The 55,228-nt window shown below is 66.8% G+C and carries 55 protein-coding genes (2 of these 55 running past the window's edge); 28 read left to right on the top strand and 27 right to left on the bottom strand.

What is annotated here, in order from left to right; translation table 11 throughout:
* Positions 1-456 carry the 3' portion of a carbohydrate ABC transporter permease gene (locus ACP15H_RS21255; RefSeq protein ID WP_425068132.1) on the top strand. The gene continues 447 nt to the left of window position 1, outside the view, so 456 of the gene's 903 nt are visible here — the last part of the coding sequence; the start codon falls outside the window, past its left edge; its stop codon occupies positions 454-456.
* Positions 457-467: 11 nt separating this feature from the next.
* Here ACP15H_RS21255 and ACP15H_RS21250 read toward each other — a convergent pair whose 3' ends face one another.
* Together ACP15H_RS21250 and ACP15H_RS21245 are read right to left on the bottom strand one after the other, a co-directional pair.
* Positions 468-638: a hypothetical protein gene (locus ACP15H_RS21250; protein ID WP_425068131.1), complete on the bottom strand. Its 171-nt coding sequence runs from the start codon at positions 636-638 to the stop codon at positions 468-470.
* A gap of 99 nt (positions 639-737) precedes the next feature.
* The gene (locus tag ACP15H_RS21245; RefSeq protein ID WP_425068130.1) at positions 738-887 is read right to left on the bottom strand and encodes a hypothetical protein; all 150 of its coding nucleotides are present in this window, start codon (positions 885-887) and stop codon (positions 738-740) included.
* Positions 888-898: 11 nt separating this feature from the next.
* Here ACP15H_RS21245 and ACP15H_RS21240 point away from each other — a divergent pair, with 11 nt between their 5' ends.
* Positions 899-1,492, top strand: a complete 594-nt coding sequence (locus ACP15H_RS21240) for a hypothetical protein (RefSeq protein WP_425068129.1) — start codon at positions 899-901, stop codon at positions 1,490-1,492.
* Between the two features lie 21 nt (positions 1,493-1,513).
* A complete protein-coding gene (locus tag ACP15H_RS21235) occupies positions 1,514-2,098 on the top strand; it encodes a hypothetical protein (RefSeq protein ID WP_425068128.1) in 585 nt (194 codons plus the stop codon).
* A gap of 4 nt (positions 2,099-2,102) precedes the next feature.
* On the opposite strand, the gene ACP15H_RS21230 is transcribed toward ACP15H_RS21235, so the two are convergent.
* Complete coding sequence (locus ACP15H_RS21230; protein ID WP_425068127.1) at positions 2,103-3,077, bottom strand: Bug family tripartite tricarboxylate transporter substrate binding protein; 975 nt, start codon at positions 3,075-3,077, stop codon at positions 2,103-2,105.
* A 26-nt stretch (positions 3,078-3,103) separates the two neighbouring features.
* The gene (locus tag ACP15H_RS21225; protein ID WP_425068126.1) at positions 3,104-4,027 is read right to left on the bottom strand and encodes a hypothetical protein; all 924 of its coding nucleotides are present in this window, start codon (positions 4,025-4,027) and stop codon (positions 3,104-3,106) included.
* 148 nt (positions 4,028-4,175) lie between these two features.
* On the opposite strand from ACP15H_RS21225, the gene ACP15H_RS21220 reads away from it, so the two are divergent.
* Together ACP15H_RS21220 and ACP15H_RS21215 are read left to right on the top strand one after the other, a co-directional pair.
* The gene (locus tag ACP15H_RS21220; protein WP_425068125.1) at positions 4,176-4,598 is read left to right on the top strand and encodes an OsmC family protein; all 423 of its coding nucleotides are present in this window, start codon (positions 4,176-4,178) and stop codon (positions 4,596-4,598) included.
* Positions 4,599-4,660: 62 nt separating this feature from the next.
* Positions 4,661-5,008, top strand: coding sequence for a hypothetical protein (locus ACP15H_RS21215; protein WP_425068124.1), 348 nt, complete (start codon positions 4,661-4,663; stop codon positions 5,006-5,008).
* Between the two features lie 84 nt (positions 5,009-5,092).
* Here the strand turns inward: ACP15H_RS21215 and xth are convergent, their stop codons facing one another.
* From xth to ACP15H_RS21200, 3 genes are read right to left on the bottom strand one after another with little or no spacing between them, the layout of a single operon-like run.
* Entirely contained in the window at positions 5,093-5,863 is a 771-nt protein-coding gene (gene xth, locus ACP15H_RS21210) for an exodeoxyribonuclease III (RefSeq protein WP_425068123.1), read from the bottom strand.
* 4 nt (positions 5,864-5,867) lie between these two features.
* Positions 5,868-7,724: an ABC transporter ATP-binding protein gene (locus ACP15H_RS21205; protein WP_425068122.1), complete on the bottom strand. Its 1,857-nt coding sequence runs from the start codon at positions 7,722-7,724 to the stop codon at positions 5,868-5,870.
* Positions 7,725-7,760: 36 nt separating this feature from the next.
* On the bottom strand, positions 7,761-7,940 hold the full coding sequence (locus ACP15H_RS21200; RefSeq protein WP_425068121.1) for a hypothetical protein: 180 nt from the start codon (positions 7,938-7,940) through the stop codon (positions 7,761-7,763).
* 74 nt (positions 7,941-8,014) lie between these two features.
* Between ACP15H_RS21200 and ACP15H_RS21195 the strand changes: the two genes are divergently transcribed.
* A complete protein-coding gene (locus ACP15H_RS21195; RefSeq protein ID WP_425068120.1) occupies positions 8,015-9,343 on the top strand; it encodes a histidine-type phosphatase in 1,329 nt (442 codons plus the stop codon).
* On the opposite strand, the gene ACP15H_RS21190 is transcribed toward ACP15H_RS21195, so the two are convergent.
* From ACP15H_RS21190 to ACP15H_RS21180, 3 genes are all read right to left on the bottom strand, one after another.
* Positions 9,340-9,531: a hypothetical protein gene (locus tag ACP15H_RS21190; RefSeq protein WP_425068119.1), complete on the bottom strand. Its 192-nt coding sequence runs from the start codon at positions 9,529-9,531 to the stop codon at positions 9,340-9,342. The genes ACP15H_RS21195 and ACP15H_RS21190 overlap by 4 nt on opposite strands.
* Positions 9,532-9,666: 135 nt before the next feature.
* A complete protein-coding gene (locus tag ACP15H_RS21185) occupies positions 9,667-11,550 on the bottom strand; it encodes an HWE histidine kinase domain-containing protein (RefSeq protein WP_425068118.1) in 1,884 nt (627 codons plus the stop codon).
* A gap of 23 nt (positions 11,551-11,573) precedes the next feature.
* Positions 11,574-16,967, bottom strand: a complete 5,394-nt coding sequence (locus tag ACP15H_RS21180; RefSeq protein WP_425069945.1) for a HAMP domain-containing protein — start codon at positions 16,965-16,967, stop codon at positions 11,574-11,576.
* A 240-nt stretch (positions 16,968-17,207) separates the two neighbouring features.
* Between ACP15H_RS21180 and ACP15H_RS21175 the strand changes: the two genes are divergently transcribed.
* From ACP15H_RS21175 to ACP15H_RS21145, 7 genes are read left to right on the top strand one after another with little or no spacing between them, the layout of a single operon-like run.
* Positions 17,208-17,957 (top strand): FadR/GntR family transcriptional regulator, encoded by a 750-nt coding sequence (locus tag ACP15H_RS21175; protein WP_425068117.1) that lies wholly within the window; start codon positions 17,208-17,210, stop codon positions 17,955-17,957.
* A complete protein-coding gene (gene rpiB, locus ACP15H_RS21170) occupies positions 17,954-18,400 on the top strand; it encodes a ribose 5-phosphate isomerase B (RefSeq protein WP_425068116.1) in 447 nt (148 codons plus the stop codon). Before ACP15H_RS21175 ends, rpiB begins: the two co-directional genes overlap by 4 nt.
* Positions 18,401-18,438: 38 nt before the next feature.
* Positions 18,439-19,233, top strand: a complete 795-nt coding sequence (locus ACP15H_RS21165; protein WP_425068115.1) for a transporter substrate-binding domain-containing protein — start codon at positions 18,439-18,441, stop codon at positions 19,231-19,233.
* Between the two features lie 8 nt (positions 19,234-19,241).
* A complete protein-coding gene (locus tag ACP15H_RS21160; protein ID WP_425068114.1) occupies positions 19,242-20,048 on the top strand; it encodes a transporter substrate-binding domain-containing protein in 807 nt (268 codons plus the stop codon).
* Between the two features lie 15 nt (positions 20,049-20,063).
* Positions 20,064-20,747 carry an amino acid ABC transporter permease gene (locus ACP15H_RS21155; RefSeq protein ID WP_425068113.1) on the top strand — a complete coding sequence of 228 codons (684 nt, stop codon included), beginning with the start codon at positions 20,064-20,066 and terminating at the stop codon, positions 20,745-20,747.
* Positions 20,747-21,394 (top strand): amino acid ABC transporter permease, encoded by a 648-nt coding sequence (locus ACP15H_RS21150; RefSeq protein WP_425069944.1) that lies wholly within the window; start codon positions 20,747-20,749, stop codon positions 21,392-21,394. Before ACP15H_RS21155 ends, ACP15H_RS21150 begins: the two co-directional genes overlap by 1 nt.
* Entirely contained in the window at positions 21,378-22,124 is a 747-nt protein-coding gene (locus tag ACP15H_RS21145) for an amino acid ABC transporter ATP-binding protein (RefSeq protein ID WP_425068112.1), read from the top strand. Before ACP15H_RS21150 ends, ACP15H_RS21145 begins: the two co-directional genes overlap by 17 nt.
* A gap of 155 nt (positions 22,125-22,279) precedes the next feature.
* Here the strand turns inward: ACP15H_RS21145 and ACP15H_RS21140 are convergent, their stop codons facing one another.
* Both ACP15H_RS21140 and ACP15H_RS21135 read right to left on the bottom strand, forming a co-directional pair.
* Positions 22,280-22,990, bottom strand: a complete 711-nt coding sequence (locus tag ACP15H_RS21140; protein ID WP_425068111.1) for a hypothetical protein — start codon at positions 22,988-22,990, stop codon at positions 22,280-22,282.
* 6 nt (positions 22,991-22,996) lie between these two features.
* Entirely contained in the window at positions 22,997-23,722 is a 726-nt protein-coding gene (locus ACP15H_RS21135; RefSeq protein ID WP_425068110.1) for an ABC transporter substrate-binding protein, read from the bottom strand.
* Between the two features lie 155 nt (positions 23,723-23,877).
* Here ACP15H_RS21135 and ACP15H_RS21130 point away from each other — a divergent pair, with 155 nt between their 5' ends.
* From ACP15H_RS21130 to ACP15H_RS21120, 3 genes are read left to right on the top strand one after another with little or no spacing between them, the layout of a single operon-like run.
* The gene (locus tag ACP15H_RS21130; protein WP_425068109.1) at positions 23,878-25,413 is read left to right on the top strand and encodes a carboxylesterase/lipase family protein; all 1,536 of its coding nucleotides are present in this window, start codon (positions 23,878-23,880) and stop codon (positions 25,411-25,413) included.
* Positions 25,410-26,516, top strand: coding sequence for an enolase C-terminal domain-like protein (locus ACP15H_RS21125; RefSeq protein WP_425068108.1), 1,107 nt, complete (start codon positions 25,410-25,412; stop codon positions 26,514-26,516). The genes ACP15H_RS21130 and ACP15H_RS21125 overlap by 4 nt, the downstream gene beginning before the upstream one ends.
* A complete protein-coding gene (locus ACP15H_RS21120; protein ID WP_425069943.1) occupies positions 26,513-26,998 on the top strand; it encodes a YaiI/YqxD family protein in 486 nt (161 codons plus the stop codon). The genes ACP15H_RS21125 and ACP15H_RS21120 overlap by 4 nt, the downstream gene beginning before the upstream one ends.
* Positions 26,999-27,012: 14 nt before the next feature.
* Here ACP15H_RS21120 and ACP15H_RS21115 read toward each other — a convergent pair whose 3' ends face one another.
* Positions 27,013-28,521, bottom strand: coding sequence for an ABC transporter substrate-binding protein (locus ACP15H_RS21115; protein WP_425068107.1), 1,509 nt, complete (start codon positions 28,519-28,521; stop codon positions 27,013-27,015).
* 391 nt (positions 28,522-28,912) lie between these two features.
* On the opposite strand from ACP15H_RS21115, the gene ACP15H_RS21110 reads away from it, so the two are divergent.
* The gene (locus ACP15H_RS21110; RefSeq protein WP_425068106.1) at positions 28,913-32,242 is read left to right on the top strand and encodes an AsmA family protein; all 3,330 of its coding nucleotides are present in this window, start codon (positions 28,913-28,915) and stop codon (positions 32,240-32,242) included.
* A gap of 16 nt (positions 32,243-32,258) precedes the next feature.
* Here ACP15H_RS21110 and ACP15H_RS21105 read toward each other — a convergent pair whose 3' ends face one another.
* Complete coding sequence (locus ACP15H_RS21105; protein ID WP_425068105.1) at positions 32,259-32,930, bottom strand: DsbA family oxidoreductase; 672 nt, start codon at positions 32,928-32,930, stop codon at positions 32,259-32,261.
* Between the two features lie 72 nt (positions 32,931-33,002).
* Here ACP15H_RS21105 and ACP15H_RS21100 point away from each other — a divergent pair, with 72 nt between their 5' ends.
* A complete protein-coding gene (locus ACP15H_RS21100) occupies positions 33,003-33,698 on the top strand; it encodes an SDR family NAD(P)-dependent oxidoreductase (protein WP_425068104.1) in 696 nt (231 codons plus the stop codon).
* A gap of 13 nt (positions 33,699-33,711) precedes the next feature.
* Here the strand turns inward: ACP15H_RS21100 and ACP15H_RS21095 are convergent, their stop codons facing one another.
* Both ACP15H_RS21095 and ACP15H_RS21090 read right to left on the bottom strand, forming a co-directional pair.
* Positions 33,712-34,527: a MipA/OmpV family protein gene (locus tag ACP15H_RS21095; RefSeq protein WP_425068103.1), complete on the bottom strand. Its 816-nt coding sequence runs from the start codon at positions 34,525-34,527 to the stop codon at positions 33,712-33,714.
* 65 nt (positions 34,528-34,592) lie between these two features.
* The gene (locus tag ACP15H_RS21090; protein ID WP_425068102.1) at positions 34,593-35,255 is read right to left on the bottom strand and encodes an HAD family hydrolase; all 663 of its coding nucleotides are present in this window, start codon (positions 35,253-35,255) and stop codon (positions 34,593-34,595) included.
* Between the two features lie 48 nt (positions 35,256-35,303).
* Between ACP15H_RS21090 and ACP15H_RS21085 the strand changes: the two genes are divergently transcribed.
* Positions 35,304-35,654, top strand: coding sequence for a hypothetical protein (locus ACP15H_RS21085; protein WP_422031458.1), 351 nt, complete (start codon positions 35,304-35,306; stop codon positions 35,652-35,654).
* A gap of 34 nt (positions 35,655-35,688) precedes the next feature.
* A complete protein-coding gene (locus ACP15H_RS21080; RefSeq protein WP_425068101.1) occupies positions 35,689-36,972 on the top strand; it encodes an aspartate aminotransferase family protein in 1,284 nt (427 codons plus the stop codon).
* An 86-nt stretch (positions 36,973-37,058) separates the two neighbouring features.
* Here ACP15H_RS21080 and ACP15H_RS21075 read toward each other — a convergent pair whose 3' ends face one another.
* The 6 genes from ACP15H_RS21075 to ACP15H_RS21050 are packed head-to-tail and all read right to left on the bottom strand — an operon-like array spanning position 37,059 to position 42,552.
* Positions 37,059-37,802, bottom strand: coding sequence for an extracellular solute-binding protein (locus ACP15H_RS21075; protein ID WP_425068100.1), 744 nt, complete (start codon positions 37,800-37,802; stop codon positions 37,059-37,061).
* Between the two features lie 8 nt (positions 37,803-37,810).
* The gene (locus tag ACP15H_RS21070) at positions 37,811-38,734 is read right to left on the bottom strand and encodes a 2-dehydropantoate 2-reductase (RefSeq protein ID WP_425068099.1); all 924 of its coding nucleotides are present in this window, start codon (positions 38,732-38,734) and stop codon (positions 37,811-37,813) included.
* A 12-nt stretch (positions 38,735-38,746) separates the two neighbouring features.
* Entirely contained in the window at positions 38,747-39,292 is a 546-nt protein-coding gene (locus ACP15H_RS21065) for a HutD family protein (RefSeq protein ID WP_425068098.1), read from the bottom strand.
* A complete protein-coding gene (locus ACP15H_RS21060; protein ID WP_425068097.1) occupies positions 39,289-40,350 on the bottom strand; it encodes an SDR family oxidoreductase in 1,062 nt (353 codons plus the stop codon). The genes ACP15H_RS21065 and ACP15H_RS21060 overlap by 4 nt, the downstream gene beginning before the upstream one ends.
* Positions 40,351-40,354: 4 nt before the next feature.
* Positions 40,355-41,542, bottom strand: coding sequence for a CaiB/BaiF CoA transferase family protein (locus ACP15H_RS21055; protein ID WP_425068096.1), 1,188 nt, complete (start codon positions 41,540-41,542; stop codon positions 40,355-40,357).
* Complete coding sequence (locus ACP15H_RS21050; RefSeq protein ID WP_425068095.1) at positions 41,539-42,552, bottom strand: NADP-dependent oxidoreductase; 1,014 nt, start codon at positions 42,550-42,552, stop codon at positions 41,539-41,541. The genes ACP15H_RS21055 and ACP15H_RS21050 overlap by 4 nt, the downstream gene beginning before the upstream one ends.
* 60 nt (positions 42,553-42,612) lie before the next feature.
* On the opposite strand from ACP15H_RS21050, the gene ACP15H_RS21045 reads away from it, so the two are divergent.
* The 7 genes from ACP15H_RS21045 (at position 42,613) to ACP15H_RS21015 (ending at position 48,982) form a co-directional block, all read left to right on the top strand.
* Positions 42,613-43,749, top strand: coding sequence for a mandelate racemase/muconate lactonizing enzyme family protein (locus ACP15H_RS21045; protein ID WP_425068094.1), 1,137 nt, complete (start codon positions 42,613-42,615; stop codon positions 43,747-43,749).
* Positions 43,749-44,345, top strand: coding sequence for a YdeI/OmpD-associated family protein (locus tag ACP15H_RS21040; RefSeq protein ID WP_425068093.1), 597 nt, complete (start codon positions 43,749-43,751; stop codon positions 44,343-44,345). The genes ACP15H_RS21045 and ACP15H_RS21040 overlap by 1 nt, the downstream gene beginning before the upstream one ends.
* A gap of 73 nt (positions 44,346-44,418) precedes the next feature.
* On the top strand, positions 44,419-45,675 hold the full coding sequence (locus tag ACP15H_RS21035) for an ABC transporter substrate-binding protein (protein WP_425068092.1): 1,257 nt from the start codon (positions 44,419-44,421) through the stop codon (positions 45,673-45,675).
* A gap of 29 nt (positions 45,676-45,704) precedes the next feature.
* Positions 45,705-46,568, top strand: a complete 864-nt coding sequence (locus tag ACP15H_RS21030; RefSeq protein ID WP_425068091.1) for a branched-chain amino acid ABC transporter permease — start codon at positions 45,705-45,707, stop codon at positions 46,566-46,568.
* Positions 46,565-47,551 carry a branched-chain amino acid ABC transporter permease gene (locus ACP15H_RS21025; protein ID WP_425068090.1) on the top strand — a complete coding sequence of 329 codons (987 nt, stop codon included), beginning with the start codon at positions 46,565-46,567 and terminating at the stop codon, positions 47,549-47,551. Before ACP15H_RS21030 ends, ACP15H_RS21025 begins: the two co-directional genes overlap by 4 nt.
* Entirely contained in the window at positions 47,541-48,266 is a 726-nt protein-coding gene (locus ACP15H_RS21020; protein ID WP_425068089.1) for an ABC transporter ATP-binding protein, read from the top strand. The genes ACP15H_RS21025 and ACP15H_RS21020 overlap by 11 nt, the downstream gene beginning before the upstream one ends.
* Complete coding sequence (locus ACP15H_RS21015; RefSeq protein WP_425068088.1) at positions 48,263-48,982, top strand: ABC transporter ATP-binding protein; 720 nt, start codon at positions 48,263-48,265, stop codon at positions 48,980-48,982. The genes ACP15H_RS21020 and ACP15H_RS21015 overlap by 4 nt, the downstream gene beginning before the upstream one ends.
* 158 nt (positions 48,983-49,140) lie before the next feature.
* On the opposite strand, the gene ACP15H_RS21010 is transcribed toward ACP15H_RS21015, so the two are convergent.
* The 5 genes from ACP15H_RS21010 to ACP15H_RS20990 are packed head-to-tail and all read right to left on the bottom strand — an operon-like array spanning position 49,141 to position 54,594.
* Positions 49,141-50,010: an ABC transporter permease gene (locus ACP15H_RS21010; protein ID WP_425068087.1), complete on the bottom strand. Its 870-nt coding sequence runs from the start codon at positions 50,008-50,010 to the stop codon at positions 49,141-49,143.
* A 10-nt stretch (positions 50,011-50,020) separates the two neighbouring features.
* Positions 50,021-50,950: an ABC transporter permease gene (locus ACP15H_RS21005; protein WP_425068086.1), complete on the bottom strand. Its 930-nt coding sequence runs from the start codon at positions 50,948-50,950 to the stop codon at positions 50,021-50,023.
* Positions 50,950-51,948, bottom strand: coding sequence for an ABC transporter ATP-binding protein (locus ACP15H_RS21000; protein ID WP_425068085.1), 999 nt, complete (start codon positions 51,946-51,948; stop codon positions 50,950-50,952). Before ACP15H_RS21000 ends, ACP15H_RS21005 begins: the two co-directional genes overlap by 1 nt.
* Entirely contained in the window at positions 51,945-52,949 is a 1,005-nt protein-coding gene (locus ACP15H_RS20995; protein ID WP_425068084.1) for an ABC transporter ATP-binding protein, read from the bottom strand. The genes ACP15H_RS21000 and ACP15H_RS20995 overlap by 4 nt, the downstream gene beginning before the upstream one ends.
* Before the next feature lie 10 nt (positions 52,950-52,959).
* On the bottom strand, positions 52,960-54,594 hold the full coding sequence (locus ACP15H_RS20990) for an ABC transporter substrate-binding protein (protein WP_425068083.1): 1,635 nt from the start codon (positions 54,592-54,594) through the stop codon (positions 52,960-52,962).
* 194 nt (positions 54,595-54,788) lie between these two features.
* Between ACP15H_RS20990 and aqpZ the strand changes: the two genes are divergently transcribed.
* A protein-coding gene (gene aqpZ / locus ACP15H_RS20985) for an aquaporin Z (protein WP_425068082.1) crosses the window boundary here: on the top strand, positions 54,789-55,228 show its 5' portion. 253 nt of this gene lie beyond the right edge of the window; only the first 440 of its 693 coding nucleotides appear in the window; its start codon is at positions 54,789-54,791; its stop codon lies off the right edge, out of view.

Raw genomic sequence — 55,228 nt, 5'->3', positions numbered from 1 at the left:
GCGACGACGGTCTATCAGCTCGGCCTGTTCGACACGCCGCTGGCGCTGATCCTGACCTATCCGACCTTCCTGGTGCCGTTCTGCACCTGGCTGCTGATCGGCTACTTCAAGTCGATCCCGTACGAACTCGAGGAATGCGCGCTGATCGACGGCGCGACGCGTCTGCAGATCCTGCGGCGCATCACCCTGCCGCTGGCCGTGCCCGGACTGATCTCGGCCGGCATCTTCTCGTTCACCCTGTCGTGGAACGAGTTCATCTACTCGCTGGCGTTCATCCAGAGCAGCGAAAAGAAGACCGTCCCGGTCGCCATCCTGACCGAACTCGTCTCCGGTGACGTCTACCAGTGGGGTTCCCTGATGGCCGGCTCGCTTCTGGGCTCGCTGCCTGTGGCGATCTTCTATTCGTTCTTCGTCGACTACTACGTCTCCTCCCTCACCGGTGCGGTGAAGGAGTAGTCTTTCCTGCCTCAGGCGATCGGGCTCGGCGGGCCCGACGGGTGAGGGACCGGCGTCGGCTGATCTTCAGGCATCGGCATGTCGGGCTGCGCCGGCATCTCCGGCGGCACCGGATCGACCTTGCCGGGGACGGGAGGAACGGAGGGGATCTCGCGCGGCGGATCGGCGGCTCGGAACGTCATCGAAAGTCTCCACTGCTTGTTCGTTAAGGTGTTTGTTCGTTCCGGCCCCAAAACGAATGCCCGCCTTGAGGCGGGCATTCTGCTTCGAGGCATCAAGGACTAACGGTCCTTGTTCTGCGGCTGCTGAGGCTGACCAGGCTTCTGGCTGGGCTGCTGGTTCTGCTTCTGCTGCTGCTCGCGCTGCACCTGTTCGCGCTGCTGGCGATCGCGATCCTGCTGCTGCGAGGGATTCTGCTTCTGGTCGTTCATGGCGTTTCTCCATGTTCGCCGCGACCGCCGGAATGGCGACCGCTGTTTACAAAACGCCAGCCTCGGGAACGGGGTTGCACGTCCTGTCGTTTCTTGGATGGGAGATGCATCGCGCGAGAATCAAGTTGTTCACGGAGATTTCGATGGTTCGCCTGGTTGCAGGAACGGCGGTTCTAACGGCGGCACTTGTCGCCATACCCCCATTGGCCTTTGCGGCCGACGAAGCCGGTTGCGCGGCAGAGTGGGCGCAGGCGGATGTCGACAAGGACGGCGTGATCGCCGGTCCCGAGGCCGATCGTTATATCGCCTACATCCGTATTCGCGCGCAGGCGGAGCCGAAGGACGGCCGCATCACCCAGGACGCCTTTATGCAGGCCTGCCGAGGCGACGTCTTCAAGGCACAGGCGCCAGACCCTGGTGCGCCGTTCAAGGGCGCCAATTCATTTACGGAAGCGCAGGCCAGGGATCGCGCCGTCGCCGCCGGTTGCACCGACGTCTCGACACTCTCCAAGGACGCTGACGGCATCTGGCGCGGAACAGCCCGCAAGGCCGGTGCGCCGGTGAACGTCGCCATCGACTTCAAGGGCAACGTGGTTTCGCACTAGCAACTCGGCAGGAGGCTCATCGTGAAGACCATCACGCGCGTCTATGACACCTATGCGCAGGCTAGGCAGGTCGTCGCCGATCTCGAGGCCGCCGGCGCGCCCTCATCCGACATCAACATCATCGCCAACCGGTACGTCTGCGAGGAGACGGTGCGCGGCGAAGAACCGTCCCGCGCCGGTGCGGGAATCGGCGCCGCTCTGGGCGGTACGGCAGGTCTGCTCGCGGGCCTGGGCATGATCGCCATTCCGGGACTGGGGCCGGTCGTGGCGGCGGGCGCTCTGGCCGCGACGGCTGTGGGCGCCGTTGCCGGCGCGGCGACCGGCGGCCTTGTCGGCGCGCTCGTGTCGTCCGGCGTGCCGCAGCGGGAGGCAGAGGTCTATTGCGAGGCGGTGCGGCGCGGCGGCACGATGGTGAGCATGCGCACTTCGGAGGCCGACGAGCAGCGCGTGCTCCTGATCATGGACCAGCATCGCCCGATCGACCATCTCGCGCGCGAGACGGACTATCGCGCCGCCGGCTGGACGCGTTTCGATCCGCAGGCTCAGCCTTACACGCCGAGCGAGGCCGACGTCGAGCGCCTGCGCCGGCCCTACGCGAAGCAGTAGGGGGCTATTGCTCCGGCACCTTGCCGATTCGCTCCACCGCGACCTTCAGCCGTGCCGCGTCCTTGTCGAGGAAGGCCTTGAACTCGGGCGCGTCGAGATAGGCGATCGGCGTCTCGACCTTCGCCATCGCCTCCTTGAATTCAGGATCCTCGGCCGTGCGCTTCGCCGCATCGCGCAATGTCGCCATGACCGGTGCGGGCGTCGCCGCCGGCGCGAACAGTCCCGACCAGATGTAGAAGGTGGCGTCGTAGCCCAGCTCCTTCATGCTCGGCACGTCGGGCATGGAGGCGAGACGCTTGTCGCCCCACACCGCGAGCGCCCGCATCTTGCCGGCCTTGATCTGCCCCATGGCCGCCGACGGGCCCGAGGCCAGGGCGTCGATCTGGCCGCCCAGCAGGGCCGCGACGGCCGGTCCGCCGCCCTGGTAGGGAATATGGAACAGCTTGATGCCCGCGGCATCGGCGAAGATTTCCATGGCCACGTGAAGCGTGCCGTAGACGCCCGAGGAGCCGTAGTTGATCGTTCCGGGCTTGGCCTTTGCGGCCTCGACGAGATCCTTCAGCGTCTTGAAGGGACCGTCCTCGCGAACGACGAGCACCGTGGGATCGGCACTGATCAGGGCAATCGGCGCGAACTGGTCGAGCTCATAGGCGGGTGCACGGCCCTGCAGGCGATCGGCCACCGGCAGGACCGAGATCGACGACAGCGCCATCAGGATCGTGTAGCCGTCCGGTGCCGCGCGCGCGGCCTGTGCCGTGCCCACCGCGCCGCCGGCGCCGCCCTTGTTCTGCACGACGACCGACTGCTTCAGCAGCTTACCCATCACATGCGCCGTCGGGCGGCCCGTGATGTCGGCCACGCCGCCGGGCGGGAAGGGCACGATCATCGTGATCGGCCGCGACGGATAGGCCTCCTGGGCCTGGACCGGAAGGCCGAACGGCAGCATCGCCGCGCCGGCCATAAGAGTACGCCGCTTCATGTTTCCTCCCGTGACGTCTTGGTTGATTATTTGCCCTTGGAGCCCGCCTTCGCCGCGCCGGTCCGCGTGTCCGGATAGGTCGCCGTGAAGCCGAACAGGGTCGAGAGCGCATCCGGCACCATGATCTTGTCGATGTCCTGCAGGCCCGCGGTCTTGGTGGGCTTCAGGCCCAGCACCAGCGGACCCTTGGGCGCCTTCCAGTCGCCGACGAAGGAAGAGACGGCGTCGAGCGCCTTCAGCGTCTCGCCGGTCTGCGCCTGGGCAAAGCCGGCCAGCGCATCGAGCGCGGTCGTGATCAGCTCCGCGGGCTTGATGCCTTCCTCGCTGGCGATGGCGGGGACGAGTTTGCCCAGCAGTTCCTTGTCGTCGATCGTGAAGGAGGCGCTGCGCAGCCGGCCCTGGTCCTTGGCGGTGTCCATGTCGGTGTCGTCGCTCACCCCATCCACGATCATCGACAGGGCAAAGCGCGCCTGGCCGCGCAGGGTGACCTCCAGCATGTTGAGAGTCAGCACCTTGGCCGCCGGGTCGATGCGATAGTCGAGCGCGATGTCGAACGGCACCTTGGGGACGCCGTAGGGTTCGAGGGCGGTGAACATCTCGTCGTCGCCCGTCATGCCCTGCATCCGGAGCCTGGCGAACCGCGGCGCACGATCGTCCTTGGAGTCGTTCCTCAGGCGATCGAAGTCGAGTTCATCGACCGTCACCTTGTCGATCTTGATGGTGCTTTCCTTGTCGCCCGTCGCGGCGTTGGCCGGTACGACCGCGACGACGTCGTTCAGGACGAAGCCCGAGGCGCCCAGGGGCTGGGCGCTGGCATAGCTCAGCGTCTTGAGCCCGAACTGAGGCTTGATCTCCTTCTCGAAGCGCTCCAGCCCGTTCTGCGCCCAGGAACCGGTCGCAAACCCCACCAGCAGCAGCGCCGACACCAGCGCCGCGAAAACTACCCGCATGAACCCGTCTCCTCACCCGATGGCCGAGGATAGCACAGACGCCCACGGCGCCCGACCGCCCTCGCGTTGCTCCTATACCAAGGGAGGAATCGCTTCTGTCATACGGCCGGGGCATGGTGTGTCATCGACCAACCGAAGGAGACGACAGATGATCCGTAAGGCAAAGGCCGAATGGCGCGGCACGGGCAAGGACGGCACCGGCGGCCTCACCAGCGATTCGGGCGTCCTGTCCAAGACGCCCTATTCCTTCAAGACCCGTTTCCAGGGCGAGAAGGGCACCAATCCCGAAGAACTGATTGCCGCCGCCCATGCCGGCTGTTTCACCATGGCGCTGGCGTTCCAGCTGCAGACGGCGGGCTTCACGCCGACCCTGCTCGAGACCGAGGCGGCGGTCTCGCTCGACCAGGACGGTCCGGGCTTCAAGATCAGCAAGTCGGCCCTCACCCTGGTGGCCGAGGTGCCGAACCTCGACCAGGCGACCTTCGACAAGCTCGCCGAGGCGGCCGAGAAAGGTTGTCCGGTTTCAAAGCTGCTCAACGCCGAGATTACACTCCACAAAACTTTGAAGTAGGTTCCGGCTCTCAAGATCGGGGCGCCGCCTTCTGCGGCGCCCCGCAAGCCGGGGGAGATTTCATGTTTCGCTTGTTCGCCCGTTCGCTGGCGCTGCTCGTGCTGCCGCTTGCGACGGCTGCAGCCCAGACGACGACGCTCAAGAAGGACGATGCCGAGAAGATGGTGATCGGCCTCTACGCCGTTTCCATTGCCGTCGACACCTGCGACCTCGACATGACCAAGGACCAGGAGCAGCGCCTCGAATTCTGGATCGGATGGGCCGAGAAGCAGCTCAACATCGCCGATCGCAAGCTCGACAAGACCTACGACACGATGGAAAAGGAAGCGGAGAAGAACAAGAAGGACTTCTGCGAGAAGATGATGCCGATCGCCAAGCAGGCGCTGAACGAACTTCCGCCGGCGATGTAGGGCTGAGCGAAGCTCAGCCCGCGAAGCGGCAGGACATTGCCTTTGGCAATGTCCGGGAGCGCCGAAGAAAGAACGACCACGGCCTTACTTCAGTTCGATCCACGCCGGCGCGTGGTCGCTCGGGCTCTCGCGTCCGCGCTCTTCCCGATCGACGCCGCCGCGCTTCAGGCGCGGGGCGAGATCGGGGCTGAGCAGCAGATGGTCGAGGCGCAGGCCGCCATCGCGCTCCCAGCGATGCCGCTTGTAGTCCCAGAACGTGTACATCGGCTTGTCGGGATGGAGCGTGCGCAGGCTGTCGGTCCAGCCCTGTGCCAGCAGCTTCCCGAAGGCCGCTCGTGGCGCCGGCTGGACCAGCGCATCGTCCTTCCACGAGCGCAGCGAATAGATGTCGAAATCGGTCGGCACGATATTGTAGTCGCCCGCCAGCACCACGGGTGCGCCGCTCTTCAGAAGTGACTTCGCGTGGCGCTGCAGGCGGCGCAGCCAGTCGAGCTTGTAGTCGAACTTCGGCCCCGGCTGCGGATTGCCATTGGGCGCATAGAGGCATCCGACGATCAGCCCCTTCACCGCCGCCTCGATGTAGCGACTCTGCACGTCGCTGCGATCGCCGGGCAGGCCCTTTCGCGTCAGGACCGGCTCGGCCTTGCGCCCGAGGATCGCGACGCCGTTCCACGTCTTCTGCCCCTGCCAGACCGCGTGATAGCCGGCGCGCCGCAGCTCGGCCGCGGGAAAGGCCTCGTCGGCCGCCTTCAGTTCCTGCAGGCAGACGATGTCGGGCTTCGCACGCTTCAGCCAGGCCAGCAGGTTGGGCAGGCGCCGGTTCACGTTGTTCACGTTGAAGGTCGCGATCTTCATGGCGCTAGCGATACCCCGCCGCCTGCAGCTCGAAGAGCTCGGCGTAGCGGCCCTGCTGCGCCACCAGCTCCTCGTGCGTGCCCTGGGCCTCGACCCTGCCGTCGGCCAGCACCAGGATGCGGTCGGCCATGCGGACGCTCGAGAAGCGGTGGGAGATCAGTACCGCGGTCTTGCCCTTGCTCAGTTCCTTGAAGCGCTGGAACACTTCGAATTCGGCGCGGGCATCGAGGGCGGCGGTCGGCTCGTCGAGGATCAGCACCTCGGCCTCGCGCATGTAGGCGCGGGCGATCGCGATCTTCTGCCATTCGCCGCCCGACAGTTCGACGCCGTTCTTGAAGCGCTTGCCGATCATCTGGTCGTAGCCGCGGGGCAGGCGCGCGATCACCTCGTCGGCCTGGCTGCGGCCGGCGGCGCGCGCGATGCGTTCCCGGTCGTCGCGCGCCTCGACCCGGCCGACCGCGATATTGTCGCCGGCGGGCAGATTGTAGCGGACGAAGTCCTGGAAGATGACGCCCATGCTGCCGCGCAGCTCGTCGAGCCCGTAATCGCGCAGGTCGCGGCCGTCGAGCAGGATACGGCCTTCGTCGGGGTCGTAGAGCCGCGTCAGCAATTTGACCAGCGTGGTCTTGCCGGCGCCGTTCTCGCCGACCAGCGCCACGACCTCGCCGGCCTTGAGGGTGAAGGAGAGATGGCGCACTGCCCAGCGCTCGGCACCGGGGTAGATGAAGCCGACATCCTCGAACACGAAGCCTTCACGGATGGGCTTGGGAAAGGGCAGGGGATTGGCCGGCGAATGGATCTCCGGCTGGACCTCGAAGAAGGAGAAGAGGTCGTCGAGATAGAGCGCCTGGCCGGCCACCGAGGAGAAGCCGCTCAGCAGCGATTCGAGCAGCGTGCGCAGGCGGCGGAACGAGCCGGCGAGAAAGGTGAGATCGCCGACCGAGAATTCACCGGTCAGGGTGCGCCACGCGATGTAGGCGTAGGCGAAGTAGTAACCGATCGTGCCGATGGTGGTGAACAGCCCGCCCCAACCGGCACGGCGCAGCGCGAGGCGGCGGTTGGCCTCGTAGAAAGAGGTCGCGAGACGGCGATAGCGGTCGATCAGGAATCCGTTCAGCCCGAAGATCTTCACTTCCTTGGCGGTCTCGGCGCTGGCGGCGGTCTGCCGGACATAGTCGAGCTCCCGCCGTTCGGGCGTGCGGCCGAAATCGAGCGAATAGCTCTTGGCGTTGAAATGCGCTTCGCCGAGGAAGGCGGGCACCAGCGCCACCAGCAAGAGCACGATCAGCCAGGGCGCGAAGACGATGAGACCGGCGGCGAGGCTCGCCACCGTCACCAGGTCCTGCGCCTGCGAGAACAGCTGGCTCATCAGGGTCATGCGGCCGCTGGTCTGGCGTCGCGCCCGCTCCAGCTGATCCTGGAATTCGGCATCCTCGAAATCCTCGAGGTCGAGCGTCGCGGCATGCTCCATCAGGCGCACGCTCGAGCTGGTGCTGACGCGCTCGGCCAGCAGCCCGTCGAGCAGGGCGACGATGCGCCCCAGCACGTCGGCCATCACCGCCACCGCGAACTCGGCCCCCAACAGAAGCCCGAGCCGGTTGAGATGGCCGCTGTCGAGCCATTGCGGCAGCGTTACCGGCTTGTCTTGCAGCTGCACCAGCATCACGACGTCGTCGATGATCAGCTTGCCGATGTAGAGCGTGGCGACCGGCAGCAGCGCGCGCATCAGGCGCAGCGCGATGGTGGTGGCGGTCAGCGTCGGGCTGGTGGCCCAGACCATGGCGAGGAAGGGCCGCAGGTTCCGGAGCGCCCCGACGCGCTCGCGGAACGAGCTGGTGCTGATCGTCGACGGTGAAGGCATCCCGCTCAACCCCGGCGAGGGGGTGCCGGTTCCGGCTCACGCATCGGGCAGGGACCGGGCATCCAGCCGCTGACGCGCGAGGGGCAGTTCGCGGAAGATGACGAGCGGGCGCCTGGCCGTCGCGGCAGCGGCGAAGGTCTCTGCCTGGCCGAAGCTGGCGCCGGACGCGGCGACGACCAAGCAGTCTGTAGGCGAGATCGTCCACTGGACAGGCATGAGTGAATTTCTAGCACGGAACGGATGACGGGCGGGACCCTGAGACGGCATAGTGCCGTCTTCGGGGGAGTACCATGAGCATTCGCGTCTTTACCGTCGTCCTCGTTGCCTCGCTTCTGGCGGCCCTGATGCCGGCCAGCGCTGAAATTCTTCCGACCCCGCCGGGCTGGCAGATCGAACGTGCGGTCCTGCTGAATCGGCATGGTGTGCGCTCGCCGACGTCCACCAACGAGCAGCTCGACAAGTACAGTGCGACGCCCTGGCCCACCTGGCCTGTCGAGCCCGGCTTCCTGTCGCCCCGCGGCGAGGAGCTGATGCGCCTGATGGGCGGCTATTACCGCGTGCTGTATGGCGGACGCGGGCTGGTCCAGGCCGATGATTGCCCCACTGCCGGCACGGTGGCCGCGTGGACGGATATCGGAGAGCGCACGCGCACCTCGGGCGCCGCGATCCTCGCTGGCATGTATCCTCGCTGCGCCAACCTGCCGCTGCGCAACCAGGCGAATTTCACGGTGCCGGATCCTCTGTTCAATCCGCAGCCGACGGCCTCCTGCCCGATGGATCTCGCGGCCAACCGCGCCGCCATCCTGGCGCGTGTGGGCGGCAGCTTCGCGTCGGTCCAACGGGAGTATGCCGGGCCGCTCGCCATGATGCAGTCGGTCCTGTGCCCGGCCGGCACCACACGATCGGCAGGCGGCGGAAGCTGTGGCGAAGCGGGGATGCCGTCGAGCATCGTCGGCGGCGCCGAGGACGGTGTGCGGCTGCGCGGACCGATCGGCTATGCCTCGACCGCCGCCGAGAACTTTCTCATGCAGTCGGCCGAGGGCATGCCCAAGGATCAGGTGGCGTGGGGGCGGCTGGCTCACGATGCGGCGCTGAGCGAACTCCTCACCCTCGAGGAGCTCGCTCAGGATCTGACCCAGAAGACCAAGCCGATCGCGCAGCAGCGCGGATCGAATCTGCTGTCGCTGATCGGCGCCATCCTGGTGAACGGTCATAGTTTCCCCGGTCATGCGGCCACAGGCCAGCCGGTGCGCCTTGGCATTCTGGTCGGCCACGACAGCAACATCCACAACGTGGCCGCGCTGCTCGATCTCACCTGGCAGATTCCGGGCTCTCTTCCGGGCGCGGCGTCGCCGGGCGGTGCGCTGGCCTTCGAGCAGTTCCATGAAATAAGGACCGGCAAGCGCTTCGTGCGCATCGCCTACTATGCGCAGACCCTGGACGAGATGCGCCGTCGTGCGGCACTCAACTACCGCGATCCGCCAGGTATGGTGCAGGTCGCCCTGCCGGCCTGTTCGGCGGACCTGGTGAACAATGCCTGTCCGCTCGAGTCGTTTCTCAAGATCGTGAAGGCGGCGGTGGACCCCGGCTGCGTCACGGTAACGGGTGGCAACTACTAGCGGTCGGAGATCAGCCGCTCGCGGCCGAGCGCCGTGATGGCATCGCCCTCCGGGCCCGTCTCGATCAAAGCGAGGTGAACCAGGCGTGCGCGATGCTCTTGCGGCATCGAGGAGGCCGTGCCTTCGGCCAGCGCACGCAGTGAAGCAAGGGCGGCCTGGGTAAGGGGCGCGATCAGGCCTTTGGGCATAGTTCGGATGTCCCTCTTCATATCGGTATCACCTCCGTGTTGGATGGTGATAACGGCAGGCCGCTGCGAAAGTTGAGGGCGCAGACCTCGATTACACCGGGAACCGCCGCGACTTCGCCCTGTTTCGCGATCGACTCAGCTCTGGTAGGACCTGCTCTCGGCGGTGTCGCGCGACGGGGGCTCGAGCAGCGACACCAGCACGCGTTCCAACGTCTCCGCTTCGAGCGGCTTGGGAAGGACGGGGACGTTGGCATAGCGCCGGTCGATGCTGTCGCGCTGGTATCCGGTGATGAACACGAACGGAACACCGCGCGCGATCAACAGGTCGGCGAGCGGATCGGCCAGTTCCCCCGCGAGATTGAAATCGAGCAGCGCGCCGTCGAACCGTTCGCTGCGCGCGGCCGCCAATCCGTCGGCCAGGCCGCCATAGGGGCCGAGCACGGTGGCGCCGAGATCCTCCACGATGCGCTTGGCCATCATGCCGACCAGCACCTCGTCCTCGACCATGAGAAGGCGACGGCCGGTCAGGCTGCGCGACCGTGGGCTCGGACTCTCGCGCGGACCTTCCTTCCGCGTCTGCGTCACCGGAGTCGGGCCGACGATCTGCGCGCGCGGAATCGAGAGGCGGCACCGCAGTCCCTCCGGCCGCCAGTCGTAGAGGACGCCGCCGCGGAACTGCGCCTCGATCGAAGAGCGAACGATGGAAAGGCCGAAGCCCAGCGACTTGGGCTCCCGGGCGGGCGGGCCGCCGGTTTCGATCCAGTCGACCACCAGGGCCTCGTCGTCGAGCGTCCAGACGAGGCGGAGATGGCCGGTGTCGGTCGACAGCGCTCCATACTTGGCGGCGTTGGTGGCGAGCTCGTGTACCGCCAGCGCGACGGCCTGCGCGGTCGCCGGCAGCAGCATGGCCGGGGGACCGCCGGACTCGATGCGCTGGCGATGATCGGTGCGGTAGGGCGCCAGCTCCTCGTCGACGATCTGGCTGAGATTGGCGCCCTGCCAGCGCGTCGCCGACAGGAGATTGTGGGTGGCGGCGAGGGCGTGGATGCGGCCCTCGACCGTCGACACGAACTCCGGCGTGCTCTTGGCTTTGGTGAGGCGCAGCACCGACAGGACGACCGCCAGCATGTTCTTGGCGCGATGGTCGACCTCGCGGGCGAGCACGAGCTGGCGCTCCTCGGCGCGCTTGCGCTCGGTAATGTCGACGGTGACGCCGTTCAGGCGCACGGCATTTCCCTCGGCATCGCGCGAGATCACGCCGGCGCCGTAGCACCAGCGGACCTCGCCGCTCGGGCGGATGATGCGGAACTCGACCTGGAAGCGGCTTTCGCCCGTACCGACGATGGTGGCGACCGCATTCTTCTCGCGGTCCTCGGGGTGTATCATCGCTTCGATGCGCTCGACCGTGGGCTCGAAGGCGGCGCGGTCGACGCCGAAGATCCGATAGGGCCCGTCGTCCCATTCGACATGGCCCGAGACGATATCGACTTCCCACGACCCCATGTCGCCGGCGCTGAGCGCGATCGAGCGTCGCTCCTCGCTCTGCCGCAACTGCTCGGTCTGGGCCTCGAGTTCGGCGGTGCGCTCGGCGACCCGCTTCTCGAGTTCCCGGTTCATGGCCTCGAGCTCGCGGGTCTTGCGATACAGTTCGATGAAGACCCGGACTTTGGCGCGCAGCACTTCCGGCACCACCGGCACCGTCACATAGTCGACGGCGCCGATCTCGTAGCCGCGCAGATGGTCGGTCTCGGCAATCTGCACCGCCGAGACGAAGATGATGGCGAGCTTCTGGAAGCGCGGATGCTCGCGGATCATGGCGGCGAGCTGGAAGCCGTCGATCTGCGGCATCACCACGTCGATCAGCACGACCGCGACGTCCTCCAGCTTCAGCAGCAGGCCGAGCGCCTCGTGCGGCGAGTTGGCCTTCACGAGGTTTTCGCCCAGCTCGCCGAGGATGACCTCGTAGCTCAGCAGCTTGGCCGGCTGATCGTCGATCAGCAGGATGTTCACCTTGTCCATGGGGGCTGATGCCTGGGTCAAGATCAGCGATGCAGCCAGAGGCGCAGGGCCGAGAAGAGCTGCTCGGTGTTCACCGGCTTGGCGAGATAGTCCGACGCGCCGGCCTCCAGGCATTTTTCGCGGTCGCCCTTCATCGCCTTGGCGGTCAGGGCCAGGATGGGCAGGCGGCGCAGCGCCGGCTTGCTGCGGATCAGGGTCATGGTCTCGTAGCCGTCCATATCGGGCATCATGATGTCCATCAGCACGATCGACACGTCGGGGGAGCTTTCGAGGATCGAGATCGCCTCGTGGCCGGTTGTCGCCGTCAGCACCCGCATGCCGCGCCGCTCCAGCGCACTCGACAAGGCGAAGATGTTGCGGGCGTCGTCGTCGACCACCAGCACGGTGCGTCCGGCGAGCACTTCGTCGGACCCGTGCAGGCGCTCCAGCATGCGCTGCTTCTCCGGCGCGAGCGCCGCCGATGCGTGATGCAGGAACAACGAGGTCTCGTCGAACAGTCTTTCGGGCGAGGCGGCGCCCTTGACCACGATGCTGCGCGCCATCGCGTGCAGACGGCCTTCCTCTTCGGCCGTGAGATCGCGGCCGGTGAACACCACGACCGGCAGGTCGGCGAGCGCAGGGTCGGCCTGGAGCGATTCCAGCACCTCGAAGCCCGACATGTCGGGCAGTCGCAGGTCGAGCACCATGCAGTCGTGCCGCTCGGTCCGGAGTCTTCCCAGTGCCTCCGCTCCCGAGCCGACCGTCGTGATCTCGACCTCGGGATGATCGAGGAGGGCGGTGATGCTCAGTCGCTCGCCCTCGTCGTCCTCGGCCACCAGGAGTTTCTTGCGCCGCGGCTGGACGTAGTCGTTGATGCGCGCCAGCGCAGCCGTAAGCCCTTCGGTCGAGGTCGGCTTGCTCAGATAGGAAAAGGCGCCGCGCGACAGGCCCTGCTGGCGGTCCTCGTCCATGGTGAGGATCTGCACCGGAATGTGGCGCGTCTCCAGCGTGCGCTTGAACTGGCTCAGCACGTTCCAGCCCAGCATGTCGGGCAGGAACACGTCGAGCGACATGGCGACCGGCTTGTACTGCAAGGCGAGGTCCAGCGCTTCGGAGCCGCGCGCCGTCACCACGGCCTTCAGCCCCGCGGCATGGGCGGCATCGACCAGGATGCCGGCATAGTTGGCGTCGTCTTCCACGATCAGCAGGATGCGGTCGCCGGGCTGCAGATCGTGGCGGTCGTCGGGGAACTGGTCGGCGAGATGCTCGGGCAATGCCGCGGCCCGCAAGGGCTGCGAACCCTGTCCCTGGCCCTGGCCGGGCTGGCGCACGGCCGTACGCGGGCCGGTGTACATCATGGGCAGGTAAAGGGTGAAGGTGCTGCCGATGCCGGGCGTGCTGCGCACGGTGAGTTCGCCGCCCAACAGGCTCGCCAGCTCGCGGCTGATCGCGAGACCAAGGCCGGTGCCGCCATATTTGCGGCTTGTGCTGGCATCGGCCTGCTGGAAGGCCTCGAACACGATCTTCTGCTTCTCGATCGGAATGCCGACACCGGTATCCGTGACTTCGAACGCCACCACGGCGCTCGCCTGGTTCAGCGCGCCATTGTCGGAGCGCCAGCCGGCGGTCACCGGCACGGCGCGCAGCCGCACGCTGCCCTCCGCCGTGAACTTCATGGCATTGGACAGCAGGTTCTTCAGGATCTGCTGCAGGCGCTTGGAATCGGTGACGATGGAGCGGCCGAGATCGGGATCGGTCTGGACCTCGAAGGTGAGGCCCTGCGACTCGGCCTGGTGACGGAACGGGCGGGCCACTGCTTCGAGCACGTTGGCGAAGTAGATCTCCTCCGCGTCGACGGTGACGGTGCCGGATTCGATCTTCGACAGGTCGAGGATGTCGCTGATCAGGTTCAGGAGGTCGGTGCCCGCGCCGTGGATGGTGCGGGCGAATTCCACCTGCTTGGCCGCCAGATTACCGTCGGGATTGTCGGCGAGCTGCTGGCCCAGGATCAGGATCGAATTGAGTGGCGTGCGCAGTTCGTGGCTCATATTGGCCAGGAACTCCGACTTGTAGCGCGAGGTGAGTGCGAGTTCGGAGGCCTTCTCCTCGACGGCGCGGCGGGCCTGCTCGATCTCCTGGTTGGCACGCTCGACTTCGGCATTGCGCTCGGCCAGCTGGGCGGCCTTCTGTTCGAGCTGCTCGTTGGTCTGCTGCAGTTCGCCCTGCTGGCTCTGCAGCTCGCCCGCGAGCTTCTGCGATTGCTGCAGCAGGCTCTCGGTCTGCATCGTCGCCTCGATCGAGTTCAGCACGATGCCGATCGAGGCGGTGAGCTGCTCGAGAAAGGCCATCTGCAGTTCGGTGAAGGTGCTGAGCGAGGCCAGCTCGATCACCGCCTTGACTTGGCCTTCGAACAGCACGGGCAGGACGACGATGCTTCGGGGGATCGCCCGGAAGAGACCCGAGGTGATCGGGCGTGCGGCATCCGGCATGGCCGAGATGTGGATCGGCCGCCCGTCGGCGGCGCACTGGCCGATCAGGCCCTCGCCGACATGCAGGATTTCGGGATGCCCGTCGCCCACCGCGTCGGCATAGACGGAGAGGAGGCGCAGCCGCGACGTGCCATCGTCCTGGGTCTGATAGATCACCGCCTGATGGGCATCCACCAGCGGCGTCAGCTCGCTCAGGATCATGCGGCCGACGGTGCCGAGGTCACGCTGGCCCTGCAGCATGTTCGTGAACTTCGCAAGGTTGGTCTTCAGCCAGTCCTGCTCGGTGTTGCGCTCCGTCGTGAGGCGGAGATTGTCGATCATGGTGTTGAGCTTGTCCTTCAGCTCGGCCACCTCGCCCAGCGCGTCGACCTGAATGGAGCGTGTCAGGTCGCCCTTGGTGACCGCCGTCGCCACCTCGGCGATGGCGCGCACCTGGGTGGTGAGATTGGCCGCCAGCAGGTTGACGTTGCCCGTCAGGTCCTTCCAGGTGCCGGCGACGCCGGGCACCTGCGCCTGGCCACCCAGCTTGCCCTCGGTGCCGACCTCGCGGGCGACGCGGGTCACTTCGCCGGCGAAGCCGTTCAGCTGATCGACCATCGTGTTGATGGTTTCCTTCAGGCGCAGGATCTCGCCACGCACGTCGACGGTGATCTTCTTGGACAGGTCGCCCGTCGCGACGGCGGTGGTCACCTCGGCGATGTTGCGCACCTGGGTCGTCAGGTTCGCCGCCAGCAGGTTCACGTTGTCGGTGAGGTCCTTCCAGATGCCGGCGACGCCCGGCACCTGGGCCTGGCCGCCGAGCTTGCCCTCGGTGCCGACCTCGCGGGCGACGCGGGTCACTTCGCCGGCGAAGCCGTTCAGCTGGTCGACCATCGTGTTGATCGTGTCCTTCAGCTGCAGGATTTCGCCCCGCACGTCGACCGTGATCTTCTTGGACAGGTCGCCAGTCGCGACGGCCGTCGTCACCTCGGCGATGTTGCGCACCTGCGTAGTGAGATTGGCGGCCAGCAGGTTCACGTTGTCGGTGAGGTCCTTCCAGGTGCCGGCGACGCCCGGCACCTGGGCCTGGCCGCCAAGTTTTCCTTCGGTGCCCACCTCGCGCGCCACGCGGGTCACTTCGCCCGCAAAGCCGTTCAGCTGGTCGACCATCGTGTTGATCGTGTCTTTCAGCTGCAGGATCTCGCCGCGCACGTCGACCGTGATCTTCTTGGAGAGATCGCCGTTGGCCACGGCGGTCGTCACCTCGGCGATGTTGCGCACCTGGCCGGTCAGGTTGGTGGCCATGAAGTTGACGTTGTCGGTGAGGTCCTTCCAGGTGCCGGCGACGCCGGGGACCTGGGCCTGGCCGCCGAGCTTGCCCTCGGTGCCGACTTCGCGCGCCACGCGGGTCACCTCGCCCGCGAAGGAGTTGAGCTGATCGACCATCGTGTTGATGGTCTCCTTAAGGCGCAGGATCTCGCCCGAAGCATCGACGGTGATCTTCTTGGACAGATCGCCACCTGCCACGGCGATGGTGACGTCGGCGATGTTGCGGACCTGGGTGGTGAGGTTCGCCGCCAGCAGATTGACGTTGTCGGTAAGGTCCTTCCAGGTACCGGCGACGCCGGGCACCTGGGCCTGGCCGCCCAGCTTGCCCTCGGTGCCGACCTCGCGGGCGACGCGGGTCACTTCGCCGGCGAAGCCGTTCAGCTGGTCGACCATCGTGTTGATGGTCTCCTTGAGCTGCAGGATCTCGCCGCGCACGTCGACCGTGATCTTCTTCGACAGGTCGCCGCGCGCCACCGCGGTCGTCACGTCGGCGATGTTGCGGACCTGCGCGGTGAGGTTGGTCGCCATCGAGTTGACGTTGTCGGTGAGGTCCTTCCACGTGCCGGCAACGCCGGGCACCTGGGCCTGGCCGCCCAGCTTTCCCTCGGTACCGACCTCGCGGGCGACGCGGGTCACTTCGCCGGCGAAGCCGTTCAGCTGGTCGACCATCGTGTTGATCGTGTCCTTCAGCTGAAGGATCTCGCCGCGCACGTCGACGGTGATTTTCTTGGAGAGATCGCCGCGCGCGACCGCGGTTGTCACGTCGGCGATGTTGCGCACCTGGTCGGTGAGGTTGCCGCACATCGCGTTCACCGAATCGGTGAGGTCCTTCCACGTGCCGGCGACACCCGGCACGATCGCCTGGCCGCCGAGCTTGCCCTCGGTGCCGACCTCGCGGGCCACGCGCGTCACTTCGGAGGCGAAGGAGCGCAGCTGATCGACCATCGTGTTGATGGCCTCCTTGAGCTGCAGGATCTCGCCGCGCACGTCGACGGTGATCTTGCGGGACAGGTCGCCGTTGGCCACCGCGATCGTCACGTCGGAGATGTTGCGGACCTGGGCTGTCAGGTTATTGGCCATCGAGTTGACGCTCTCGGTCAACTCGCGCCACACGCCCGTCACTTCGCTCACCTTGGCCTGGCCGCCCAGCTTGCCCTCGGTGCCGACCTCGCGCGCGACGCGCGTCACTTCGGAAGTGAAGACCGAAAGCTGCTTGATCATCGTATTGACGATGGTGGCGGCGCGCAGGAACTCACCCTTCAGCGGTCTTCCGTCGACGTCGAGGCGAACCGTCTGCAGCAGGTCGCCCTGGGCCACGGCGCCGATCACCCGGGTGACCTCGGTGGTCGGCCAGACGAGGTCGTCGATCAGCGTGTTGACCGAGCCCTCCATCTCGCCCCAGGCGCCGGCGGACAGGCCGAACTTCACGCGCTGGCGGGTGCGGCCCTGCTCACCGACGGCCTTGCCGATCCGTTCGAGCTGGTGGGCCATGCTCTCGTTGGCGGCGGCGATGTCGTTCACCACCGAGGCGATCCTTCCCAGGGTGCCGTCTGGATCGCCCGTCAGGCGAACCGAGAAATTGCCGCCGCGCAGGGCTTCCAGCACGTTCAGCAGTTCATGCAGGTCGGTCGCGGGCGGCATGCGGCGGGAGGCGGGGGAAGTGGTCGGTCCACTCGCCAAGGAAGAGCCGGCGTCGGCGGTCATTTAGAAAGCCCCCTCATCTGGGAGCACCGCGCCCGGAATTATTTCGGTTCGGTTGGAACCTTCTCCCGGCACGGTCAGACCTCCCGCAACGGGAAACAACGTCGATCGCTGCGTTCGGTTGCATGCCCTTTCGCGTTTGTCCTAGAGTGGTCAGACCACGGACTGACCAAGGCCGAAATGCTCGATATCGTCCGCCAAGACAATGAGGAAACGACAAGCGGCGCAGACCGCGTCTTCACCTTCTTCCGCGACCGGCTCCTGTCGGGCGAGCTGAAGGCGGGCGACCGCCTGCTGGGCGAGCGCGAGCTGGCGCTGGCGCTGGGCGTCAGCCGGCCGGTGCTGCGCGAGGCGCTGCGGTCGCTGTCCATGCTGGGCCTGCTCGACATCCGCCACGGACGCGGCGCCTACGTGCGTCCCGCCGATGCCTCGGTCCTGGGGCAGGCGCTGACGCTCTGCCTCGCGCCCGAGCCCAACATCCTCGACGACGTCCTGCAGGCGCGCATCGCCATCGAATGCCAGGCCATTCGGCTCGCCTGCACGCGTGCGAGCGAGCGCGATCTCCAGGCCATCGCGGCGCTCCTCGATACACTGGTCGATTCGCTCGACGATCCCGAGCGCGGCGGCGGGGCGGACTATGCCTTTCACCTGGCCATCGTGCGGGCGAGCGGCAGCGGCGCCTTGATGAAGATCTACGAGGCGATCTCGCCGCTCCTGATGCGCAGCCATGTCGAGCGCCGCCGCGACACGTTCCGCGAACCCGCCATCACCTCAGGCCTCGTCGATGCCCATCGACAGGTGTTTCTCGCGCTGGCGGAGCGCAATCCCGACGAGGCCGAACGGCGTCTGCGCGAGCATTTCGCGATCGGCGACGGGCTGCGCCGCAACAACCTGATCTCCACCTACCAAACGCAAGGCACGGACCCATGAAGATCGTCGTCGGATCGGATCACGCAGGCTTCCCGATGAAGGCCGAGCTGCTCGCCTTCCTGCGCGAGCGCGGGCACGAGGTCGAGGATGTCGGCTCCTACGATCCCGAGCCGGTCGATTTTCCCGACATCGCGCGCCAGGTTGCGGCGGCGATCACCTCCGGCCGGGCCGAGCGCGGCCTGATGGTCTGCGGCACCGGCGTGGGCGCCTCGATCGGCGCGAACAAGATGAAAGGCATCCGCGCCGCGGTCTGCCACGACGTGCATTCGGCGCACCAGTGCGTCGAGCATGACGACGTGAACGTGATGTGCATCGGCGCGCAGATCGTCGGGCCATGGCTCGCCAAGGATCTGATCGCCGCTTATCTCGACGCCAGATTTTCGACGGCGGAGGAGTTCCGTCGCCGCGTGGCAAAGCTCGCCGACATGGATGCGGGCCGCTAGAGTCCGGACAACAACGAAAAGAGAAGATGGAGGAAACGATGAAGAAGATGATGACGGCCGTCGCGATCGCGGCGGTGGCGATGATGGGTGTCGTTCAGGTCGCCAACGCCGACGCGCTCGACGACATCAAGAAGGCAGGCAAGATCCGCATCGCCGTCGATCTCGGCGTCCCGCCCTACGGCATGACCGACGACAAGATGCAGCCGACCGGCTCCGACATCGAGACCGCCAAGCTGCTCGCCAAGGATTGGGGCCTGCAGTTCGAGCATGTGCCGACCACCGGCGCCTCGCGCATTCCCTCGCTGCAGACCGGCAAGGCCGACCTCGTGATCTCGACCCTGTCGATCACGCCGGAACGGGCCAAGGTGATCGACTTCTCGCTGGGCTACGCCGTGCTCCGCACCGTGATCGCCGCGCCCAAGAGCGTGAACGTGAAGAGCCTCGCCGATCTCGACGGCAAGACCGTCGGCACCGTGCGCGGCACGACGCACGACACCCAGCTCACCAAGGAAGGGCCCAAGGGCATGAAGCTGGTGCGCTACGAGGACGATGCCACCGAGGCGCAGGCCTTCCTGAGCGGCCAGGTCGACATCTTCTCGACCGCCGAGCTGCTGGTCGCGCCGATCGACAAGAAGAACCCGGCCCGCCAGGTCGAGGTCAAGTTCGTGCTCGACACCTTCAAGCTCGCCGTCGGCGTCAAGAAGGACGAGACGCGGCTGGTCGAGGAGGTCAACAAGTGGATCCTGGCCAACCTCAAGAACGGCAAGCTGGACGAGATCTACAAGAAGTTCCACGGCAACGGCCTGCCCGAGGTGATCCTGAACCAGAAGTAGGACCCATCATGAAGACCGCCTCGATGCTGCGCCTGATCCTGGGCGCAGCGCTCGTGCTGACGGCGCTTGGTGGCACCGTGGCACAGGCCGACACGCTCGATGACATAAAGAAGGCCGGCAAGGTGCGGATCGCCATAGATCTCGCCATCCCGCCCTTCGGCATGAGCGACGACAAGATGCAGCCGGCCGGTTCGGACGTCGACCTGGCACGCCTGCTGGCCAAGGATCTCGGCGTCCAGCTCGAGATCGTCACCACGACCGGTCCGACCCGCATTCCGATGCTGCAGACCAACAAGGCGGACCTCGTCGTCTCGACGCTGTCGATCACGCCGGAACGGGCCAAGGTCGTCGATTTCTCGATACCCTATGCCGACCATCCGTCGGTCGTCGCGGGACTGACCTCGGCGACGATCAAGCAGATGTCGGATCTCGAGGGCAAGAAGATCGGCGTCGTTCGCGGCACCACGCAGGACATCGATCTCACCCGCCAGGCCAAGGGCGCCCAACTCGTGCGCTACGAGGACGACGCCACCATGGCGCTGGCTTTTGCCTCGGGCCAGGTCGACATCATCGCCACGGCGCGCTCGCTCCTGCCGGCGATCAGCAAGAAGAACCCGGCGCGGACGCTGGAACCCAAGATCACCATGCAGACGTTCTACCTGGCCATCGGCCTGCGCAAGGATGAGCCGCGCCTGCTCGCCTGGGTAAACGACTGGGTGCGCGCCAATCTGCAGAACGGCAAGCTGATCGACATCTACAAGACCCATCACGGAATACAGATCGACCCCGCCCTGCTCCTCAAGGCAGGCGGCTGACGGCCGGGCCGAGCCATGTCGTACAAGTTCGACTTCGCGTTCCTGGCCGACAGGTGGCCCGACTTCGTGGCGGGCGCCTGGCTCACCGTGCAGCTCACCGTGGCGTCGATCGCGCTGGGCTTCGTGGTGGGCACGGTGTGTGCGCTGGCCCGCGTCTATGGCGGACCGGTCCTGCGGCGGCTGGTCGGCATCTATGTCGAGACCATCCGCAACACGCCGCTGCTGATCCAGATCTTCCTGGTCTATTTCGGCCTGTCGAGCCTCGGCCTGAAGCTCAGCGCCGAGGTTTCCGCCATCGTGGCGCTCACCGTCAACATGGGTGCCTATACGACGGAGATCATGCGGGCCGGCATTCAGTCGATCCAGCGCACCCAGCTCGAGGCGGCCGACTGCCTGGGCCTCACGAAGCTGCAGACCATCCTGCACGTCGTGCTGCTGCCGGCCATGGAGCGCGTCTATCCCGCGCTCTCCAGCCAGTTCGTGCTGTTGATGCTGGCCTCGTCCATCACCTCGCAGATCTCTGCCGAGGAGCTGACGGCGACCGCCAACCTCGTGCAGTCGGACACCTACCGCAGCTTCGAGGTCTACATGATCGTGGCGGTGGTCTATCTCGCCCTCTCGGCGCTCTACCGCCTCGCCTTGTGGGCCATCGGGCTCGTGCTGTTCGAACGCCGCCGCCGGCTGGGCACGCCGCTGTGATCCAGCTCAGCGCCAACCATATCCTCTACCTCGTCGAGGCGGCTCGCTGGACGGTGCTGCTGTCGCTCATCGCCTTCGCAGGGGGAGCGCTGGTCGGGCTGCCGCTGGCGTTGATGCGCGTGGCACGGTCGGGTCTCCTGCGCGGCCTCGCCGGCACCTACATCCAGATCGTCCAGGGCACGCCGCTGCTGATCGTGCTGTTCCTATCGTATTTCGGGTTGGGCATCGTGGGCCTAAAGCTCGACCCGCTGGTGGCCGCCGGCCTCTCCCTCACGATCTACGCCGCGGCCTTCCTTGCCGAGATCTGGCGAGGCTGTATCGAGGCGGTGCCGAAGACGCAGTGGGAGGCGTCGGACTGCCTGGGGCTGAATACCTTCCAGCAATATGCCTACGTGATCCTGCCCCAGGCCGTGCGCATCGCCACGCCACCGACCGTGGGCTTCATGGTGCAGATCGTGAAGAACACCTCGCTCGCCTCGGTGATCGGCTTCGTCGAACTCGCGCGCGCCGGACAGATCGTCAACAACTCGACCTTCGAGCCGTTCGTGATCTTCGCCATCGTCGGCGCGATCTATTTCGCCATCTGCTATCCGCTGTCGCTGGCGAGTCGCCATCTCGAGAGGAAGGCCCATGCCGGGAGAAGCTGACGCCGTCATCCGTGTCCAGGACGTCGTGAAGGAATTCGGGCCGCTGCGGGTGCTCGACGGCGTCGGCTTCGACGTGACGCGCGGCCAGACCGTGGCGATCGTCGGTCGCAGCGGCTCGGGCAAGAGCACGCTGCTGCGCTGCATCGCCGGCCTGGAATCGATCCAGGGCGGTGCCATCGAGGTCTGCGGCCATGCGGTGGGCCGGCCGGGCAGCGAGGCGCGCGCCCAGCTTCGCCGCGACGTCGGCATGGTGTTCCAGAGCTACAATCTCTTTCCCCATCTCACGGTCGAGCGGAACATCACCCTGGCTCTCACCCTGGTGAAGAAGCAGGGCAAGGAAGAGGCCAAGAGGGTTGCCGGCGAGGTGCTGGGGCTGGTCGGCCTCACCGACAAGCTGCTTTCCTATCCCGAGCAGCTTTCGGGCGGCCAGCAGCAGCGCGTCGCCATCGCGCGCTCGCTGGCGCTGAAGCCCCAGGTCATGCTGTTCGACGAGGTCACGTCGGCGCTCGATCCCGAACTCACCGCCGAGGTGCTGGCCGTGATGGAAGACCTCGCCCGGCGCGGCATGACGATGATCACCGTCACGCACGAAATGGGCTTCGCCCGCCGCGTCGCCGACCTCGTCGTGTTCATGCATCGCGGCAGGGTGTGGGAGATCGGGCCGACGGCGGAATTGTTCGCCGAGCCGAAGACCGCCGAGTTCAGGCAGTTCGTCGGCAGCGAACTCTAGCAGGCCGTCGATACGTCGGAATTCTGACGATAAACGAGATAGACGAATCAGGCCAAGCGAGAGGCAGCCGCCCTTGAATCAGGTCTCGGGGCGACTTTGACGAGGCGTCAGTCGCCGGCCGTTCTGAAAAACCTCTTTCAACAGCCCGCCAGCGGTCATCTCTCGACGAACAGCATCGCTTCGCGGCGGCTGGCTTGTTCGTTGGCCATCATGACGAGCCCGTAGGTGACGACCACCGTGAACACGATCGTGGCGTAGAGCGTGTAGGGATGCGTCGCCGCCGCCGCCCCGGGCGGCAGGACATTGAGAACTTCGAGCCCCAACACGCCGGCGCGCACGATTCGGGCGATGCCGAGGCCTACGAAGGCGAGGGTGGCCGGCAGGCGGCTCTGCAGACCGTCCGTGCGGCGGCCCTGCCAGATCTCCCGGGCGCAGGCCATGCCGATCAGGCCGAGGAACAGGGAGAAGGGAATCGATGCCGCCTGCAGGCCCGCGCCGAGGGCGCGCAGTGCCACGAAGAAGGCGAGGAAGACGAGGCTGACGGCCAGGGACACCATGAGCGGCCGGAGCAGGTGGGGGTGACTCCGGTTGGCGTATCGCAGGCTGAGCCACATCACGGCAAAGCCTGCGACGATCACCATGTCGGCGACCACGGCGAGCGCGATATCGGCATCGGAGGTGCGGAAGCGCAGGAGCAGGGCGCCCAGGCTGGTCAGCAGCAGAGCGGCCGCCCAGGCGCGCAGCGCCGTTGCCTCGCGATGGAGGTACCAGGTCAGGAACGCCGCGCCCGCGCTGCAGACGGTGACGATGCCGCCGATCAGGTAGAGCGTCCTGACGTTCAGTTCCAGGAGGGCCGGCACTGCCATGAACGATCAGGCCGGCGGAGCGACGGACAGGCCCTTGACCTTGTGGCGGTCGATGAAGCCCTGGACCACGCCGGACTTCTTGGCCTTCTCGACGAACTCCGCGAGGAAGGCGGCGCCCTCGACATTGGCCTTGGCCGTCCCCACCGCCTGCTGCACCGCGGTGAACTTGCCGTCGAGGATCTTCAGCCACGGGGCCTTCTCGACATCCTTGAGCAGGCCGGGGCGAAGGCCCGCGAGGACCTCGAGCTTGTCGGACATGAACTTCTCATAGGCGGCGTCGAGGCCGTTCACCTGGACGAGCGTCGCATTCCTGATGTTGTTCACCAGCCAGAGATCGTAGGCGGAGCGGGCGGAGACGGCGATGCGCACGCCCTTCCTGTCGACATCGGCGATGGTTTTGATCGGCGAGCCCTCGGGCACCATGTAGGTCGCCTCGATCTCGACATAGGCGGCGGTGAACTGGATCTTCTCGGCGCGCTGCGGCTCGGCGCCGATCAGGCCGATGTCCCAGACGTCCTTGCCGACCTGGTCGCCCAGCTCGCCGGGCGACTTGAAGGGGACGTACTTCACGGGCACGCCGAGCGCGGCCGCAATCGCGCCCGCCATGTCGGGTGCGACGCCGGTCGGATCGTTGGTCTCGCTGCGGCCGGTGACCAGCAGGAAGTTGGAGAGATTGATGCCGGCGCGCAGGACACCGGTGGGGGCGAGTTGGGCTCGGACTTTGTCGTTCATGGCGTCAGTCTATGGGCAACCGGCATCGGATGGTAGGTCGATGAACGGGTCCCGGCGGTTCATGATCGACGTGCGGCTCGTGGTGCGTCCCGGCAGGTTATTGTTACGGTGCGGTCACAGCGCCGGCCCGCCCATTTCGCGCTAGAGTGTCGCTCATGAGCAGTGAAATCGTCGTCGAGACCATCGCCGGAAAGATCCGCGGCATCCGCGATCGCGGTGTCGAGATCTTCAAGGGAATTCCGTATGCCGAGCCGCCACTCGGCGACCTGCGTTTTCGACCTCCCCGCAAGCCGAAGCCCTGGGCCGGAGTTCGCGACGCCCTCGACTACGGCAACATGGCGGTGCAGAGCCAGAACGTCTTCGCTCTGCCCGAGGACCTGCTGCGCCTCTTCACGCTCGCCGGCCAGCAGACGCTCGACGAGGACTGCCTCTATCTCAACGTCTGGACGTCGGGTCGTGAGGGATCGGCGCGACCGGTCCTGTTCTGGTGCCATGGTGGCGCCTTCATCACCGGCTCCGGGTCTTCGCCGTGGTCCGACGGCGCCAATCTCTGCCGCCTCGACGATGTCGTGGTGGTCTCGTTCAACCATCGGCTGGGCGCGCTGGGCTACCTCCATCTCGAGGACATGACGAGCGGCTTCACGGATTCCGGCCTGGCGGGCATGCTCGACATCGTGGCGGCGCTGGAATGGGTGCGCGATAACATCGCCCGCTTCGGCGGCGATCCGCACAACGTGACCATCTTCGGCGAATCGGGGGGCGGCGCGAAGGTGAGCGTGCTGATGGCCATGGCGCCGGCCAAAGGCCTGTTCCACAAGGCGATCATCCAGAGCGGCCCGGCCGTGCAGATGGCCAATCGCGAGGACGGCACCAAGACGGCGCGCCAGATGCTGGAGCATCTCGGCCTCGATACCGCAAGCGCCGCCGAATTGCGTCGCCTGCCCGTGGCGAAGATACTGGAGGCGCAGGTCAAGGTGCTGGCGGGCGTCAGTCGCGCGGCCTTCGCCGACCGGCGACGCCTCGGCTTCAATCCGGTGATCGACGGCACGTTGTTTCCCGGCGGCCCGTTCGCGCCGGGCGCGCCGCTCGCGTCCCTCGACGTGCCGTTGATGATCGGCAGCAACAAGGACGAGATGACCCTTTTCCTTGGTCACATGCCGTGGGTCTCCGGCGCCACCTTCGAGAACCTGCCCGAATCGCTGACGCCCTATCTCGGCGAGCGGGCGGCGGAGATCGTCGAGGTCTACCGCCGGGCGCAGCCGAAACGGAGGCCCGACGAGATCGCCATCGCCATCGTCTCCGACCAGGGCGTTCGCGCGCCGTCGCTGCTGATGGCGGATCGCAAGCTGGCGCAGGGCGGTGCGCCGGTCTTCGTCTACCTCTTCGCCTGGGAGACTCCGGTGCTGGGCGGCAGGCTGCGCTCCTGCCACACGCTCGAGATTCCCTTCGTCTTCTCCAATCTCGAAACCGCCGAATTGACCGGTGACGATCCCGCGCGTCTGCCGCTCGGCGAGACGATGAGCCGGTCGTGGATCGCATTTGCGCGAAACGGTGATCCCGGCCACGCCGGCCTGCCGGTGTGGCCCGCCTATGCGACCGACATGCGCGGCACCATGATTTTCGACACGGTTTGCCACCTCGACATCGACCCGCAGGGCACGGAGCGCCGGGTCTGGGAGACACGGAAATGAAAATCGTCGACGTCACGCTGACGCTGTTTGCCTGGGACGACATCCCGCCCACGACCTACGGCGCCCATACCGGCCGCTTCTCGGGCAAGAGTGCGCTCGGACTTTTGCGCATCGTCACCGATCAAGGCCTCGAGGGTCATGCCTTCCTGGGCTCGGCGATGAATCCCGCGACGACCGACGGGCAGGGGCTGATCTCGCACCTCAAGCCGGTGCTGCTCGGCAAGGATCCTTTCCGGCGCGAGCACATCAACCAGGAAATCTGGAAGCGCCAGCGCTCGGCCGGCGTGCGTGCCATCGGGGCAGTCGACGTGGCGCTATGGGACCTGGTGGGCAAGGCGATGGGCCAGCCGATTCACCGCCTGCTCGGGACCTATCGAGAGTCCGTGCCGGCCTATGCGAGTTCCGCCGTGCTGGCCTCGCCCGAGGAATACGCCGAGGAGGCGATGCGGTTCAGGGAATATGGCTGGGCCGCCTACAAGATCCATCCGCCGACGCGGTGGAAGGAGGACATCAAGGTCTGTGAGGCGGTGCGCCGCGCCGTCGGCGACTATACGATCATGCTCGACTCGACCTGGAGCTACGACTACCCGGCCGCCATTCGCGTCGGCCGCGCGGTGGAGGAGATGGGCTTCTACTGGTACGAGGATCCGTTGGCCGACCAGGACATCTACAACTACACCAAGCTGAAGCAGCAGCTTTCCATACCGATCATGGCCACGGAATATCCGCAGACCGGCCTCGACTCCTATCAGCCGTGGATCATGGAGAAGGCCACCGATTATCTGCGCGGCGACGTTGCGGTGAAGGGCGGCATCACCACGCTGGTGAAGACCGCGCATCTCGCCGAGGCCTTCAGGATGAATTACGAGGTCCACCACGGCGGCAATTCGCTGAACAACGTGGCGAACCTCCATGTCATCGCCGCGATCCGCAACACCGAGTTCTTCGAGGTGCTGCTGCCCGACGGCGCACAGAAATACGGGCTGGAGCGCGACATCACCGTCGGACGCGACGGTCTGGTGCATGTGCCGAACGAGCCGGGCCTCGGGGCGGCCATCGATTTCGCCCTGATCGAACGCAAGAAAATCGCGGTCCTGAGCTGAGCTCGAGGGACGCGGCCGAGGAGGCTCGAATCGACATCTACATCGACGCCGATGCCTGCCCGGTGAAGGCCGAGGTCTATCGCGTGGCGGAGCGTTACGGGCTCAAGGTCTTCGTCGTGGCCAACGCCTACATCAACGTGCCGCGCGACGCGCGCATCGAGCGCGTGGTCGTGAGCGACAGCTTCGACGCGGCCGACGACTGGATCGCCGAACGGGCCGGGCCGGACGATATCGTCATCACCTCCGATATCCCGCTCGCCGATCGCAGCCTGAAGAAGGGCGCCTCGGTCATCGGCTCCAACGGCGTGCCTTTCACCGCGTCCTCGATCGGCATGGCGATGGCTAGTCGCGAACTGATGTCCAATCTCCGGGCGATGGGCGAGATCACCGGCGGGCCGAAGCCGATGGCGCCGCGCGACCGCTCACGCTTCCTGTCGGCGCTCGACGAGGCGGTTCAGAAGGTCCGGCGCCGCCGGTCCTAGCGCTCGCCGGATCGTCAGCGGCGCTCCATCCAGACGTCTTCGAAGCGGAAGCCGTTGGCCGCGCCGATGGTCTGTGGCGCGAACCCATTCACGTAGGGCTGCCAGCAGGTCGCGGCACGCCTCCACGCCAGGGGCAACCGCACACCGTCGGCCAGAAGCCTGGCGTCGATGTCCCATGCAAGCTGGCGGCGTTTTTCGACGTCGAGCTCCGCGGATTGGACCTCGAAAAGTCGTTCCACTTCCGGATTGCAATAGCGGCTGTAGTTGCGCTCCGAGCCGCAGGAGAAGGATTCGTAGAAGACCTGGTCGGGATCGTCGATGCCATTGCCGGTCGTCTCGATCGCCAGCGCGTAGTCGCTGCGCTGCAGGCGGGTGTACCAGTGTGTGGTCTCGACGATTTCGATCGCCGGTTCGAAGTAGATCTCCCGAAGTTGCCTGGAGAGCACCGTCACCGGGTTTCGATAGGGCGAGACGGCGCGGGATAGTATCCTCATCTCCAGCGGCTTGTCCGGCCCGAAGCCGGCCGATCGCATCAACGCGCGCGCTTCCTCGCGGTTCTTCCCGAGATCGGTCCCGTAGCCGGGAACCTTGGCCAGCATCTCGGCCGGCATGCCCCATCGTCCGTCGGGAGGGGGATACAGATGTCCGCCGACCAAGCCGCTGCCGCTGTCCAGCGAGCCAACGAATTCCCGACGATCCAGTGCCAGCGTGAGCGCCCGGCGGATGTCGGCATTATCGAAGGGCGCGGCATCGCGGTTCAACAGCAGGTTGGTGTTGATGTTCATCGTGGTCGCCTCGCACACCACGCGCGATGACTGGCGCTTGACGTCGCGCAATTGCGTCATCGAGACCTCACCCGGAAAGGTCATGTCGTAGCGGCCGGCAACGAAGCTCAGCAGCGCCGCCGAGCGGCTGGCGACCACCGAGAACTCGATGCCGTCGAGATAGGGGCGGCCGGCCTTCCAGTAGGCGGGATTGCGCTTCAGCCGGATGCGATCGAACTTGTCGAAGGAGTCGAGTACGAACGGCCCGGTGCCGACCGGCTTCACCCGCATCTGCGTCAGCGGGACGTGGCAGGGATAGATTGGCGTCAGGCCCGATGCCAGCATGGCCAACAGCGACGGTTGCGGACGCTTGAGGTGGATCGTCACGTCATAATCGGTCTTCGATTGGACAGACTTGACGTTGCCGAACCAGGCGCCGCGCGGGTTACTCAGCAGGCGATTGCGGGCTCGATTGGTCAGCAGGTTGAAGGTGCACTCGACATCGCTCGACGTGAACGGCATCCCGTCGTGCCATTTCACGCCGCGGCGCAACGTGAAGGACAGCTGTGTCTTGTCCTCGTTCCACGACCAGGACTCGGCAAGGTCCGGAACGATGGACTGGTCGCTGCTCTGCGGCACCGCCGGATCGAACACGACGAGGTTGTTGAAGATCGGCATGAAGGCCACGACGGTCGCGGCGTTGCCTTCTTCCAGGATCGACGCGGTTGTCGGGGTTTCGCGCTGGAAGACGCGAAGCATACCCCCGCTGCGCTGGGCAAGCGCGGTGTCGCACCAGCATAAGAGCAAAGCCAGAGAGACGGACAGCAGCCTCGTACGCATTGCCCAAACCTTCACGCACGCCTGACCAGCGGTCACAGCTTCGTCACGAATCTGCCAGTTTTGCCAGGCGGACGAAAGTTGCATCCTTTACACTACGGCCGGCGGCTTCCTGCCGGAAGCGTACAGGGGTTGCGGCGATACAATGATTACAATTCTGCGCGAGGCGCGCCTCGATCCCGGTCGTCGATGAGAAGGTCCGGGCCGCGCACGAGCTTGGAATAGCCCCAACGCGGGCGCTCACATAGACTGTAGGTGCATCCTGCAACGCCCTGTGGCGTTCACGGGCCCGAGGCGTTCACGAGTATTGGCCATGCAGAAGCGAACCTGGATCCGGACCGGAGTGGCCGTCGTGGCGTTTTCCGCGCTGCTGGCGTTTGCCGGCCTGGTGGCGCCCGCGTTGCTGAACATCGACCAGTACAAGCCCGCCATGATCGCCGCCGTGAAAGAGGCGACCGGCCGCGAACTCGTCATCGAGGGGCCGCTGAAGCTCACCGTCCTGCCGACGCTGCGCATCAGCGCCCGACAGGTCCATTTCGCCAATGCCGTGGGCGGCAAGGGCGCCCAGATGGTGGACGTGCGCTGGGTCGGCATCACACCGTCCTTCTGGGCGTTGCTGCAGGGCCGGATCGAGGTCGGGCGGCTTACGCTCTTCAGGCCGACCCTGGTCCTCGAGACCGACGCCGAGGGCCGTCCCAACTGGGAGTTTCATCCCGGCGCCGGCGCCGCCCAGCCGGCCGGCGCGCCGAGCAGCGGCCTGCATCTGGCGATCGGCACCCTCAAGATCCGGGAAGGCACGCTCAGCTACACCAATCCGAAGACCGGCCAGACGCTGAAGGCGGAGAATCTGGAGGCCCTCGCATCCGTCGGATCCTTCCAGGGGCCGTTCGACTTCGACGCCACGGCGACCGTCAACGGTGTCCCGTTGTCGCTGATGGCCAAGGTCGGCACGCCGACCGACAAGGGCAGCGACATGTCCTTCAAGCTCAAGGTGCACAGCGGCACCTTGAGCTTCGACGGCCATGTCAGCCGAATCGCCGTCGACGCCGACGTGAAGGGCAAGGTCTCGCTCGCCACCGGCGGCCTGACCGATTTCATCGCCAGTCTGGTGCGCGCCGGCGGTCAGGAACCGCCTGCCTTCGATGCCTCGGTGATCGGTCCCTTCGCCTTCGACGGCGACATCGACCTCACCGCCGAGAAGCTGGCGCTCACCGACTTCAAGATGTCGATTGGCACGGAGAGCGTGTCGGGCAGCGTGACGCTGGTCACAGGCGCGAACCCGTCGCTCGAGAGCCGGCTGTCCCTGCCGAAGGTCGATGCCGAGAAATGGCTCGCCCTGCTGTCCAACCCCGAAGCCTTTCGGCCGAAGACGCCCGCCGCCGCCAAGCCGGCAGCCGCCGCTCCAGTGACGACGACCGCGCCCGCCGCCGCGGCGAAGCCGCCTGCGGCCGCCCCCGCCGCTCCTGCCAAGGCTGCCCCCGCGTCGCTGTCGCCGTTTCCGCCGGCCTTCACCGTGCTGGTATCGCTCGACGCCAAAGAGGTCGTCTATCGCAGGGGCACGGCGCGCGATGTCGCGCTGGCCGTCGAGATCCGCAAGGGCGTAATCGCCGTGCCGCGATTGAGCGCGACGTTGCCGGGCAACATGGTTCTAAAGGCCAACACCGCCGCCGCTCCGGCGGCCCCCGCCGCGCCGGCTGCCAAGCCAGCCACCACCCCGTCCGTCCAATCCGCCGGGACGTTCAGCCTGGTGGGCCCGCGGCTGCGTGAGACGCTGGCATGGCTGGAGATCGACACGTCGGGCGTGCCGGCCGCCAAGCTCCAGTCCCTGTCGATCGAAGGCAAGCTCGCCTCGACGGCGAACAGCCTGCAGATTTCCGACCTCCTGATGGATCTGGACGGCCAGCGCGCGACCGGCAGCGGCAGCATCACCTTCGGCCTGCCGCTCACGGTGGCGACCTCGGTCCAGCTCGACAGTTTCGACCTCGATGCCTACATGCCGACGCCTCGGGAGCCGTCCGTCATCGCGGAACCAGAGGCTGCGATGCCACCGGCTCCGGCCGTTGCCGCCCCTGCCGCGGCCCCTGGCGCGACCCTGCCGATTCTTGGGCTCAAGGCCAAGGTCGCCAAGCTCGTTTTCCGCGGCGGGACACTGAACGGCATCGACGCGGACCTCGCCGTGCAGGGCAATCTCCTCAAGGTGAACGGCCTCAAGGTCGCCGATCTCCTGGGCGCCAAGTTCGACCTCAAAGGACAGGTCGCGGATTTCGGCACCGCGCCGCGCTTCGACGTCACCTTCAACGCCGCGATGCCCGATACCGACAAGCTGCTGGTCTATGCCGGCATGCCCAAGTTCCTGAACGGCAAGCTCGGTGCGTCGACGGCGGGGGGCAGCGTCGCCGGCACCATGGAGGCGCTGACTCTGCGCGATGCCTCGGTCACCGCCGCCGGGGCGACCGCACGCGCCACTGGCTCACTCGTTCTGGGCGACAAGTTCGCGTTCGATTTCTCGAGCTTCGCGGTGCAGACGCAGGATGCGAGCGGGCTGGTGTCGGTGGCCACCGGGGGATCGCAGACGGGGCTGGGCGGGCTGGTCGCCGAGGGCGCGTTCAAGGGCAACGACCAGAAAGCGTCGTTCGACGGCAACCTGACGGCAATCGGCACGCAGATGTCGGGACGGATCGATGCCACCTTGGGGAAGAGGCCGAACTTCGTGGCCAATCTGCGCATTCCCGGCACGCTCGACCTCGACGACTGGCTGGGGACCTCCGATGGGCCGGCGCCGGCCGTGCCCACGCCGGCGATTCCCGCCGCGCCGGGCGGCGCGGGTGCCGAGGCTGTGCCGCTGCCGTCGAAGGCTCCGCGGGCGGCGACGGGCAAGCAGATCGATCTCTCGGGGCTGCGCGCCTTCGATGCCACGCTGAACCTCGAGACCAGCGCCATCGAGTTCGGAGCCCTCAAGGTGACCTATGCCGACATGGAGGCGACGCTGCGCAACGGTGTCGTCAAGGTGTCCAAGCTCACCGGCCAGTTCTACAGCGGCGCCGTCGACTTCGGGGGCACCATCGACGCTTCGAAGGATACGATGACGGTCGACGTCGCCGGCACGCTGCAGGGAATCTATGTCGGCGAAATGCTGCGCGGCGCGGCGGGCCACAATGTCTTCGGCAACGAGCATCTGATGGTGGCGGTCGACGGCAAGATCAACGTCATGAAGGTCGCGCTCCAGGGCCAAGGCAACTCGCCCGAGCAGATCCGCAATTCCCTCACCGGCCAGGGCCACCTGTCGGGCGTGATCTATCCCTCCGTCGCAGGTGGGTCGCTGGGTTTCGCCTCTTTCGCCACCGGCCTCGGCAGCATCTTCAGCACGGAAATGGGCTTCAACTCCGCGGTCATCTCGGGCTTCATCAACGCTCAGAGCACGATCGAGGGCGACATCACGCTCTCGAACGGCGAGATCAACCTGCAGAACCACGCCCTGAAGGGTCCGAATGCGACGGCGCGAATCAACAGTCGCACCAGCCTGACGGCGGCCACGACCGAAACCACCATCGCGCTCGACGCGGGCTCGAATGGGGCGACGGACTATGTGATGACGGTGAGCGGGCCGGTCTCCTCGCCGACCATGAGCGTCCGCGGCAAGTGACGATCAGGCGTCCGTCCTAAGCCGCCCGCTCCTTCAGGATTTCCCAGGCGCGGCGGAAGGTCTGGGCCATTTCCTCGGCCGGCACGGCGCCGGAGAAGAGTACATGGCCCTGCAGGGCGAAGCTCGGCACGCCCTGGATGCCGGCGTTGCGCGCCATCTGGTCGCCGGCCAGCACTTCGCGCCGGCCTTCGTCGCTCATGAGCATCGCAAGCACCTCGGCGCGATCGAGCCCGGCTTCGGCCGCCACGTCGGCCAGGATCTTCTGGTCGCCGATATCGGCGCCCTTGCAGAAATAGCTGTCGAACAGTTCCTCGACGACCGCATCCTGCACGCCGCGCTGGCCGGCGAAGCGGATCAGGCGATGGGCGTTCACCGTGTTGGGCGTGCGCACGATGCGGTCGAGATGGAACTCGAGTCCGACCGTCGCGGCGGTCTCGGTGATGCGCTGGTCCATCTGTTTGGACCGCTCGAGGCTGCCGAACTTGGCGATTCGGTAGCTCGTGCGTTCGGCGCCCTCGGCGGGCATCTCGGGATTGAGCTGGAACGGATGCCAGGCGACGGCGACCCGGCAATGCTGGGTGGCGAGAAGATCGAGGGCGCGTTCGAGCTGGCGCTTGCCGATGTAGCACCAGGGGCAGATCACGTCGGAGATGACGTCGATGCGGCCGGTCGGTTGGACCTGGTCCATGGCTTGTTTCCTTCCCTAATGTGCGAAAGCCTATACCTGCCGGAAATCGCCGGCAACGAGAGGACCCCGCCCATGCCGAAATACCGCTCCGCCCTGATCGTCGGGACCGGCCCCGGCCTCAGCGCCTCGCTGGCCCGCCTGTTCGCGAAGAACGGCCTGTCGGTGGCCCTGGCGGCCCGGCAGACCGACAAGCTCGCGGCACTTGCGAAAGAGACCGGGGCATCGGTTCATGCCTGCAACGCGGCCGATCCACAGGATGTTGCCGCGCTGTTCGAGACACTGGACGCGGCCGGCCGGACGCCCGATGTCGTCGTCTACAACGCCAGCAACCGGGTGCGCGGCGCGCTGGTCGACCTGGCGCCGGACGATGTGAAGCGGGCCATCGACATCAGCGCCTTCGGCGCGTTCCTGGTGTCGCAGCAGGCGGTGAAGCGCATGCTGCCCAAGGGCGAAGGCGCGGTTCTCCTGTCAGGGGCGACCGCGGGCGTGAAAGGATTCGCGCTGTCGGCGACCTTCGCCATGGGCAAGTTCGCGTTGCGTGGACTGGCCCAATCCATGGCGCGCGAACTCTCGCCCAAGGGCATCCACGTCGCCCATTTCGTGATCGACGGCGGAATCCGCAGCGCGGCGCGGCCTGTACCCGACGACCGGCCCGACAGCCTGCTCGATCCCGACGCCATCGCCGAGACCTACTGGCATGTGATGAACCAGCACCGCAGCGCCTGGAGCTGGGAGGTCGAGGTGCGGCCTTGGGTCGAGACGTTCTAGCGGAACCGGCGCGTTACCAGGAGAAGCGCCAGGTGAGGGCGGCACCCGTCACGAACTGGTTTCGCGATCCGCCGGGTCCGGTGACGATCGGGGAGTTGGCGACCGTGTCGGCCAGATAGTTGTAGCTGCCGAAGGCGACGAAGCTCAGCTGGTCGTGAATGCGCCACAGGGCGCTCGCGCCGACGCCGACGCTGCGAAGCCCGGCGCCGGGATAATATTGCGCGTAGCCGGAGTTGATCGACTGCAGCGCGGTGATGCCGAAATAGGCCTGGTTGAAGGTGCCGTCGGTCACCGAGAGCCGCGGACCGCCGGACAGGAACACGCTGTCGGTCAGCCGCAGCTTGCCGTCCACCAGCGCATCGAAGATCAGGCCGTTGCTGCCGCCGATGCCCCGCCGTAGCTCGATCTTGGCGGCGATGAAGGGCTGGTCGTACCGCAGGAAGGCGCCGCCCTCGACGGTGAACGGCACGTTGCCCGTGCCGTAGAGATAGCCGCCGTCACCCTGATTGCGCGGAAACCGGTAGCGCAGGATCGGGCCGGCCTTGAAGCCGGAGGCATCGAGCAGCGTCGCTCCGACGCCGTCGCGCGCCGAAATGAAGACCTTGTCGCGCTGGTAGCGCAGGTCGAGATTGGGAATCGGCAGGACGCGATAGTTCGCGCTGCCTTCGAACCAGGGGGCGAGCACCACGCCCGGTCCGATGTCGAACGTCCAGTCCTTCGGTGGCGGACCGGCGGGTTCGCTGCCGATGCTGGTGGGCTGGGCGGAGGCTGTTCCTGCCTGCACCGTGACGAAGGCGAGACAGGTCGCGAGGAGACGGGACAAACGCACAGGGCAACTCCGCTGTTGACCCTCTTTTACGTGCCCGACTGGTTACCGGATCAGTTCGTGTGAAATTAAAGAATCTCTTCGAGCATAAGCCGCGCCGCGTGCAGGTCGTCGAATACGCGCAGGCACTTGGCCCGGACTTCCGGCAACGGCGGCAGGATGTCCGGTACCATGAACGCCATCATGCCGGCGGCGTGGGCGGCCGTCAGTCCGACGTTGGAATCCTCGAAGGCGATGCAGCGCTCCGGCGACACGCCGAGGCGACGGGCGGCCTCCAGATAGACGTCGGGCGCGGGCTTGGCGTTCTCGACGTCGTCGCGTGTCGCCACCGCGGCGAAGCGATCGATGAGACCGGCGCGCCCGAGATGACGCTCCGCAGTGACTCGACCGGAGCCGGTGGCGACCGCGAGGCGCAGGCCGCGGCCCGCCAGGAAGTCGAGCATCTCGACGACGCCGGGCTTGACCGGCAGGTGGCTCTCCAGCCGCCGCTTGGCATGGCCGGAGAAGCGCTCGCGGAAATCTTCGATGCGGAAGGCGGCCCCATAGAAATTCTGGATCATGGCGTCGCACTCGCGGCCCGAGATGCCGATCATCGAGTGACAGAATTCCAGCGTCATCTCGATCTCGAAGTCGCGCGCCGCGTCCTGCAGGGCATCGATGTAGACGGCCTCGGTGTCGATCAGCAGACCGTCCATGTCGAAAAGAACGGCTTCAACGGGTTTCTTCAGCATGCTTTCGTTCTAAGCTGTGGGGCCGAGAGGGCAAGGGAGAGAAAATTCATGCGTATCCATAATCTGTATGTCGACGCCGATGGCGAGACCCACTTCCGCGACATCGAGATCGAGTGGAAGAACGAGGGCCGCGGCGGCAAGACCTCGGCTACCCTGCCGGCGACCGGCATCATCTTCCGCGAGACGCCCGGCACCTACGATTATGAATGGCATCCGGCGCCCCGCCGGCAGTACATCATCAACCTCGATGCCGGCGTTTCCATTCAGGCCAGCGACGGCGAGACCCGCATCATCGGCGCCGGCGAAGTGATCCTGGTCGAGGACACGCACGGCAAGGGCCACTTCTCGAAGGCGATCGAGGGCAAGCTGCGTCATTCCATCTTCGTTCCCATCGAATAGTTCCACCAAGCGTTTCAAGCGTAGAGAGGCAACCATGAACGTCCAGACCCCCGTCGATCCCACCAACGAGCTGATCGAGCAGGCACGGCGCGTGCTGCCGGGTGGCACCTTCGGCAACTTGCCGGCCGAGGTGATCCTCAAGGAGGGCAAGGGCGGTCACATCTACGACGAAGCCGGCAAGGAGTATGTCGACTTCCTGCTTGGCTCCGGCCCGATGTTCATCGGTCATGCCCATCCCGAGGTCACGGCGGCGGTGCAGGCGCAGGTGCCGCTGGGCACGACCTTCTTCGGCAACAACCGTCACGGCATCGCGCTCGCCGAGGCGATCGTCGACGCCGTTCCCTGCGCCGAGCAGGTGCGCTTCGTCTGCTCCGGCACCGAGGCCGATCTCTATGCGATGCGCGCTGCGCGCGCCTTCCGCAAGCGCGACAAGATCCTGAAGTTCGAGGGCGGCTATCACGGCATGAGCGACTATGCGCTGGTGTCGCTGGCGCCCAAGGCTCCGGGCAATTTTCCGCGCGGGTCCATCGACTCCGCGGGTATTCCGAAGTCGGTGGCCGACGAGATGGTGGTGGCGGCCTTCAACGATATCGATATGGTCAGGAGCCTGATCGAGGAGCAGAAGGACGAGCTGGCCGGCGTCATCGTCGAGCCGTTCCAGCGCCTGATCCCGCCCAAGCCGGGCTTCCTGCAGGCGCTTCGCGAGGTGACGGCCGAGCATGGCATCCCGCTGATCTTCGACGAGGTCGTGACCGGCTTCCGCTTCGCCTATGGCGGCGCCCAGGAATATTACGGCGTCACGCCCGACCTCTGCACCCTGGGCAAGATCGTGGGCGGCGGCTTCGCGCTGGCGGCCATCGCCGGCCGCGCCGATATCATGAAGCACTTCGATCGTCTGGCGATGACCGACGAGGATTTCATCTTCCAGGTCGGCACGCTCTCGGGCAATCCGGTGGCCGCCGTCGCGGGCCTCGCCACCCTCGACGTGCTGAAGCGCCCGGGCACCTACGAGGGCGTCTTCGCCAACGGCCGCAAGCTGATGGACACGCTGTCGGAGCTCATCAAGAAGCACGGCTTCAAGGCGCAGGTGATCGGCGAGCCGCCGCTGTTCGACATCATCTTCACCGACCAGCCGATCAAGGACTATCGCGACACGCTGAAGGCCGACACCGCGACCCTGAAGCGCTTCAACCAGGCCCTGCGCGCCCGCGGCATCATGAAGGGCGACAGCAAGTACTATGTCAGCGTGGCGCACACCCAGGCCGACATCGATCACACGATCCGCGCCTGGGACGAGGCGTTCGAGGCGATCAAGTGAGCCCGGCGTGATCGACGTCTGAGCTCGGAATCCTTTTCCTCCCCCGCAAGGCGGGGGAGGAAATCTTTGGGGGGAATGGTCCCGCCCTACGGGCTGTCGAGGCCCTTCGACTTCAGGAGCTTGCCGTTCTCGGGATTGGCCAGCGCGAGCAGGAGCGCGTCGGCAGCGGCGCGATTGCCCGAGGCCACGGACACGCCGCCGGAATAGACCGTGAAGTTCTGCAGCATCAGCGGGATCGGCCCGACGAACTGCACACCCGGCATACCCATCAGCTCGCTGCTCTGCTGGAGCGCGACATCGGCCTTGCCGTCGACGATGCGCTCGGCCGCCAGGCCGCCCTGAACCAGCACGCTCTTGGGCTTGAGCTGGTCGGCGATCCCCATCTGCTTGAAGAGCTGGGCGACGTAGATGCCGCTCGAGCCGCCGGAGGCCGGGTCGATGTAGGCCACGGCGCGCGCCGCCAGCAGGGCCTTCTTGAAGCCGTCGGGCTCGGAAATGTCGGGCACGGGCGCGCCCTGCTTGATGGCCATGCCCACGCCGGCGCGGGCCAGTTCCTTGGCGCTGCTCTCGTCGATGCGGTTGCCCAGGAACTGGGCCATCGGGATCGGCGGCATGACCACCACGTCGAAATACTCGCCGGCGGCGACGCGCTTCTGCAGGGCGCCGGTCGTGCCGCTGTCGATCGTCACCTTGTGGCCGGTCTTCTTCTCGAAGTCGGCGACGATCTCGAGGGCGGCCGACTTGTAGGCGCCGGCGGTCAGCAGCTTGAGGTCGGCGGCCGAGGCACCGCCCGCGGCAAGGGCGAACAGAAGGACGAGCAGGACGCGCATGGTTTTCCTCAGGCTGGCGTGCCCATGACGTAGGGCTTCAGGGCAGCATACATCAGCGCGTGTGTCGGTGTCGGGACATTGTGCTTCCTGCCCAGCTCCACGACCTTGCCCGACAGCCAGGGCAGCTCGATGCGGTTGCCGCGCAGGAGATCGACCGCCATGGACGCCATCAGCTGCGGCGGGGCATTGCGGTTGAAATTGAAGGTCCGTTCGACGATGTCGGCGGGCAGGGTGACGCCCAGGGCGCGCCCGACCGCGGCCACTTCCGCGTAGGCAGCGCCGAACATCGCGCTGATGTCGGCATCGTCGCGCAGCTTGCCGACCGGCAGGCGCGTGAGCGCCATGACGCCGGCATTGGAGGCCAGCAGCACGAACTTGATCCAGAGGTCGGTCAGGATGGCTTCGCTCAGCACGCCGTCGATGCCGGCCTTCCTGCACATCTCGGCGAGGGCCACGGCGCGCGGGCTGCGGCTGCCGTCGGGTTCGCCGAATACCATGCGCATCACCGTGCCGGTCTGGCGGATCAGCCCCGGCTCGGCGATCGTCGCGCTGATGTTGGCGACGCCCGGCATCACGGCATGGGCGCCCAGGATCGGGATCAGCCGTTCGTGCGCATCGACGCCGTTCTGGAGGGTGATGACGGCGGTGTCGGGCCCAACCATCGGCTTGATCGCGACCCCGGCGCTCTCGACGTCCCACAGCTTCACGCAGAACAGCACGTAATCGACCGGCCCGACCTCGGCCGGATGTTCGGTGGCCTGCGTCGGCTGCAGATGGGTGTTGCCGCGCACGCTCTCGATCCTGAGGCCATCCTTCTTCATGGCCGCGAGATGTGCGCCGCGCGCGATGAAGGTGACGTCGGCGCCGGCCTGCGCGAGCGCCGCGCCATATCCGCCTCCGACGCCGCCGGCGCCGACAACCGCGATCCTCATCGAGCTCGTCTCCTATGCCGCGGTGATGCTGCCGACAAGCAGGCAGCCGACCCGGCCGCTGAGCCGTGTCGGCCCCGTGATGTCCAGCCGCAGCGCGTGGTCCGCTGCAAGCCGGCGCTCGTCGCCCTGCACCGCCAGGGTCGCCTCGCCGTGAGGACTGTAGGCAATGTGCGTGCCGGGCTGCAGGAGGAGCGTGCGATCCTCGTCGAGGACGGCGATGTCGATCTTCACTTGGGCGCGGGCGCCGATCAGGTTGACGACCTCCACCGGCCCGGCCTCGAGCCGGCTCGCGATCCTGGTCTCGCCGGTGAAGTGCACCGGCCGGAAGGGCTGGCGCACGTCGATCTCGCCCTCGGGCGTCTCCAGGACCAATCCGCTGCCGGAGACGAGGACCTGCACGCGATCGTACCCGGTATAGTCGGAGAAGGGTCCGGGCCGCACGATCGGGGTGCGGCCGAACCGCCAGACATCGCCCGAGAAGGCGATGTCCACGGTCGTGCCGCCGCCGTTCTTCCACGGCGTGCGGAGATAGTTGGCGGGGTCGAGCAGGGTGATCACGGTACGATACGCTCCTTGCGATAACGCGTCAGCAGGCGCTCGAACATGGCCTCGCTGTCCACCACCTCGTGGAAGCCATGCTGGCGGCTCTTGGTGACATCGGACATCACGTCCCAGTCCGAGCCGAAAACGTAGTCGGCAAATGGCCAGGCCACGAGCTGGCCGAAGTCGAACTTCTTCAGCCGATGCTTCTTCGTCATCTGCGACCACAGATCCGCCTTGTCGGCCATCTGCTGCGTCAGGTTGATGGTCTGCAGCTCCCCAACCTTCATGTCGAAGACCTGCGCAATGCGAGGCCAGACGTTGCGCCAGCGGAAATAGTCGCCGTTGGTAATGTTGTAGGCCTGGTTGGCGGCGCGCTTCTCGGTGGCGGCCCACAGCGCCGCGCTGGCGAAGTGCGAGGACTCCGTCACCTGGTAGATGGTGCCATAGGCACCGGGTTTGCCGGGAAAGCGCAGCGGCAGGCCGAGCTCCTTCGAGATCGCGGCATAGACGGCGATGGCCGGCAGGATGCTCATGGCCGTGCCGGGCGCGAAGCCGCATAGCGTTTGAGGTCTTAGTTCGGTCCAGCTCCACCGCTTGCCGCGCTGGAAGCCGGTCAGCCAGTCGATCTGGTCGAAGTAGAAATCGGGCGGCATGTGCCGCGGATCGGTCTCGCGCATCGGCGTCTTCAGGGGGCCGAGATGCGTGCCGTAGTACTTCGTGCCGGTGACCAGCACGACGCGCTGCAGCTTGCGCGACGCATCTGCGATGGCGGTGACCGAGTTCACCAGCATGTCGCGATTGGGCGCGATCACCGAGGCATAGCCCGCCGCGTTGCCGGTGCCGGGCTGGAAGGCGGCGTAGAAGACATGCGTGATGTCGCGCAGGCCCTTAAGTTTTGTGGCGACGTCGTCGAGATCGAGCAGGTCGACCGAGACGTGGCGATAGCGCCGCCCATCCTTCTCCGGCCGGCGCGACAGGCCGATGACCTGCCAGTCGCCCTCGGCCACCAGCCTCTCGACGATGTAACGGCCAATGACGCCGAGCGCACCGACCACCACGGCCTTCTTCTGCATGATTCTACCTCGTCGCGGCGACGGTGCCGTTGGCGATCAGCGTGTCGATCTCGGCCGCGGCGTAGCCGTGCTCTTCGAGGATCGCGCGGCTGTGCTGGCCGGGCACCGGCGCCTCGGCGCGCGCCGTGCCCGGTTCCGGCGGCAACATGCCGGGCAGCGCGGGAACCGGCACCTTCTGCGGGACGCCGGCCTGCTCGAGCCAGTGGATCAGGCCGGTTTCCTTGACGTGCGGCTGGTCGATGAAGTCGGCGTAGCTGTTCAAGCGCTCGTGCATCAGCTTGGCCTCGGTAAGCTTCTGGCTCCAGTGCGAGGATGGTTTCGCCTCGATCATCGGCCGGATGATGGCATAGAGCGCCGCTTCGTTGGCGAGACGCGCCGCTGGCGTGGCGAAGCGTTCCTCGTACGCCAAAGCGGGTACGTCCATCAGCCGGCAGAGGCTCTGCCAGTCGGTGTCCTTGATGGCGAGGATCGACATCCACGCGTCCACCGTTCTGAACACGCCACCGGGCACACCGCCCGGCTTCATCGTGCCGCCTTCGAGATGGCAGGCCATGAGGCGGATCGACTGAAGCGCGGTCGCCGACTGCATCAGGCTCACGTCGATGTAGCGGCCTTTCGTCTCGTCGCGGCGGGCATAGAGTGCCGCGCTCACGGCCTGGAAGGCATAGAGTGCGGTCGACATGTCGACCACGATCACCGGCACGCGATGGGGAATCCCGTCCTCGCCGCGATTCTCCGCCATCATGCCGGTATAGGCCTGCAGCACCGGGTCCATCGCCGGCCGTTCGGCCAGCGGTCCGGTCTGGCCGAAGCCCGAGATCGACACATAGAGCAGGCGCGGGACGCGGGCCGACACGGTTTCGTAGTCGAAGCCCAGCCGCTTGATGACGCCCGGCCGGAAGCCTTCGAGGAAGATGTCGGCGTCCTTCAGCAGGCGCCACACGACGTCCTTGCCGGCCTTGCTCTTGAGGTCGACCGAGAGGCTGCGCTTGCCCATGTTGCCGATGATCGAGAAAGCGCTGTGACTCTCGTAGTGGACACCGAGCGTGCGCGCCCAGTCGCCCTCGCCGATACCCTCGACCTTGATCACCTCGGCGCCGTGCTGGGCCAGCAGCATGGCGCAATAGGGGCCGGCAATGCCCTGGCTCAGGTCGACGACCTTGAGGCCGGCGAAGGGCGCGTCGTAGCTCATGCGAGCTTGACCAGCATCTTGCCGAAGTTCTCGCCGCGCAGGAGCCCGATGAAGGCGCGAGGTGCCTTGTCGATGCCCTCGACGATGTCCTCGCGGTACTTGAGCTTGCCGTCGCGGATCCATTCGCCCATCTGGCGCATCGCAGGACCATAGTGCTGCGCGAAGTCGGTGACGATGAAGCCGCGCGCCGTCACGCGCTTGCCGACGAAGGTGCCGAGCAGGCGCGGTCCCATCGAGGCGCCGGTGGCGTTGTATTGCGAGATCGAGCCGCACAGCGCGACCCTGCCGAAGAAGTTGATGTTGCGCAGGACGGCATCGGTGATCTCGCCGCCGACATTGTCGAAGTAGATGTCGGGCCCGTTGGGGCAGGCGGCGCGCAACGCGGCGTCGAGATCCTTCTCCGCCTTGTAGTCGATGCAGGCATCGAAGCCGAGTTCGTCCTTCACGAAGGCGCACTTCTTCGCGCCGCCGGCGATGCCGACGACCCGGCAGCCCATGATCCTGGCGATCTGGCCCACCACCTGGCCCACGGCGCCGGAGGCCGCCGACACGACGACCGTCTCGCCGGGCTTGGGCTGGCCGACATGCAGCAGGCCGAAATAGGCCGTCATGCCCGGCATGCCCAGCACGCCGTTGGCGGTCGAGATCGGCGCCAGCGAGGGATCGACCTTGCGCAGGGCCGGCCCGCCGCCGATCGCATATTCCTGCCAGCCGAGACGATCCTCGACGATGTCGCCCACCTTGAAGTCGGGATGCTGCGAGGCCACGACCTCGCCCACCGTGCCGCCAGTCATGACCTCGCCGAGGCCGACGGGCGAGGCGTAGGAGGCGGCGTCGCGCATGCGGCCGCGCTGGTAGGGATCGAGCGAGAGGTAGTGGACCTTCACCAGAACCTCGCCATGGCGCGGCTCGGGCACTGGCACTTCCTCGACGCGGAAATCTGATTCGGCGGGCTCGCCGGGCGGCCGACGGACGAGGACGACGCGGCGGTGCGTTTTGGGGATGGTCATGAGCGGTTGCCTCCGATTTGCTTTGGGGCCCACCATAGCGCGGGATTTGCAGGAGCTGCCATGCCGACGATCCGCCGTCTTTCGTTCATCGGACTCGAATATGCCTTCGCACCGGAGAAGGCCTACGGCATGTCGCGGGGCGGTGGCTTCCGCCGCCAGGGCGGGCTCGTCGAGGTCGAGACCGACCAGGGCGTGACCGGAATCGGCGAGGCCTTCGGCAATCCGCTGGTGACGCGGGAATATTTCCGCATGCTCGAGCCGATGTTCGTCGGCCGGAGTATTTTCGACTTCGACCATGTCGAGGCGAAGGTGCGCAACGCGATCTATCACCTGGGCGTCGGCAACCAGCTCACCGCCTGCCTCGCCGGCATCAACGTCGCGCTGTGGGATGCAATGGCCCGCGGGTTCGGCGTGCGGGTCTGCGACCTGATCGGCGGCTGCGGCGCGACACGTTTCCCGGCCTATGCCTCGACCGGCTTCTTCTCCGACGATCCCGACCGCCAGCTCGAGCATATGATGGCGGAGGCAGCGGCCCATCCGTATGCCGGCGCCAAGATCAAGATCGGCCGCGGCGTCCGGAGCGACGTCGAGAGGGTGAAGCTCGCCCGCGAGGCGCTGGGCCCCGACAAACTGCTGCTGGTCGACATCAACGGCGCCTACACGGCCGACGTGGCGCTGGAATGCGCGCGCGCCATCGAGCCGTTCGGCATCCACTGGATCGAGGAGCCGCTGCCGCCGGGCGACTTCCGCGGCTATGCCGAACTCAGGGCGCGTTCTCCCATCGCCCTGGCGGCGGGCGAGGCGCATCATACGGTGCGCGACTTCCGGGCCCTGATCGACGGGCGCTGCATCGACATCGTCCAGCCTTCGATCCCCGGCGTCGGCGGCATCACCGAGGCCAAGCGCATCGTCGCTCTGGCCCATGCGCAGAACCTTAGGGTTGCGCCGCATGTCTGGGGCGGCGCGGTGGGCCTCGCGACGGCCTGCCATTTCCTCGCGGCGCTGCCGGCGACGCCTCACACCGACCATCCGCCGCATCCCGCGATGCTGGAATACGACATGAGCGACAACGAGTTGCGCACCAAGCTGCTCAAGGCGTCGCTCAAGCTCGACGCCGGCCACATCCTGTTGCCCGAGGGGCCGGGCCTCGGCATCGAGCTCGATCGGGATGCGGTCGAACGCTACCGGGTGTGTTGATGCCGCCCGTCAAAGTCGATCCGGAGAAGGTTCGCGAGTTTGCGACGGAAGCCAGCTTCTACCGGTGGCTGGGCAAGCATCACGACACGGAAAGCGAAGTCTGGATCAAGATTCATAAAGTAGGGTCGGGCCTCACATCGATTACCCCGAAAGAGGCGATCGACGTCATCCTGTGCTGGGGCTGGATCGACGGCATCCGCAAGGGCTTCGACGACAGGAGCTTCCTGCAACGCTACACGCCGCGCGGCGCCAAGAGTGTCTGGAGCCAGATCAACGTCGACAACGTCGCCCGGCTGATCGAGGAAGGCCGCATGACCGCGCACGGGCTGAAGCAGGTCGAGGCGGCGAAGGCAGACGGACGATGGGCGCGCGCCTACCGCGTCAAGGACTCGAAGATCCCGGACGATCTCCAGGCCGCCATCGATGCCGAGCCCGAGGCAAAAGCCATGCTGGCGAAGCTCAGTGCGCAGAACCGCTTCGCGCTGGTCTTCCGCATCGAGAATTTGAAGACCGAGGCAGGCCGCAAGAAGAAGATCGAGGCCTTCGTCGAGATGCTGAAGCGGGGCGAGACCCTCTATCCGCAGGGCAGAAAATAGCTTCGGTTTGCTGGCCGCGTTGCGGCATGCCAAGATTTGCACTCAACTACGGGCAGCACCGGGGGAAACAAGAATGATCAAGGCCACGCGTCGAAAGATTGCGGCAGTCGCCGCTCTGGCGGTCCTCGGCTTCACTGCAAGTGCAGCCGCGCAGCAGGTCGTCAAGATCGGCGCGGTCTATCCGCTGAGCGGCAACTCCGCGAGCACCGGCAACTACGCCAAGCTCGCGTTCGAGATGGGCGCCGACATCATCAACAACGGCAATGCCGAGCTCGCCAAGGTCATGCCCCTCGCCAAGGGCGGCGGCCTGCCGGGCCTCAAGGGCGCCAAGATCCAGATGGTGATCGCCGACAACCAGGGTACGCCCGCGGCCGGCCAGAACCAGACCTTGCGCCTCATCACCGAGGAAAAGGTCGCGGCGGTCATCTGCTGCTATCAGTCTGGTATCACACTGACCGCGAGCGCCGTCGCCGAGCGCTACGGCGTGCCGTTCCTGAACGCCGAGTCGGTCGCCGCCAATCTGACGGAGCGCGGCTTCAAGTGGTTCTTCCGCACCACGCCGGTCGCCGCCGACTTCGCCAACGCCTATTCGGTATTCCTCAAGGAGCAGAAGGCCGCCGGCCAGAAGGTGAATTCGATCGCGATCGTCCATGAGAACACCGAGTACGGAAACTCGGTGTCCAGCGTCATCGCCGACACGTTTGCCAAGAACGGCCTCAACGTCACGCAGAAGGTCGCCTATTCGGCGAACTCGACCGACGTGCAGCCGCAGGTGCTGCAACTCAAGGAGAAGAACCCCGACGTGGTGATCTTCATCTCCTACACGTCCGACGCGATCCTCTATGCCAAGACGATGAAGGAAGTGAACTGGAAGCCGGCGATCCTCATTGCCGACGATGGCGGCTTCAACGATCCGGCCTTCGTGAAGGCGATGGGCTCGGTCACCGAAGGGCTGATCAGCCGCTCGGTCTTCGCCTCGGGCAAGCCGGGCAGCGTCGCGGCCATCCTCGACGATCTCTACAAGAAGAAGACGGGCGGCGACGGGCTCGACGACGTGTCGGCGCGCGTGCTGCAGGCTTTCTTCGTGATGGCCGAGGCGATCAACAAGGCCGGCTCCACCGACCCGGCGAAGATCCGCGACGCGCTGAAGGCCGTCGAGATGAAGCCCGAGCAACTCGTCGCGGGCTATGATGGCGTCAAGTTCGACGACAAGGGCCAGAACATCCAAGCCTCGACCCTGATCACGCAGATGCGCAACGGCAACTACGTCTCGGTCTGGCCGAAGGCGCGCGCGACCAGCGAACTGATCCTGCCCTACAAGGGCTGGTAGGTCGCGGCGGCGGCGGGAGACGTCCCGCGATGTCGATGACCCTGGTGCAGGTCGTGGTGAGCGGCCTGCTGCTGGGCGCTCTCTATGCGCTCTTCTCGTCCGGCCTCACGCTGATCTGGGGCATGATGAACGTCGTGAACTTCGCGCACGGCGACTTCGTCATGCTGGGCATGTACACGGCCGTGATGGTCTGGACGGCGCTGGGCGGCGGGCCCTGGGCGTCCGTCCCCGCGGCGGCCATGCTGATCGGCACGCTGGGCATCGCCAGTTATTTTCTGCTGGTCCGCCACATCATGCGCGGGCCGATGCTGGCGCAGATCCTGGGCACGTTCGGCCTGGCGCTGTTCCTGCGCTACGGCGCGCTGTGGGCGTTCGGCGCCAACTTCAAGACGCTGCCCGATGACCTGGTCGGTCACTCGTTCATCCTGGCGGGCATCCGCTTCGAGGGAGCGCGCGTGCTCGCAGGCGCGGTCGGCCTCATCGTCACGCTGCTGCTGCACCTGCTGCTGACCCGTACCTCGATCGGCAGCCGCATGCTTGCGGTGTCGGAGGATGCGACGGCGGCGCAGCTCATGGGTATCCGTCCCCAGCGCATGCAGGCGCTGGCCTGGGGCATGGCGGGCGCTGCGACCGGTATCGCCGGCGCGCTGATCGCCACGTTCTTCTACACCTCGCCCACGGTCGGCGAGACCCTGGCCATCGTGGCCTTCGTCACCGTGGCCCTGGGCGGCTTCGGCAGCGTGCTGGGCGCGCTGGTCGCGGGGCTGCTGATCGGCGTCGTCGAATCGCTGTCGGCCTACCTGATCGGGCCGGTCTACAAGGACGTCATCGTGTACATCCTCTTCGTGCTGGTCCTGTGGTTCCGGCCGCAGGGCCTGATGGGCAAGACATGACGCCGCGTCGCCTGATCCAGATTGCGCTGGTCGTGCTGGTGCTCGCCTATCCGCTGCTGGCCAGCGGCTCACCCGTGTGGGGTCGTCTCGGGGCGCTGGTGCTGCTGGCCGCCATCGGCGCCTCGGCCTGGAACATCGTCGGCGGCTATGCCGGCCAGGTTTCGGTCGGCCATTCGGTGTTCTTCGGCATCGGCGCCTACTCGGCGGTGGTGGCCTACATTCACCTCGGCCTGCCGCCGATCGCCGGCGCGCCGCTCGGCATGGCGTTGAGCGTCGCCGTCGCCGCCGTCATCGGCGTGCCGACGCTGAAACTCTCGGGTCACTATTTCAGCATGGCCACCATCGCGGTGGCCGAGCTGGTGCGCGTGCTGAGCTCGACCTCGGAGTTCCTGGGCGGAGCGCAGGGGCTGGGTGGGCCGCCGATCCCGCGCAGCGTCTTCGATCTCTCCTTCATCTCGGCAACGCCCTACTACTACATCTTCCTCGCCGTGCTGGCGGGCCTGCTCTGGCTTACGCACGCGATCGAGCGAGGCCGCATGGGCTTCTACCTGCGCGCCATCAAGGACAGCGAACGCGCCGCCCGGTCGCTCGGCGTCGCGGCCGGCCGCTACAAGCTCTATGCCTACATGCTGAGTGCCGCCTTCACGGCGCTGGCGGGGTCGCTCTATCTCACCATGTTCGGCTTCGTCGATCCCGAGTCGGGCTTCGGCATCCTGATCTCGGTCAAGATGCTGGTCATGGCGGCGCTGGGCGGCGCGGGCCAGCTCTTCGGGCCGCTGGTCGGCGCCCTGATCCTGGTGCCGTTGGAGGAGCTGTCGAACAGCTATCTCGGCGGCCAGGGCGCGGGCATCACCTTCGTGGTCTATGGCGCGATCATCGTGATCATCGCGCGGTTCCTGCCGAGCGGCCTGCTGTCGCTGTTCAAGCCGCGCCGTGCCGCCGCACCACCGCCTTCGAAAGTCGTGGACGGCCATGCTGATTGAGGCGCGCGGTGTCACCAAGGCGTTCGGCGCCTTCAAGGCGGTCGACAATGCGTCGGTGAGCGTCGAGGACGGCGATATCCTCGGCCTGATCGGCCCGAACGGCGCGGGAAAGTCGACCTTCTTCAACTGCCTGACGGGGGACTTGGCCACAACGGCGGGCAGCGTTCATTTCGCCGGCGTCGACGTGACGCGCGATCCACCCGAAGCGCGCGCGCGGCTGGGCCTCGCGCGCAGCTTCCAGGTGCCGCTCACCTTCGAATCGATGTCGGTGCTCGAGAACACGATGATCGGCGCCATGCTGCGCCATCCGAAGGCCGCCGATGCGCGCGCCAAGGCGCTCGACGTGCTGGAGAAGGTGGGCCTGGCGCGGCTGGCCGACCAGCCGGCGCGCAGTCTCGGCACGCCCGGCCGCAAGCGGCTCGAGATCGCGCGCGCTCTGGCGTCGGAGCCCAAGGCGCTACTGCTCGACGAGGCGATGGCCGGCCTCACGCCCACCGAGGTCCGCGAGGCGATCGACCTGGTACGGCGCATCCATGACGGCGGCATCACCATCGTGATCGTCGAGCACATCATGGAGGTGATCGTGTCGCTGACGCGCCGTGTCGTGGTGTTCCACCAGGGCCGCGAGATCGCCCGCGGCACGCCGCGCGAGGTGACGACCGATCCCGTGGTGATCGAGGCCTATCTCGGCCGCCGCAAGGTGAGGCACACGTGAGCCCGCCGCTTCTCAAAATCAGCCACCTCGAAGTGCGCTACGGCGACCTGATCGGCGTCGCCGACGTCTCGCTGGAAGTGCCCAAGGGGGCGGTGGTGGCGCTGCTGGGATCCAACGGTGCCGGCAAGACCACGGTGCTCAACGCCGTCGCCGGCATCGCCACGGCTTCCGGCGGCACCGTCGAATTCAAGGGCGAGAACATCGCGGGCCAGCCGGCCTACGCGATCGTGCGCAAGGGCCTGGCCTTGTCGCCCGAAGGCTGGCGGCTGTTCGCGCAGCAGAGCGTCGAGAACAACCTGTTGCTGGGCGCCACGCCGCTCGCCGACCGCGCCCGCATCCCGCGCCTGCTCGATCGCGCCTACACGGTCTTTCCGAGGCTGGCCGAGCGGCGCCTGCAGCGCGCCGGCACCATGTCCGGCGGCGAGCGCCAGATGCTGGCGGTCGCCCGGGCCCTGATGAGCGAGCCGGAACTGCTGTTGCTCGACGAGCCCAGCCTCGGTCTCGCGCCCGCCATCGTCGACGTCATGTACGACAGCTTTTCGGCTCTTCACAAAGACGGCCAGACCATCCTGCTCGCCGAGCAGTCGGTCGATCTCGCGCTTGAAACAGCCGACTACGCCTATGTGCTGCAGGTCGGCCGCACGGTCCTGAAGGGCCCTGCCAAGGAGATGCTCGACAATCCCGACGTCCAGCGCATCTATCTCGGCGTCGAGTAGCGTCTTAGCCGATCCATTCCTAACCTCATCCTGAGGAGCCGTGCGTAGCGCGGCGTCTCGAAGGATGGGCACGAGCACCACGTCTGTTGCCCATCCTTCGAGACGGCCCTTCGGGCCTCCTCAGGATGAGGTGGTGCGGTTCAGCTCGGGCAGATGCTCTAACGCAACGTCGGATCGAGCCGGTCGCGCAGCCAGTCGCCCAGCAGGCTGATCGAGAGCGTCGTGATAACGATGGTCGCGGCCGGGGCCAGCATGATCCAGGGCGCGTGGCTGATATATTCGCGGCCGTAGCCCACCATGTTGCCCAGCGACGCGAGCGGCGGCTGGACGCCGAGACCCAGGAACGACAGGCCGCTCTCCAGCAGGATGATCTCGGGAAAGGTGAGCGTCATCGACACGATCAGGGTCGAGGCGATGTTGGGCAGGATGTGCAGGCCGTAGATGCGGGCGGGGCTCGCGCCGAGCTGGCGGATCGCTGCGGCATAGCCCTGCTCGTTGGCCGCGAGGGTGAGGCCGCGCGCGATGCGGGCGTAGCGTTCCCAGGAATGAAAGCCCATCAGCGCGATGAACAGCGGCAGGCTGTTGCCGAGGAAGGCCAGCACCGACAGCGCGATGATCATGAAGGGCATGCTGGCCTGGAAGTCGATGGCCATCAGCACGACCTGCTCGACCCACTTGCGGAAGTGGGCGGCGAGAAAGCCCAGCGCCGTGCCGAGCGTCGCCGCGATGATCGTGCCGAAGAAGGCGATCAGCAGGCTCATGCGGATCGACATGATGAGTCGCGAGAGCACGTCGCGGCCGAGCTCGTCGGTGCCTAGGAGATGGGCCCAGGTGCCGCCCATCAGGACCGGCGGCGCCAGCCGCGCCTTGAGATCGAGGGCGGTGATGGAATAGGGGACCAGAAAGTCCGCGCCCAGCGCCGTCACGATCATCAGCGCCAGCCAGGCGAGCGCCAGGGTGACGCCGAGCGGCAGGGCGAAGGGGCGACGCGGGAGGGCGGGAGCGGGGGCGCGTTCGGCGATGGCCATGCGGCTGCTCCTAGTGCGCCGCGGCCGTGCCGCGCACGCGCGGATCGAGCCAGCCATAGGCGAGGTCGACGGTGAGGTTGGCCATGACCATCCACGCCGCGATCACCATCAGGATGGCCTGCACGACCGCGAGGTCGCGATTGGCTACGGCCGAGACCAGCAGCCGGCCGACGCCCGGCCAGGAGAAGACGCTTTCGACGACGACGGCGCCGGCCACCAGGCTGCCGACCATGAAGCCGATGATGGTGACGGTCGGAATGGCGGCGTTGGGCAGCGCATGGCGCGTCACGACGGCGTGCCAGGTCACGCCCTTGGCCGAGGCGGCGCGGATATAGGGCTGGCCCAGCACTTCCAGCATGGCCGAGCGCGTGAAGCGCGCCATGATCGCCGCGCCGCCGGTGCCCAGCGTGATGATCGGCAGGATGGCGGAGGAAAGCCCGCTGTTGCCGCTGGCCGGCAGCCAGCCGAGCTGGACCGCGAACACCAGGACCAGCAGCAGCGCCAGCACGAAGCTCGGCATGGTGAAGCCCGCGACCGAGGCCGCCATGGTCAGCCGGTCGGCCATCGAGTTGCGATGCAGGGCGGCATAGATGCCGGCGGGAATCCCGAGGCCGATCTTGAGCGCCAGCGCCGGCATGGTGATGGCGAGGGTCGCCGGCACGCGTTCCATCACGAGGTCGATGGCGGGCCGCCCGTCGCGCATCGACTTGCCGAAATCGCCGGTGAGGGCATGGCCGATATAGGACAGATACTGGTCCCAGATCGGCTGGTTGAGGCCCCAGGATTCGCGGAAGGCCGCGATCGCCTCGGGCGGGGCGTCGACCGACATGATCAGCAGCGCCGGATCGCCCGACAGCCGCAGCACCACGAAGGCGAAGGTCATCACGAACAGGATGGTGAGGGCCGCGCGCAGCAGGCGCGAGGTGGCGAACATCAGCATCAGGCGGCGACCTGCAGGGCGGGCTCGTGGACGCGGTGGCAGGCGACCAGACGGCCGCCGGTCGACGGCTGCAGGGTCGGCGCCTCGGCGCGGCACTGCGCGGTGGCGAAGGGGCAGCGGGTGTGGAAGGCGCAGCCGGATGGCACGTTCACGGGGTTGGGCGGATCGCCCTGCAGCAGCAGGCGCTCACGTTTCGGTCCGCCCCCGAAATCGACGGTCGGGATCGCGGCGACCAGGGCGCGCGTGTAGGGATGGGCCGGTGCGGCGAACAGGCTCTCGGCTTCGCCCTGCTCGACGATGCGGCCGAGATACATGACGGCGACGTCGTGGCTGACCTGGCGCACGACCTTGAGATCGTGGCTGATGAACAGATAGGCGATGCCCAGCCGGTCCTGCAGGTCGAGCAGGAGGTTCACGACCTGGGCCTGGATGGAGACGTCGAGCGCCGAGATCGGCTCGTCGCAGACCAGCAGGTCGGGCTTGGTCATCAGGGCGCGGGCCAGCACCACGCGCTGGCGCTGGCCGCCGGACAGTTCGTGCGGATAGCGTTCGTACTGGTGCCGCTGCAGGCCGACCGATTCCATCGCCGCCTGCGCGCGATCGCGGCGCTCCGCGGCGGTCGTCCGTTCATGGATGACCAGCGGCTCCTCGATCTGCGTGCCGATCGGCAGGCGGCGGTCGAGCGCGCCCAGCGGATCCTGGTAGACCATCTGGATGTGCCGGCGCAGGCCGCGCCAGGCCGGCGTGCCGACGGCCGGCAGCTTCTGTCCGCGATAGTGGACGGTGCCGGAAGTCGGCGGGACCAGCCCCAGCACCAGCTTGCCGGTCGTCGACTTGCCGCAACCCGATTCGCCCACGAGACCGAGGGTGCGGCCCGGATGGACGGCGAGAGACACGCCGTCGACGGCACGAAGCACGGCCTTGGGCCCGAACAGACCCTGGCCGCTGCGGACCTGATAGTGGCGGCGCAGATCGGTGGCTTCGAGCAGGGCACTCATTCGGCGGCCTGCGGCTGGATCCACGCGGAGACGCCGGTCTCGGTACGGCGATGGCAGGCCGTGAGGTGGCGGAAGCCGACGAGGCGCGAGGGCGGCGGCACCGTCGCGCATCGCGCCTCGGCGACGGGGCAGCGCGGCGCGAAGCGGCAGCCGGCAGGCATGCTTCCCGGTTCCGGCACGGTGCCGGGAATCGCGGCCAGCCGGCGGCGCGGGCCGGTGAGGGTGGGCAGGGCGGCCAGCAGGCCCTGCGTGTAGGGATGCCGCGCCGCACCGAACAGATCGGCGCCGGGCGCTTCCTCGACGAGACGGCCGGCATACATCACCGCCACCCGGTCGACATTCTCGGCGACCACCCCGAGATCGTGGCTGATCAGCACCAGCGCCATGCCGGTGTCGCGCCGGATGCTGCCCAGGAGGGCCAGGATCTGCGCCTGGATGGTGGCATCGAGCGCCGTCGTGGGCTCGTCGGCGACCAGCAGGTCGGGCTCGCCGGCCAGCGCCATGGCGATCATGACCCTCTGGTTCAGGCCGCCGGACAGAAGATGCGGATAGTCGGAGAGGCGCCGGCGCGCGTCGGCGATGCCGACCTGGTCGAGCAGGCGCAGCGCCTCGGCCTCGGCGGCGCGGCCGCCCAGGCCGCGATGCAGGTCGAGCGCCTCGACGAGCTGCCGGCCGATGCGATGCACCGGGTTGAGGCAGCTCGACGGGTCCTGGAAGATCATGGCGATGCGCTTGCCGCGCACCTGCTCGAGGTCGCCGCGCGTGGCCCCGACCAGTTCCTTTCCGTCGAGACGGACCGACCCCGTCACGCGGGCCTTGGTCGGGAGCAGACCGAGCGCGGCCAGCCAGGTCACGCTCTTGCCCGAGCCCGATTCGCCCACGATACCCAGCGCCTCGCCGGGTGCGATCTCGAGGCTCACGCCATCGACGGCGCGCGAGTCCTGCGCGCCGCGAGCGAAATCGACCGTGAGGTCGCGTACCGCGACGAGGGGCGCCGTCATCGTGCCGCCCTCAGATCGAGAAGTTGTTGCTGCGGAACTCCATCGCGAAAGACGGCGAGGCCTTCCACTTGATGTCCCGGCGCTTGGCGGTGAAGGTCGCGTTCTGATGCAGCACCGTGTAGGCGGGGTCTTCGCGCTCGCAGATTTCGAGCATGCGCCTGAACATCGCCTTGCGCTTGCCCATGTCGGTCTCGATCTCCATTGCGGTGGAGAGCCGGTTCATCTCGTCGTTGGTCCATTCGCCGACCTGCTGCTGCTGGCCCTGCGGCCCGTGCTGGGCGACCAGCGAGGAGATCGGGTCGTTGAAGCCGGCGCTGTTGGACCAGTCGCGCACGGCGCGCGCGCCGTTCGCGTCGAAGACCTGCTGCCAGTTCTCCTTCATCTCGATCTGCACGTTGAGGCCGACGGTGCGCCACATCTCGACCAGAACCTGCGCGGTCGACACCTGGTTGGTGTAGTAGTTGTTGAGCAGCCGGTACGGGATCGGATCGCCCTTGTAGTTGGCTTCCTTCAGCAGCGCCTTGGCCTTGGCGAGATCGTAGGCCGGGACCGTCCAGTTCTCGACGAACATCGGGCCATAGAATTCCCATTGCAGGCCCGGCGGCACGCGGGTGCGGCCCGACCACAGCGCGTCGACGATGGCCTGCCGGTCGATCGCGTGGGTGAAGGCCTGACGGATGCGCGGGTCGGTGAGGCGCGGATGGTTCTTGTCGAACACCGTGATGCGATGATTGACGATGGTGCTGCCCAGCACCTCGAATTTCGGGTTCTTCTCGATGCCCGGGATCTGGTCGGGCGGCACGTCGCAGATGAAGTCGAACTGGCCGGCCAGCAGGCCGTTGATGCGGGTCGCGACCTCGGGCACCACCATGATGCGCACGCTCTTCAGCGGCGGGCGGCCGCCCCAGTAGTCGTCATGCGCGTCCAGGGTCAGCGACTGGTCAGGCACGAACTCGCGCACCTTGTAGGGGCCGGTGGCGACCGGAGCGCGCGCCCAGTCGAGCCAGCTCTTGGCCTCGTCGTAGGCGCGGCGCGAGACGATGTCGCTGCCGAGGCGCCCGATGCGGCCCTCCATGGTCACGTCGGGCGTACGGTTGACGAAGCGCACCGTGTACTTGTCGACGGCCTCGACCTTTTCCAGGGCCGGGAACAGGCGCTTGGCCACCGCGGGGACTTCCGGCGGCAGGTTCTTGCCCTGCACCGCATCGCGGATGAGGACCGAGGTGAACAGCGTCTTGTTCGAGGTGATGTCGTAGTCCGGGCCGAACATGCGGTCGCGGCTGAAGGTGAAGACCACGTCGTCGGCGGTCATCTCGTCGCCGTTGTGGAACTTCACGCCCTTGCGCAGGGTGAATTCGACGGTGCGGTCGTCGATGCGCTTCCAGCTCTCGGCGAGGCCCGGCACTTCCTCCAGTTTGGCGAGCAGGTCCTGCATGATCAGGCGCTCGAACATGAAGGAGAAGACGCGCTGGCCGACATTGGACTGCTCGCGCAGCGGCTCCAGCGCGGCGCTGTTGGCGATCTGCTGCACCGCGATGGTGATGGCGGGCCGGCGGTCGGCCTGCCCGAGGGCGATACGCGGCAGGCCGAAGCTGGTGGCGGCGAGGCCGGATGCGGCGATCAGAGCGCGACGGCGCAGAATCATGGTGTGAACCCCCTGGGCAACGAGGGCGGCACGCTAGGGCGCTTTCGTGAACGCGAGGTTTCGGTTCGGTGACGCTTCGCTTGTTGCAGTGCGGGGAATCGTTCGGCGATGCATCTCCGCTGCTATGTATGTGCGCGCACTAGGAGAGTTCTTGGAAGAGGCGTAGAATCATCTCGGCAACTCGGGGAGAGAACATGCCCATTACCAATCGCCTCTATGCAGAATTTCTGGGGACTGCTTGGCTTGTGCTGGGCGGTTGCGGCAGCGCCGTGCTCGCCGCCGGCTTTCCGCAACTCGGCATCGGCTTCGCAGGCGTGGCGCTCGCCTTCGGCCTCACCGTCCTGACGATGGTCTATGCCGTGGGCGGGGTGTCGGGCGGTCACTTCAACCCGGCGGTGACGGTCGGTCTGGCGGTGGCCGGTCGCTTTCCGTTCGGCGAGGTCGTTCACTATGTGGTTGCCCAGGTGGTGGGCGGCATCGCGGGCGCCGCCATCCTCTATGTCATTGCGACCGGCAAGGCCGGGGCCGAGATCGGCAGCTTTGCCACCAACGGCTATGGCGATCATTCGCCTGGCAAGTACGGGCTGGTCTCCGCGCTGGTCATCGAAGTCGTCATGACCTTCGGCTTCGTGAC

The sequence above is a fragment of the Reyranella sp. genome (assembly GCF_965249915.1).
Classification (GTDB): domain Bacteria; phylum Pseudomonadota; class Alphaproteobacteria; order Reyranellales; family Reyranellaceae; genus Reyranella.
The sequence above is the reverse complement of the archived record's forward strand: the minus strand, read 5'-3'. Positions and strand labels throughout refer to the sequence as shown.

Bases quoted from the DNA above. Each gene is read 5' to 3' on its own strand.
- ACP15H_RS21250 (WP_425068131.1), bottom strand. From the start codon at position 638: ATGACGTTCCGAGCCGCCGATCCGCCGCGCGAGATCCCCTCCGTTCCT.
- ACP15H_RS21245 (WP_425068130.1), bottom strand. From the start codon at position 887: ATGAACGACCAGAAGCAGAATCCCTCGCAGCAGCAGGATCGCGATCGC.
- ACP15H_RS21240 (WP_425068129.1), top strand. From the start codon at position 899: ATGTTCGCCGCGACCGCCGGAATGGCGACCGCTGTTTACAAAACGCCA.
- ACP15H_RS21230 (WP_425068127.1), bottom strand. From the start codon at position 3,077: ATGAAGCGGCGTACTCTTATGGCCGGCGCGGCGATGCTGCCGTTCGGC.
- ACP15H_RS21225 (WP_425068126.1), bottom strand. From the start codon at position 4,027: ATGCGGGTAGTTTTCGCGGCGCTGGTGTCGGCGCTGCTGCTGGTGGGG.
- ACP15H_RS21220 (WP_425068125.1), top strand. From the start codon at position 4,176: ATGATCCGTAAGGCAAAGGCCGAATGGCGCGGCACGGGCAAGGACGGC.
- ACP15H_RS21215 (WP_425068124.1), top strand. From the start codon at position 4,661: ATGTTTCGCTTGTTCGCCCGTTCGCTGGCGCTGCTCGTGCTGCCGCTT.
- xth (WP_425068123.1), bottom strand. From the start codon at position 5,863: ATGAAGATCGCGACCTTCAACGTGAACAACGTGAACCGGCGCCTGCCC.
- ACP15H_RS21205 (WP_425068122.1), bottom strand. From the start codon at position 7,724: ATGCCTTCACCGTCGACGATCAGCACCAGCTCGTTCCGCGAGCGCGTC.
- ACP15H_RS21200 (WP_425068121.1), bottom strand. From the start codon at position 7,940: ATGCCTGTCCAGTGGACGATCTCGCCTACAGACTGCTTGGTCGTCGCC.
- ACP15H_RS21195 (WP_425068120.1), top strand. From the start codon at position 8,015: ATGAGCATTCGCGTCTTTACCGTCGTCCTCGTTGCCTCGCTTCTGGCG.
- ACP15H_RS21190 (WP_425068119.1), bottom strand. From the start codon at position 9,531: ATGCCCAAAGGCCTGATCGCGCCCCTTACCCAGGCCGCCCTTGCTTCA.
- ACP15H_RS21185 (WP_425068118.1), bottom strand. From the start codon at position 11,550: ATGGACAAGGTGAACATCCTGCTGATCGACGATCAGCCGGCCAAGCTG.
- ACP15H_RS21180 (WP_425069945.1), bottom strand. From the start codon at position 16,967: ATGCCGCCCGCGACCGACCTGCATGAACTGCTGAACGTGCTGGAAGCC.
- ACP15H_RS21175 (WP_425068117.1), top strand. From the start codon at position 17,208: ATGCTCGATATCGTCCGCCAAGACAATGAGGAAACGACAAGCGGCGCA.
- rpiB (WP_425068116.1), top strand. From the start codon at position 17,954: ATGAAGATCGTCGTCGGATCGGATCACGCAGGCTTCCCGATGAAGGCC.
- ACP15H_RS21165 (WP_425068115.1), top strand. From the start codon at position 18,439: ATGAAGAAGATGATGACGGCCGTCGCGATCGCGGCGGTGGCGATGATG.
- ACP15H_RS21160 (WP_425068114.1), top strand. From the start codon at position 19,242: ATGAAGACCGCCTCGATGCTGCGCCTGATCCTGGGCGCAGCGCTCGTG.
- ACP15H_RS21155 (WP_425068113.1), top strand. From the start codon at position 20,064: ATGTCGTACAAGTTCGACTTCGCGTTCCTGGCCGACAGGTGGCCCGAC.
- ACP15H_RS21145 (WP_425068112.1), top strand. From the start codon at position 21,378: ATGCCGGGAGAAGCTGACGCCGTCATCCGTGTCCAGGACGTCGTGAAG.
- ACP15H_RS21140 (WP_425068111.1), bottom strand. From the start codon at position 22,990: ATGGCAGTGCCGGCCCTCCTGGAACTGAACGTCAGGACGCTCTACCTG.
- ACP15H_RS21135 (WP_425068110.1), bottom strand. From the start codon at position 23,722: ATGAACGACAAAGTCCGAGCCCAACTCGCCCCCACCGGTGTCCTGCGC.
- ACP15H_RS21130 (WP_425068109.1), top strand. From the start codon at position 23,878: ATGAGCAGTGAAATCGTCGTCGAGACCATCGCCGGAAAGATCCGCGGC.
- ACP15H_RS21125 (WP_425068108.1), top strand. From the start codon at position 25,410: ATGAAAATCGTCGACGTCACGCTGACGCTGTTTGCCTGGGACGACATC.
- ACP15H_RS21115 (WP_425068107.1), bottom strand. From the start codon at position 28,521: ATGCTTCGCGTCTTCCAGCGCGAAACCCCGACAACCGCGTCGATCCTG.
- ACP15H_RS21110 (WP_425068106.1), top strand. From the start codon at position 28,913: ATGCAGAAGCGAACCTGGATCCGGACCGGAGTGGCCGTCGTGGCGTTT.
- ACP15H_RS21105 (WP_425068105.1), bottom strand. From the start codon at position 32,930: ATGGACCAGGTCCAACCGACCGGCCGCATCGACGTCATCTCCGACGTG.
- ACP15H_RS21100 (WP_425068104.1), top strand. From the start codon at position 33,003: ATGCCGAAATACCGCTCCGCCCTGATCGTCGGGACCGGCCCCGGCCTC.
- ACP15H_RS21090 (WP_425068102.1), bottom strand. From the start codon at position 35,255: ATGCTGAAGAAACCCGTTGAAGCCGTTCTTTTCGACATGGACGGTCTG.
- ACP15H_RS21085 (WP_422031458.1), top strand. From the start codon at position 35,304: ATGCGTATCCATAATCTGTATGTCGACGCCGATGGCGAGACCCACTTC.
- ACP15H_RS21080 (WP_425068101.1), top strand. From the start codon at position 35,689: ATGAACGTCCAGACCCCCGTCGATCCCACCAACGAGCTGATCGAGCAG.
- ACP15H_RS21075 (WP_425068100.1), bottom strand. From the start codon at position 37,802: ATGCGCGTCCTGCTCGTCCTTCTGTTCGCCCTTGCCGCGGGCGGTGCC.
- ACP15H_RS21070 (WP_425068099.1), bottom strand. From the start codon at position 38,734: ATGAGGATCGCGGTTGTCGGCGCCGGCGGCGTCGGAGGCGGATATGGC.
- ACP15H_RS21060 (WP_425068097.1), bottom strand. From the start codon at position 40,350: ATGCAGAAGAAGGCCGTGGTGGTCGGTGCGCTCGGCGTCATTGGCCGT.
- ACP15H_RS21055 (WP_425068096.1), bottom strand. From the start codon at position 41,542: ATGAGCTACGACGCGCCCTTCGCCGGCCTCAAGGTCGTCGACCTGAGC.
- ACP15H_RS21050 (WP_425068095.1), bottom strand. From the start codon at position 42,552: ATGACCATCCCCAAAACGCACCGCCGCGTCGTCCTCGTCCGTCGGCCG.
- ACP15H_RS21045 (WP_425068094.1), top strand. From the start codon at position 42,613: ATGCCGACGATCCGCCGTCTTTCGTTCATCGGACTCGAATATGCCTTC.
- ACP15H_RS21040 (WP_425068093.1), top strand. From the start codon at position 43,749: ATGCCGCCCGTCAAAGTCGATCCGGAGAAGGTTCGCGAGTTTGCGACG.
- ACP15H_RS21035 (WP_425068092.1), top strand. From the start codon at position 44,419: ATGATCAAGGCCACGCGTCGAAAGATTGCGGCAGTCGCCGCTCTGGCG.
- ACP15H_RS21030 (WP_425068091.1), top strand. From the start codon at position 45,705: ATGTCGATGACCCTGGTGCAGGTCGTGGTGAGCGGCCTGCTGCTGGGC.
- ACP15H_RS21025 (WP_425068090.1), top strand. From the start codon at position 46,565: ATGACGCCGCGTCGCCTGATCCAGATTGCGCTGGTCGTGCTGGTGCTC.
- ACP15H_RS21020 (WP_425068089.1), top strand. From the start codon at position 47,541: ATGCTGATTGAGGCGCGCGGTGTCACCAAGGCGTTCGGCGCCTTCAAG.
- ACP15H_RS21010 (WP_425068087.1), bottom strand. From the start codon at position 50,010: ATGGCCATCGCCGAACGCGCCCCCGCTCCCGCCCTCCCGCGTCGCCCC.
- ACP15H_RS21005 (WP_425068086.1), bottom strand. From the start codon at position 50,950: ATGCTGATGTTCGCCACCTCGCGCCTGCTGCGCGCGGCCCTCACCATC.
- ACP15H_RS21000 (WP_425068085.1), bottom strand. From the start codon at position 51,948: ATGAGTGCCCTGCTCGAAGCCACCGATCTGCGCCGCCACTATCAGGTC.
- ACP15H_RS20995 (WP_425068084.1), bottom strand. From the start codon at position 52,949: ATGACGGCGCCCCTCGTCGCGGTACGCGACCTCACGGTCGATTTCGCT.
- ACP15H_RS20990 (WP_425068083.1), bottom strand. From the start codon at position 54,594: ATGATTCTGCGCCGTCGCGCTCTGATCGCCGCATCCGGCCTCGCCGCC.